Annotated in this window: 41 protein-coding genes, 1 tRNA gene and 1 pseudogene; 26 read left to right on the top strand and 17 right to left on the bottom strand. The window is 60.7% G+C overall.

The window, feature by feature from the left end:
• Positions 1-376: 376 nt before the first annotated feature.
• The gene (locus N554_RS0125575) at positions 377-1,060 is read right to left on the bottom strand and encodes a hypothetical protein (RefSeq protein WP_051677710.1); all 684 of its coding nucleotides are present in this window, start codon (positions 1,058-1,060) and stop codon (positions 377-379) included.
• Positions 1,061-1,444: 384 nt separating this feature from the next.
• Between N554_RS0125575 and N554_RS0125570 the strand changes: the two genes are divergently transcribed.
• Complete coding sequence (locus tag N554_RS0125570) at positions 1,445-1,663, top strand: hypothetical protein (RefSeq protein WP_029586100.1); 219 nt, start codon at positions 1,445-1,447, stop codon at positions 1,661-1,663.
• A gap of 123 nt (positions 1,664-1,786) precedes the next feature.
• Here N554_RS0125570 and N554_RS0125565 read toward each other — a convergent pair.
• Positions 1,787-1,863, bottom strand: a tRNA-Arg gene (locus N554_RS0125565).
• A gap of 395 nt (positions 1,864-2,258) precedes the next feature.
• Between N554_RS0125565 and N554_RS0125560 the strand changes: the two genes are divergently transcribed.
• A complete protein-coding gene (locus N554_RS0125560) occupies positions 2,259-2,573 on the top strand; it encodes a hypothetical protein (protein ID WP_029586099.1) in 315 nt (104 codons plus the stop codon).
• Positions 2,574-2,673: 100 nt separating this feature from the next.
• Here the strand turns inward: N554_RS0125560 and N554_RS0125555 are convergent, their stop codons facing one another.
• The 3 genes from N554_RS0125555 to N554_RS0125545 all read right to left on the bottom strand — a co-directional run bounded on the left by N554_RS0125555 (position 2,674) and on the right by N554_RS0125545 (position 5,938).
• A complete protein-coding gene (locus tag N554_RS0125555) occupies positions 2,674-3,054 on the bottom strand; it encodes a hypothetical protein (protein WP_156042103.1) in 381 nt (126 codons plus the stop codon).
• A gap of 30 nt (positions 3,055-3,084) precedes the next feature.
• Positions 3,085-4,671 carry a tetratricopeptide repeat protein gene (locus N554_RS0125550; protein ID WP_029586097.1) on the bottom strand — a complete coding sequence of 529 codons (1,587 nt, stop codon included), beginning with the start codon at positions 4,669-4,671 and terminating at the stop codon, positions 3,085-3,087.
• A 106-nt stretch (positions 4,672-4,777) separates the two neighbouring features.
• Entirely contained in the window at positions 4,778-5,938 is a 1,161-nt protein-coding gene (locus N554_RS0125545) for a YncE family protein (protein WP_029586096.1), read from the bottom strand.
• 166 nt (positions 5,939-6,104) lie between these two features.
• Here N554_RS0125545 and N554_RS0125540 point away from each other — a divergent pair, with 166 nt between their 5' ends.
• The 3 genes from N554_RS0125540 to N554_RS0125530 all read left to right on the top strand — a co-directional run bounded on the left by N554_RS0125540 (position 6,105) and on the right by N554_RS0125530 (position 8,727).
• Positions 6,105-6,794 carry an alpha/beta hydrolase family protein gene (locus N554_RS0125540; protein ID WP_029586095.1) on the top strand — a complete coding sequence of 230 codons (690 nt, stop codon included), beginning with the start codon at positions 6,105-6,107 and terminating at the stop codon, positions 6,792-6,794.
• Positions 6,795-6,875: 81 nt separating this feature from the next.
• Positions 6,876-7,616, top strand: a complete 741-nt coding sequence (locus N554_RS0125535) for an aspartate/glutamate racemase family protein (protein ID WP_029586094.1) — start codon at positions 6,876-6,878, stop codon at positions 7,614-7,616.
• A gap of 52 nt (positions 7,617-7,668) precedes the next feature.
• Positions 7,669-8,727, top strand: a complete 1,059-nt coding sequence (locus tag N554_RS0125530) for an SDR family oxidoreductase (protein ID WP_029586093.1) — start codon at positions 7,669-7,671, stop codon at positions 8,725-8,727.
• A gap of 83 nt (positions 8,728-8,810) precedes the next feature.
• On the opposite strand, the gene gtdA is transcribed toward N554_RS0125530, so the two are convergent.
• Positions 8,811-9,851: a gentisate 1,2-dioxygenase gene (gene gtdA / locus N554_RS0125525; protein WP_029586092.1), complete on the bottom strand. Its 1,041-nt coding sequence runs from the start codon at positions 9,849-9,851 to the stop codon at positions 8,811-8,813.
• A 107-nt stretch (positions 9,852-9,958) separates the two neighbouring features.
• Here gtdA and maiA point away from each other — a divergent pair, with 107 nt between their 5' ends.
• From maiA to N554_RS0125510, 3 genes are read left to right on the top strand one after another with little or no spacing between them, the layout of a single operon-like run.
• Positions 9,959-10,591, top strand: coding sequence for a maleylacetoacetate isomerase (gene maiA, locus N554_RS0125520; protein ID WP_029586091.1), 633 nt, complete (start codon positions 9,959-9,961; stop codon positions 10,589-10,591).
• Positions 10,581-11,090 carry a MarR family winged helix-turn-helix transcriptional regulator gene (locus N554_RS0125515; protein ID WP_029586090.1) on the top strand — a complete coding sequence of 170 codons (510 nt, stop codon included), beginning with the start codon at positions 10,581-10,583 and terminating at the stop codon, positions 11,088-11,090. Before maiA ends, N554_RS0125515 begins: the two co-directional genes overlap by 11 nt.
• A complete protein-coding gene (locus tag N554_RS0125510) occupies positions 11,090-12,283 on the top strand; it encodes a 3-hydroxybenzoate 6-monooxygenase (protein ID WP_029586089.1) in 1,194 nt (397 codons plus the stop codon). Before N554_RS0125515 ends, N554_RS0125510 begins: the two co-directional genes overlap by 1 nt.
• Before the next feature lie 41 nt (positions 12,284-12,324).
• On the opposite strand, the gene N554_RS0125505 is transcribed toward N554_RS0125510, so the two are convergent.
• Both N554_RS0125505 and N554_RS0125500 read right to left on the bottom strand, forming a co-directional pair.
• Complete coding sequence (locus tag N554_RS0125505; RefSeq protein ID WP_029586088.1) at positions 12,325-13,956, bottom strand: benzoate-CoA ligase family protein; 1,632 nt, start codon at positions 13,954-13,956, stop codon at positions 12,325-12,327.
• Positions 13,953-15,104, bottom strand: a complete 1,152-nt coding sequence (locus tag N554_RS0125500; protein ID WP_029586087.1) for an FAD-dependent monooxygenase — start codon at positions 15,102-15,104, stop codon at positions 13,953-13,955. The genes N554_RS0125505 and N554_RS0125500 overlap by 4 nt, the downstream gene beginning before the upstream one ends.
• Positions 15,105-15,420: 316 nt before the next feature.
• Here N554_RS0125500 and N554_RS0125495 point away from each other — a divergent pair, with 316 nt between their 5' ends.
• Positions 15,421-15,777 carry a hypothetical protein gene (locus tag N554_RS0125495; RefSeq protein WP_029586086.1) on the top strand — a complete coding sequence of 119 codons (357 nt, stop codon included), beginning with the start codon at positions 15,421-15,423 and terminating at the stop codon, positions 15,775-15,777.
• 49 nt (positions 15,778-15,826) lie between these two features.
• Here the strand turns inward: N554_RS0125495 and N554_RS0125490 are convergent, their stop codons facing one another.
• Positions 15,827-16,651, bottom strand: coding sequence for a cysteine rich repeat-containing protein (locus N554_RS0125490; protein ID WP_029586085.1), 825 nt, complete (start codon positions 16,649-16,651; stop codon positions 15,827-15,829).
• A gap of 309 nt (positions 16,652-16,960) precedes the next feature.
• On the opposite strand from N554_RS0125490, the pseudogene N554_RS38805 reads away from it, so the two are divergent.
• The 5 genes and pseudogenes from N554_RS38805 to N554_RS0125465 all read left to right on the top strand — a co-directional run.
• A pseudogene (locus tag N554_RS38805) lies at positions 16,961-17,314 on the top strand (efflux RND transporter permease subunit); the annotation flags it as partial.
• Positions 17,315-17,400: 86 nt separating this feature from the next.
• Entirely contained in the window at positions 17,401-18,633 is a 1,233-nt protein-coding gene (locus tag N554_RS43150; RefSeq protein ID WP_029586083.1) for a LuxR C-terminal-related transcriptional regulator, read from the top strand.
• 297 nt (positions 18,634-18,930) lie between these two features.
• Positions 18,931-19,320, top strand: coding sequence for a PRC-barrel domain-containing protein (locus N554_RS0125475; RefSeq protein WP_029586082.1), 390 nt, complete (start codon positions 18,931-18,933; stop codon positions 19,318-19,320).
• A gap of 154 nt (positions 19,321-19,474) precedes the next feature.
• Positions 19,475-20,071 carry an HdeD family acid-resistance protein gene (locus N554_RS0125470; protein ID WP_029586081.1) on the top strand — a complete coding sequence of 199 codons (597 nt, stop codon included), beginning with the start codon at positions 19,475-19,477 and terminating at the stop codon, positions 20,069-20,071.
• Between the two features lie 64 nt (positions 20,072-20,135).
• Complete coding sequence (locus N554_RS0125465) at positions 20,136-20,567, top strand: hypothetical protein (RefSeq protein WP_029586080.1); 432 nt, start codon at positions 20,136-20,138, stop codon at positions 20,565-20,567.
• Between the two features lie 47 nt (positions 20,568-20,614).
• On the opposite strand, the gene N554_RS0125460 is transcribed toward N554_RS0125465, so the two are convergent.
• The 3 genes from N554_RS0125460 to N554_RS0125450 all read right to left on the bottom strand — a co-directional run bounded on the left by N554_RS0125460 (position 20,615) and on the right by N554_RS0125450 (position 24,123).
• A complete protein-coding gene (locus N554_RS0125460; RefSeq protein WP_029586079.1) occupies positions 20,615-21,616 on the bottom strand; it encodes an NADP-dependent oxidoreductase in 1,002 nt (333 codons plus the stop codon).
• 190 nt (positions 21,617-21,806) lie between these two features.
• On the bottom strand, positions 21,807-23,123 hold the full coding sequence (locus N554_RS0125455) for a bifunctional folylpolyglutamate synthase/dihydrofolate synthase (protein ID WP_029586078.1): 1,317 nt from the start codon (positions 23,121-23,123) through the stop codon (positions 21,807-21,809).
• On the bottom strand, positions 23,116-24,123 hold the full coding sequence (locus N554_RS0125450) for an ATP-grasp domain-containing protein (RefSeq protein ID WP_029586077.1): 1,008 nt from the start codon (positions 24,121-24,123) through the stop codon (positions 23,116-23,118). The genes N554_RS0125455 and N554_RS0125450 overlap by 8 nt, the downstream gene beginning before the upstream one ends.
• Positions 24,124-24,441: 318 nt before the next feature.
• Here N554_RS0125450 and N554_RS0125445 point away from each other — a divergent pair, with 318 nt between their 5' ends.
• Entirely contained in the window at positions 24,442-25,215 is a 774-nt protein-coding gene (locus N554_RS0125445) for a ferredoxin--NADP reductase (protein WP_029586076.1), read from the top strand.
• An 890-nt stretch (positions 25,216-26,105) separates the two neighbouring features.
• Entirely contained in the window at positions 26,106-27,737 is a 1,632-nt protein-coding gene (locus tag N554_RS0125440) for an FMN-binding glutamate synthase family protein (protein ID WP_029586075.1), read from the top strand.
• Between the two features lie 84 nt (positions 27,738-27,821).
• Here the strand turns inward: N554_RS0125440 and N554_RS0125435 are convergent, their stop codons facing one another.
• From N554_RS0125435 to N554_RS0125415, 5 genes are all read right to left on the bottom strand, one after another.
• On the bottom strand, positions 27,822-29,132 hold the full coding sequence (locus tag N554_RS0125435; RefSeq protein WP_029586074.1) for an ABC transporter ATP-binding protein: 1,311 nt from the start codon (positions 29,130-29,132) through the stop codon (positions 27,822-27,824).
• Between the two features lie 13 nt (positions 29,133-29,145).
• Entirely contained in the window at positions 29,146-30,879 is a 1,734-nt protein-coding gene (locus N554_RS0125430; RefSeq protein ID WP_029586073.1) for an ABC transporter permease, read from the bottom strand.
• A 14-nt stretch (positions 30,880-30,893) separates the two neighbouring features.
• Positions 30,894-32,897, bottom strand: coding sequence for a carbohydrate porin (locus N554_RS0125425; RefSeq protein ID WP_029586072.1), 2,004 nt, complete (start codon positions 32,895-32,897; stop codon positions 30,894-30,896).
• 455 nt (positions 32,898-33,352) lie between these two features.
• Positions 33,353-33,616 (bottom strand): hypothetical protein, encoded by a 264-nt coding sequence (locus N554_RS0125420; RefSeq protein ID WP_029586071.1) that lies wholly within the window; start codon positions 33,614-33,616, stop codon positions 33,353-33,355.
• Between the two features lie 146 nt (positions 33,617-33,762).
• Positions 33,763-34,578, bottom strand: a complete 816-nt coding sequence (locus tag N554_RS0125415) for a creatininase family protein (RefSeq protein WP_029586070.1) — start codon at positions 34,576-34,578, stop codon at positions 33,763-33,765.
• Positions 34,579-34,688: 110 nt separating this feature from the next.
• Here N554_RS0125415 and N554_RS0125410 point away from each other — a divergent pair, with 110 nt between their 5' ends.
• The 10 genes from N554_RS0125410 to N554_RS0125365 form a co-directional block, all read left to right on the top strand.
• Positions 34,689-35,711, top strand: a complete 1,023-nt coding sequence (locus tag N554_RS0125410) for an ABC transporter substrate-binding protein (RefSeq protein WP_029586069.1) — start codon at positions 34,689-34,691, stop codon at positions 35,709-35,711.
• Between the two features lie 9 nt (positions 35,712-35,720).
• A complete protein-coding gene (locus N554_RS0125405) occupies positions 35,721-36,530 on the top strand; it encodes an ABC transporter ATP-binding protein (protein ID WP_029586068.1) in 810 nt (269 codons plus the stop codon).
• Positions 36,527-37,363: an ABC transporter permease gene (locus tag N554_RS0125400; RefSeq protein WP_051677708.1), complete on the top strand. Its 837-nt coding sequence runs from the start codon at positions 36,527-36,529 to the stop codon at positions 37,361-37,363. Before N554_RS0125405 ends, N554_RS0125400 begins: the two co-directional genes overlap by 4 nt.
• On the top strand, positions 37,363-38,352 hold the full coding sequence (locus N554_RS0125395) for a 2-hydroxyacid dehydrogenase (protein ID WP_029586066.1): 990 nt from the start codon (positions 37,363-37,365) through the stop codon (positions 38,350-38,352). The genes N554_RS0125400 and N554_RS0125395 overlap by 1 nt, the downstream gene beginning before the upstream one ends.
• Positions 38,352-39,047 carry an AprI/Inh family metalloprotease inhibitor gene (locus tag N554_RS0125390; RefSeq protein WP_029586065.1) on the top strand — a complete coding sequence of 232 codons (696 nt, stop codon included), beginning with the start codon at positions 38,352-38,354 and terminating at the stop codon, positions 39,045-39,047. Before N554_RS0125395 ends, N554_RS0125390 begins: the two co-directional genes overlap by 1 nt.
• Before the next feature lie 256 nt (positions 39,048-39,303).
• Positions 39,304-41,148 (top strand): ATP-dependent zinc metalloprotease FtsH, encoded by a 1,845-nt coding sequence (gene ftsH / locus N554_RS0125385; protein WP_029586064.1) that lies wholly within the window; start codon positions 39,304-39,306, stop codon positions 41,146-41,148.
• Between the two features lie 488 nt (positions 41,149-41,636).
• Positions 41,637-41,885: a DUF2171 domain-containing protein gene (locus N554_RS0125380; RefSeq protein ID WP_029586063.1), complete on the top strand. Its 249-nt coding sequence runs from the start codon at positions 41,637-41,639 to the stop codon at positions 41,883-41,885.
• A gap of 183 nt (positions 41,886-42,068) precedes the next feature.
• The gene (locus tag N554_RS0125375; protein WP_029586062.1) at positions 42,069-42,461 is read left to right on the top strand and encodes a YciI family protein; all 393 of its coding nucleotides are present in this window, start codon (positions 42,069-42,071) and stop codon (positions 42,459-42,461) included.
• Between the two features lie 31 nt (positions 42,462-42,492).
• Positions 42,493-43,770, top strand: a complete 1,278-nt coding sequence (locus tag N554_RS0125370; RefSeq protein WP_029586061.1) for an RNA polymerase sigma factor — start codon at positions 42,493-42,495, stop codon at positions 43,768-43,770.
• Between the two features lie 327 nt (positions 43,771-44,097).
• Positions 44,098-45,081, top strand: a 984-nt coding sequence (locus N554_RS0125365) for a YihY/virulence factor BrkB family protein (protein ID WP_081851412.1), incomplete at its 3' end; no start/stop codon positions are given.

The following is a 45,081-nucleotide window of genomic DNA, read 5'->3' as shown; positions in this document are numbered from 1 at the left end:
CGCTTGAGAGATCGGCCGGTCGGCGTTCGCCACACCGGTTGAGCCGGAGCTGCAAGAGGGGAGCAGATGGTAGGATCGATCGATCCGAGGTGCGAGACAGTCCGTGGGACCCATTGGCCGAAGAAAGGTCGTGAGGCTGTTTGGAGCTCGCGTCGCGGAAACCATCTTGGCCAGCGGTCTAAAACACACCGCATCAACAGGCCGGACATATGGATGCAAGCGATCCGATCAGACCCTGAAGAACTCTTGTGGCACGGGGGCCGTCCACATATGGGTCCCGGCGTTCGCCGGGACGACGAAAATGCTGGATTGCCCGCCTGCGCGGGGAACGACGACGATGGGTTGGCGCCACGACGATGGGTCGGCGCCACATAGCTCAACTCCGCTTCGCCTTGCTCGGTGGCGCGCCAAACAGCGTCTTCTTCAGATCCTTGATACTTGCCGAAAGCCGCGGCCACTCGCAGGAGAAAGAATCTTTTGCGCATTCCGCAGGCTTCGCGCGCGGCCTCGGATCGGTGGCCGCGGCCGGTGGCTTGAGGTCTTTCGCTGCGGCCGGTGGCTTGGTCGGCGCCGGCCGTGGCGGGGCGGCCTTTTCAGTGTCGCTTCTGAAGGAGGCTTGCTGCAGCTGAAGTCGCTGCTGCTGCTGTTGTTGCTGCTGTTGTTGCAACTGCTGTTGTTGTTGCTGTTGTAACTGCTGTTGCTGTTGCAACTGTTGTTGCTGTTTTGCCGTGAACGCCGCGGCGATGGTGCTGCGCCGCTGACGATCGAGATAGGCGGTGTATTGTTCGTCGATGTGCTTCTGCTCTTGCCGCGTCGGGTTTGGACCCGCGATATCAAAACTGCGGTTCTGCATGAAATCGAAATAGCTGTAGCCGCCGCCGGGCTTGCGCCGCCCGGCAAATTTGGCGTTGCATTCCGAAAGCCCCGAGGTTCTCGCTTCCTTGGTCGCCGCCTTCTCCGCAGCGTCGGCGCATTCCTCGAAATCGGCCGGTGCGCGCGACCACCACTGCGCGTGCCCGCGCGAAGGCTGCAGCACGGCGCAGCCGATGATCGCGGCCATCAGCAGGACGGATTTGCGCAATCCGATCACAGGCGATTTCTCCAGAGTTCCACGCGACACATTTCCTGCGGATTGTCGCCATTTTATCGGCCGGCTTGTCACCCGTAAACCCCGGCTTTCCCGCGGGAGCTGCGAACTTCTTGCTGGCCCTGTGATCGACGGGACACACCCGGCCGGTGAGAAACCGCCGAAATGCTCACAGACTTTGCTTTGACAATTGGCCGCGGCGGATACCTAATCGCGACGCTAGGGGGCATTGGCCCGGTTTCGCGAAGGAAGCCGCGAGGGCCCGATCCCGCCAATGCCCATCCTCGGGCTACGGGAGTCGCGGGCCTCCTCGTTGCAATAATGCAAACGGCATCGCGACAAATGGCATATTGAGATATGGCAGATGGTCAGGTCGTACTGGTGACAACCGAACCGTTGGAGGGCGGTTCGTCCGTCCGCTCGGTCTACTTCGTCGCCGAACAGGATCCGGAGACCGCCAAGGCCATTATCGTTGCAATGATGGCTCCGAATGAGAAGGTCGAAGCGTGGGGCCGGCTTCCGGAGGCGGCGGTCAAAGCGCTCGGATTGAAACGTGGCGACTTCATGCACGGCTGATGGCATCTGGGATCCCGTAGCTCAGCTGGATAGAGCGACGGTTTTCTAGATCGCGCGCCGTCAAACGCAATGCGCTGATTTGTTTCACAATTTATTTTGCTGCGTACTTTCGGAGCATGTCGTTGGCGATCCCGGCATGACTCGAACATGCGACCCTTGGTTTAGGAAACCAATGCTCTATCCAGCTGAGCTACGGGACCTGACGCGACAGCGACGTTTTTACTTCACTCGAACGCTCGGCGCAAATGCCTCGACCTTGCTATTCTTTCGGAAATCACGTCCGCGAACATATCGGCGATGGAAGTCTTCGGTTTACCGCACATCGAGCACCCGAAGCTCGCCATCTGCCGACCGGGAGCCATAGCTTCGGTGCGGTCATAAGCCGCGCCGCATTGGCAAACTCCGATGATGCTCGGTCATGCAGCATCTATACGCCTATTTCCCCTCCCGGCTACGCTATCCGACCAGGCAAATGCAGCATGCGTTAATCAATATGAACGGTTATTCAAACAGCTATCGGTGATTTAATGTCGCAGTTCGGAACGTAGAACGTCGGTGACGATTAACACTCCACCAGGTCAATTGGAGTGTTCCTATGAAAAAGCTAGCTATCGTATTTGCCGTCGGTGCAGCCGCGCTGCTCGGAGGCTCCGCTGCAAACGCGACGGACAGCACGGTGAAAGCAAAGACATCAGCCGATGCAACGCAATCCACCGACATCAGCTCTCGTAATCGATACTCGCGTCGCTACTACGGCTATCGTCACTACCGCCCGCATTACAGAAGCTACGGCTACGCCCCGCGGTACTATGGCGGCGGTTACGGTAGGCCGTACTATGGCGGCGGCTATGGTTATGGCGGTCCGAGCGTAACCTTCGGGTTCGGCGGAGGCGGATTCCGCGGCTGGTAATACAAAAAAGCCCGCAGCAATGCGGGCTTTTTCCTTATGGCATGGCGAGGGTGCGATGGAAGACCTTCCTTCGTAACCATGCTGCTTTCGTAACGATGCACTATCTCACCCATAACTTGAGGGGAACGGCCTCTCGATCGGGGCAAGCCATCGTGCCTGTATAAGAGTCTGACAACCGTCCGCTGTAGGTGCATTCAACGCCAGCAACCGAAAATGTCGCATTCAACTGGGAGGATGAGGCCGAGATCTGAAACCGCATTTCACCCGCCTTCTCCTCGGGGCCATCCTTAGTGCAGACGCCAACGTGTCTCATGGTCACCGGCCCGGCGTATTCCTTGGTCCGGCTGGAAACCTGCTCCGTGACGGTGGCAGTCAACTCCCACTCGCCGAGATGACCCGAGTATCCAATGACCTGAAGTGACTGAGCGCTGGCCGGGGTCGCAAGAATGCCCAGCACGATCGGCACAAAGAATGCTTTCACGGCGTGCTCCTGTGCCTTCGCCTCGCCGTCTCAGGGCTTCTGCAGGAACGCGTGCGCGTGTGCAATCTCGGCCCTGGTCTTATCCGCGGCGTTAGCGATCTCGACGGCTTTCTTGTAGTGTTGCCGAGCTTTGGCGTTGTCACCGGACTTTTCGGCGGCCATCGCCGCTCCTACATGGGCCCCAAGCCGGTTCGGCTCTTTCTTCAGCGTCGCTTCAAAGGCGGTGACCGCTTCCTTGGGGTTGCCACTCTCAAGCAGCATGACGCCATAAAATTCCCGCGCCGGCTTAGGCACGCCTGGCGTCACCGGATGCTTCTCGGTCTTATCCTCGGCATCGGCGGCTGCGCTCATCGCATTTAGCGCCTCATCGCGCTTGCCTTCGGCATAGAGCATCCAGGCGGTCGCGACTTGCCGCTGAATATCTACTTGCTCCGACCAATAGGCGTCCTTGGCATCACGCAGCTTGTCACGCAACTCGGCGAGCTTGGCGATGTCAGTTTTGGCGGCATCAGGATTGCCGGAGCGGGCGGCGCCGAGAGCTCGAGCAAAATGAGTTATCGCCTGGACTTGGGCTAGCGGACTAGGGCGTACCTGAAGCTCCGCCGCAGCCTTCCAGTCGCCGCGTTCCACGGCGTAGCGCGCCGGCGAGATAGCCAGTGCATACGGCCCGGGCAAAAACGCCTCTGTGAAGCCGGTGACCATCATCATCTCGTCGATGATGGTCTTGGCTTTGTCGTCTTGTCCGAGTTGCAGATTTGCATAGACGACGTAGTCCATCGCATGCAGCTGGTCGTGGAAATCCTTAGACTCCTTTGCGACACGGGCCGATTCGGCGTTCGATGCGATCGATTCAGTCCAATAGCCGACGCGCGTGAAAATATGTGACGGCATGTGCTGGGCATGCGCCGCTCCGGGAGCGATCTTGGCATAGCGCCGCGCAGCGTCGAGCCCTTTCTCGGCAATCGGCGGATAGTCGTAGAGGTGGATCAGGTAGTGTGACACGCCGGGATGCTGCGGTTGGCGTATAGCGATCGGCTCCAGGATCGCGGCGCCCTTGAGCTGGCTGGCGTATGTCTTGTCGGCCGGCGATGCCGATGTATTCAACGCAAGGGCATAGTGGATCTGCGCCTCGTCGTCGTTTGGATAGCGCTGCGCCAGTTGTTCCATGGCCTTTGCATAGGCCTGAATGCGGGTGCGGTGGTCGACTTTCTCGTGGTCGGCGTACATGACCGCAATCGCGTCCAGGTAGTCGCGCTCGCGTTGCGACTTGGCACCCACGCTCTTTCCCTTTGCGATCGCTGCAGCACCCTCGACGAGATTCTTTGCGGGCGGCGCGACATGCGGATTCCACAGCAGGCTCAGCGCGATACCCCAATACGCTATCCCGCACTCGGGATCGGCCTGTAGCACATCTTCGAACACTCGTTGCGACGCCCGGTACCAGAATGAGTGCTGGTACAACATCCCGCTGTCAAAAAGCTTCTGCGCGTCCGGCTTGCACGATGTCTCGAAATGCACAGTGCCGAGCTTATGGCCGTCCGATTGTGCTGACGCGGGTTGCGTGCACGAAAGTCCCACCGCGGCCGCAGCAGCAATTGCAATGGATGTTTTGATCATGACCTAGCTCCAAATCTTCGAAATGCTCGACCGAGGGTTGTGTCGGTAGCCTTAGACTGATTCCTGGATGCCGACCATGCATTTCTGTGTGCCTGCCCGCGATGCGCTACGGCTCGGAGGTGCGGATGCCCGCCGGACCGGCCTTCATCGCGATCGGCGTCGTTTTAATCAGGGTTTTGCCGTCGAACGTGAAGGTTGCGATCTCGTTCTCCACCATGCACTGGGCCAGCACGGTTTTGGAGTCCTTCGACCATGCGACGCCCTGGCACCAGTGGCCGACCTTGGCTTCCGTCACCGGAACGAGGTCGGTGCCGGCGACCCGGTAGATCTTCAGCAATCCATAGTCGTTGAAGAATGGCGAGCTCTTGGGCTTGTTCGAGCCGTTGACCACATTGACCGCCACATAGGCGCCATCCGGCGATATCTTCAGCCCTTCCGGCGTCTGACCGACCGAGATTGTGGTCGCGACCCGGATCGGCTTGGCGCGCATGTCGATCAGGCTGATGGTATCGGCGTCGCCGCCGCTCATGCCGATATTGGCGAACACAGCTACGTCGCCGTTGGCGGTAGTATCGATCTGGTACGGGCGCAGCCCGGAAAACAGGTCGCGTTTGGTGTATTCGACCTTGCTGCCGTCGACCGAGAGAACGGAGATGCGATTGTCGCCATCCCGCGAGACCAGCGCCGTTGTGCCGTCGCGGGAAAACATCGGGTGGCTCGGACCGGACTTGGCGTCGCCGAGCGCGACCTTGCCGGCCGGCGTCAGCGCATTGCCGCTGATCGTGAACACCGAGACGGTGCCCTCGCTGCGATTGGCCACCAGCGCCAGCGTCGCTGTGCGATTGATCGAAACGCCGGCAGCGCCCGCGCCGGCTTGCAGTGTCGCCAGGATTTTCGGAGGCGAGGATTTCAAGTCAATGACGGTCAGCTTGTCATCGGGGATCGCCTTGGTTGGGTCGGCGGGATCGATTTTCATCGCCCCAGTGACCAGTGCGAAACTTTCGTCCGGCGCGATGGCGACGCTCGACGGCGGGCCGACCACGCTGGCGGGCGCTGGCAATTCCGCAATGATGCGCGGCGAGGGGCCCGAAAGTTCGATGACCGAAACGCTGTCCGGCACCGGCTCCTTGCGGACCGTCGCCACCCCGTTTTCGAGGACCATCTTGCCGTCATTGGCCGAAACCGCGATTTCGGCGTTTGAAGTGGAGCCTGCCAGTGCGATGAAGGATGTCGTGATCAGTGCCAACGCAGCCTTGCTGGGACGCATGATGTCTTCTCCCGAATGAATGGGACCTCTTGCGGGTCCATGCCGGGCAGTATTCAACGTCAGCGAGCGGTTGTCCATTCGGGAAAGCATCGGCTCGAAAGGCCTTCCGGGCGGCCGGTCGCCGGGCGTACAGTGTCCCGACCACAGCGAATGGCAGTCACGCAAGATGAAAACCGTCAGCGCGCAACAGCTTAAGATCGAGGTCGAGAACGCGAGCTCGATCTCCGCGCTGCTGATCCGCCCCACGCAAGCGCGTGCGTGTTTTGTGTTTGCCCATGGCGCCGGCGCCGGGATGGGCCATCCATTCATGGAGACGGTGGCGACCGGCCTTGGCGAACGCGGCGTGGCGACGTTGCGCTATCAGTTTCCGTATATGGAAAACGGCTCGAGGCGGCCCGACCGCCCGGCGGTCGCGCAAGCCGCGGTGCGCGCCGCTGTGGCGGAAGCCGGCCGGCGCTGCCCGGAATTGCCGCTGATCGCGGGCGGCAAATCGTTCGGCGGACGCATGACGTCGCAGGCACAGGCCATTGCGCCGTTGGCCGGCGTCGGTGGACTGGCGTTCCTGGGCTTTCCGCTGCATCCCGCGGGCAAGCCGTCCAGTGATCGGGCGAAGCACCTTGCCGATGTTCATGTGCCGATGCTGTTTCTTCAGGGCACCCGCGACAGCCTCGCGGAATTGAGCTTGCTCGAGCCTGTCGTCCAGCGCCTCGGGCGATCGGCATCGCTGCATCGTGTCGAGGGCGCCGATCATTCCTTCCATGTGCTGGCGCGTTCGGGACGGAACGACCGCGAGGTCATGAGCGAAATCCTGGATGCGTTCGCGGCTTGGGCCGAGGCGGAGGCGGTAGCTTGCTGAATTCGCGGTAAAATCGCTAGCGTCGCAAGCCTCGCCGAAGTTTTGATGGCGGCCTGTATCACCGAATGCTAATCAACGCCGATGCCCGCAACAAAAATCCTGATCGTCAATCCGAACACCACCGCGTCGATGACGGATACGATTTGCGCCGCGGCGCGCGCCGTTGCCGCGCCAGGCACCGAAATCGTCGCCGTGACATCGTCAATGGGTCCGGCCTCGATCGAAGGGTTTTATGACGAGGCTTTCGCCGTTCCAGGATTGATTCAGGCGTTTTTGATCGCACCCGACGCCGCCGCCGGCATTGTCGCATGCTTCGACGATACCGGGCTCGATGCGGCGCGATCCGTCGCGCGCTTCCCGGTGGTTGGAATCTGCGAAGCCGCGCTGGTGACCGCGGGACAGCTGGCCAAGCGTATCGCGATCATCACGACGCTGCCGCGCTCGATCGTGCCGCTTGAAGACCTCGTGCGCCGCTACGGTTTCGCCGACAGGGCGTCGGTCACCGCGTGCAATGTTGCGGTTCTCGACCTCGAAAGGCTTGGCTCCGGCGCGGAGCAGAAACTCGAAGCGGAGATTGCCCATGCGCTGGACAAGGGCGCAGAAGCTATCGTTCTCGGTTGCGCGGGGATGGCCGATCTCGCGCGCACGCTTTCGCAAAAATTCGGCGTGCCGATCATCGATGGCGTCGCGGCTGCGGTGAAACAGGCCGAAGCTCTGGTCGGTCTGAAACTCACGACATCCCGGCGCGGTTCATATGCTTTCCCTGCCGCGAAAAGCTACGCGGGGACGCTAGAGCCATTTGCGCCACGGACATCAGCCTGAGCGCGCAACGGGCTCCGCCACTGGGATTGGATGCCATGCCTAATTGGATGCAATGCCTAAGCAAGTCGCGCTAGTCATCGGGCCGACCGGTGCGACCGGTGGACCCATCGCCAAAGCACTCGGCCGTCGCGGCGATTGGCTTGTTTACGGCATGTCGCGCACGGCTCCAGCCGGCAAGGTACCTTTCACCCATCTCGCTGCCGATTTGACCGATCCCGCGTCTTGCGCGCGTGCATTGGCAGCCATCGAGCCGGTGACGCATGCGTTCTTCGCTGCCCGCGCGCCATTCCAGGAAGGTGGTGTCGAGAATGTTGAAGGCAATGTCGCCATGCTGGCCGCAACGCTGGATGCGCTGGAAGCGCGCTCCGGCGGGCTCGAGCACGTTCATCTGCTGGAGGGCACTAAGTGGTACGGAATGCACCTCGGCCCCTATCCGACGCCTTCGCGCGAAGGCGATCCCCGGCATCCGCCGCCAAACTTCTATTACGATCAACAGGACCTTTTGAGCCAAAGAGCGGCGCATGCTCGCTGGAGCTGGTCTGCATCCCGACCGTCCTATATCTGCGACTTCGCGCCGGACCGCGCCAGAAACCTCATCACGATTCTCGGCACCTATGCGGCTCTCTGCCGTGAACTCGGAGTGCCCCTGGATTTCCCTGGAACTGCCGCCGCTTACTCCGTGCTTTGCGAATTATCCGACGCGACCTGTCTCGCTGAGGCCATCATTTTCATGTCGACGCATGACGCCGGGAGGAACACGGCGTTCAATGTCACGAACGGCGATAGTTTTCGCTGGTGTCAGGTCTGGCCATTGCTGGCGCAATGGTACGGTATTCCCTGTGGCGTGCCGCGCCATATCAAGCTTGCGACGTGGATGGCCGACAAGGGCCCGGTCTGGGACAAGATCGTTGCGCGCCGTGGACTACAGCGACGCTCTCTTGAAAGCCTGGCGTCATGGGACTTTGCCGACTTCGTCTTCGAAAAGGAATGGGACTTGTTGACCGATAACGGTCTGCTGAGACGCGCGGGGTTCAATCTATGCGTCGATACAATTGCCATGATCCGCGACCAGCTGAATCAGTACTGTGAAGCGAAGTTGTTGCCTCGCTGAGCATCGCCTCCAATTTGCTTGATCGCATCGATTGTCTCGGCGGGCGGAATGCGCCGTAAACCGTTTTGCCCGCGACGCTTCGGTCAGGCGTTGCCGCGATCTTCGCGGAACAAGTCCAGCTTCTGCTGCACCGGACGATCGGAGAAACTGAACAGCACCGAATCTTCGTCGGCTTCGTGGGTCACCCATTGCCAGCTCGGCACCACGAACAGGTCGCGCGGACCCCACTCAAATGTCTGATCGCCGATCCGCGAACGGCCCTTGCCTTCGATCGCGGCGAATACCGTGGCGTCGGTCGAACGATAGCGCGCGGTCTTGAAACCCTTCGGCAGCAACTGGATGAAGGTGCCGATGGTCGGCATCGCGTAATCGCCGGTTTCGGGATTGGAAAACTTCAGCTTCAATCCGTGGCAGGCGTCCCACTGGTCACGCGTTTTCGCCTGCTCCAGCGCCTCGCGCGTATAGTGATAGGGATAGTTGAAGATCGGCGAAGTCTTCGAGGCGCGCTTCTGATCGACCGGCAAAAGGTTGTGGCCATAGCGCGCGAAACTGTCGCCGGCGGGCCGCGTGATCTGTTGCTGGTCTTCGTCAGATCCTTCCGCGAAGGACGCATCGAGGAACTGCACCAGCGGAATATCGAGCCCGTCCAGCCAGAACATCGGCTCGGAAGTCTCATTGCCGTGATCGTGCCACGTCATCGACGGCGTGATCACGAAGTCGCCGGGCTCCATCAGCGTGCGCTCGCCGTCCACCGAGGTATGCGCGCCCCTGCCCTCGAGCACGAAGCGCAATGCCGACTGACTGTGCCGATGGGCCGGTGCGATGTCGCCGGGGATCACCATTTGCACGCCGGCAAACAGCGAGGTCGTGATCTTCGACTGCCCGCGCAGCCCGGGATTTTCCAAGACCAGCACTCGCCGTTCGGCTTCCTTGGCGGTGATCAGCTTGCCGGCTTCCGTCATGAAGCGGCGGATCGCATCGAATTTCCACAGATGAGGCCGGCAGGCGCTCTTCGGCTCCGGCGTGATCAGCTCGCCCATCACGTTCCAAAGGGCTGCGAGATTTTCGCCGTCGATCCTGCGGTAGAACGCCTCGCGTTCCGGCGTCTTCTGTACGGCTTCCATGGCGAGCCTCCCGATGTTCTTGCTGGATTTATTGACAGCATACTTACAATATGAGTAGCGTCAATGCGGCGACCAAAAAGCAACGAGAAAATTCCAGGGAGGTTCCGATGAAGCTGCACGGCTATTTCCGCAGCAGCGCGTCCTATCGGGTTAGAATTGCGCTGAATCTAAAAGGACTAGGCGCGGACCACCTGCCGCACCATCTGCGCAAGGGCGAACAGCGCGACCCCGCCTATCTCGCGCTCAATCCGCAAGGGCTGGTGCCGACGCTGCAGGACGACCAGGGCGCGATCATTACCCAGTCGCTCGCCATCATCGAATGGCTGGAGGAAACCGATCCCGAGCCGCCGCTGCTGCCGAAGGACCCGCTGCGCCGCGCCAAAATTCGCGCCTTCGCGATGGCGCTCGCCTGCGATACTCACCCGTTGCAGAACCTGAAAGTGCTGGGGCGGCTGCGGCAGATCGGCCTGAGCGAAGAGCAGGTGACCGAGTGGGCGGCATGGGCCAACCGCGAAGGGCTCTCGGCCTGCGAAACATTGATCGCCGACGAGCCCGGTCCATTCTGCTTCGGCGCCAAGCCGACGATCGCCGATCTTTGTCTGGTGCCGCAGCTTGCCAACGCGCGGCGCTTTGGCGTCGAGGTCGCGGCGTTCCCGCGCCTGCTGAAAGCCGAAGCGGCGGCGAAAAACCTGAAGGCGTTCGCGGACGCCGCACCGGAGCGGCAGCCCGATGCAGAATAAATCGGCGCCGGTGACGATGGATGCCGTCTATACCAAGCCGGGATATTTGTTTCGGCGGATGCAGCAGATTGCGGTGGCGATTTTCGCGGAGGAGTGCAGGGCTTACGACCTGACGCCGGTGCAATTTGCAGCGCTGGTCGCGATTCACACCCACCCCGGCATCGATGCGACGCGGCTTTCCGCCGTGATTGCCTTCGACCGCTCGACCTTGGGCAACGTGATCGAGCGGCTCGAGGCGAAGGACTATCTCGAGCGAAAGCCGGCGCGCGAGGACAAGCGGGTAAAGCTGCTTTATCTGACCAAGGCCGGCGCGGCGCTGTTGCGCGACATCATGCCATTGGTCGATCGCGCCCAGGCGCGGATGCTGCAGCCCTTGAAGCCGGCCGACCGCAAGACGCTGACGTCGCTCCTGACGCAGCTGGTCGATCTCAACAACGAGGCGTCGCGGGTGCCGCTGCGCGCCGAAGACGCGCTCGAACATTTCAGGAAATCAGGCTGATGGGTTCGGCCGTTAGGGAGCGGCCTGTCCTGATCGCGGGCGGCGGCATCGGCGGCCTCGCGGCCGCGCTTGGACTTGCACAAAAAGGCATCCGTTCAATCCTGCTCGAAAAGGCCTCAGCGCTTGGTGAAATCGGCGCCGGAATCCAGCTCGGGCCCAATGCCTTCCACGCCTTCGACTATCTCGGCGTCGGCGAGGCCGCGCGCGGCATGGCGGTCTATATCGATCAGCTGCGGCTGATGGATGCGCTGACCGCCGAAGAGATCACCCATATCGACCTGCGCGAGGCGTTCCGTGCGCGCTTCGGCAATCCTTATGCGGTCGTGCATCGCGGCGATCTGCACGGCGTGTTCTTAAAGGCTTGCCAAAACCACGAGCTGATCGAATTGCGCGTCAGCTGCGAAGTCATCGGCTATGATCAGGACGGCTCTTCGGTGACGGCGCGGCTTGCCTCCGGCGAGCGCGTGACGGGAGCGCTGCTGATCGGCGCGGACGGCCTGTGGTCGAACGTCCGTAAATCGGTCACGGCCGACGGGCCGCCGCGGGTTTCCGGCCACACCACTTATCGTTCGGTGATTCCGACCGAGGAGATGCCGGAGGATCTGCGCTGGAATGCGGCGACGTTATGGGCGGGGCCGAAATGCCATATCGTGCACTACCCGCTGTCGGGCTGGAAAGTGTTCAATCTCGTCGTGACCTGTCACAACGACGCGCCGGAGCCGGTTGCCGGCAAGCCGGTATCTGACGAAGAGGTGATGCAGGGTTTTGCGCACGTGCATGCACGCGCGAAAGACATCATTCGCCACGGCAAGAACTGGAAGCTCTGGGTATTGTGCGACCGCGATCCCACGGAGCGCTGGGTCGATGGCCGCGTCGCGCTGCTGGGCGATGCCGCGCACCCGATGCTGCAGTATTTCGCGCAAGGCGCCTGCATGGCGCTGGAAGACGCGGTCTGCCTGTCGCACATGCTGGGAACACACGACGATCACACCAGCGCGCTTGAACGCTACCGCGCGCAGCGCTTTCCGCGCACCGCGCGGGTGCAGCTGTTGTCCCGCGCCATCGGCGAGCACATCTATCACCCCGCCGGCGAGCACGCCCGCATCCGCAATGCCATCATGAGCGCGAAAACGTCGGAAGATTATTACCGCGATCTCGCCTGGCTCTATGGCGCGACGGGGCTGACGGGTTAGGCATTCCCGCAAGCGGGAGAGGGAGCGCAGCAGCGCAATCGCTAAATCCTCAGCAGCGCCTGACGGTCGATCTTGCCGGTGCCAGTCTTCGGCAGTTCATCCAAAAACCGCACCTCGCGCGGGTATTTGTAAGGCAACAGCTTTGCCTTGACGTAATCCTGCAGCATTTTGGTCGCCTCGGTTGGGTCGAACGCGCGGCTGTTCATGACCACCACCGCCTTCAAGGTCATACGCCGGTCCGGCAGTTCGGCCGCAAACACCGCGCATTCGCGCACCCTCGGATGTTCGGCAAGGCAAAGCTCGACCTCGAGCGGATAGACCCATTGGCCCGAAATCTTGATCAGGTCGTCGGCACGGCCGCGGAAGAAATGAAAGCCGTCGCCGTCGCGCATAAAACGGTCGCCGGTGTAGATCCATCCCTCCTCGCGGATGGTCTCCGCCGATTTGTCCGGTCGGTTCCAGTAGAGCGGCGTGTTGGAATCGCCGCGCACCCACAGGATGCCTTCTTCGTTGTCGCCGACCTCCCGGCCGTCTTTGTCTTTCAGCGCAATTTCGTATCCGGGTACGCGAAGCCCTGCGGCACCGAGCTTCTTCTTGTCCGGCCGGTTGGACAGATAGATGTGCAGCACCTCCGTGGAGCCCAACCCTTCGATGATTTCAAGGCCGGAAAGTCTTTTCCATCTGTTAAAGACCTCGGCCGAAAGCACCTCGGCCGCGGACAGCGACATTCGCAGCGACGAAAAATCCGTGGCGGCCCCACCATCAGCGTTGGTCAATGAGGTATAGAGCGTCGGCAATCCGAAAAACACGCTTGGGCGGAAGCGCTCGATCGCCTCAAAGATCGCCGCCGGTTTCGGCTGGCCCGGCAACAGCAGCGTCGCCGCGCCGGCGGAGAACGGGAAGGTAATGGAATTGCCGAAGCCGTAGGCGAAGAAGATCTTCGGCACCGAAAAGCAGATGTCGTCCGGCTTGAGCTTCAGCACGTTGCGCGCGAACGCGGCTTCGCTATAGGCCATGTCGTGCTGCAGATGGACGATGCCCTTGGGGCGTCCGGTCGAGCCCGACGAATACATCCAGAACGCCATTTCGTTGCGGTGGGTGTCGGCTTCCGCAAGATCGGCCGCCAAACCCCGCAACCATTTTTCCGCGACGATGGTATTTGGCACGGCGTGATCGCCGGCAGCGCCATTGACCACGATCAACGTGCATAACGACGTATCATTGCAAACCACCGCATTGAAGCGGGCGCAAAACTCGGCGTCGGCAACGGCCACCGTGGCGCCGGAATCCGACAGATAGAATTGCAGGAGATCAGGCGGCGTCAGCGTATTGATCAGAAGCGGCACGAAGCCTGCGCGAACCGCGCCGAAGAAGGCGGCCGGATAGGCCGCCGTATCATCGAGGAACATCAGGATACGGTCGCCGCGGTTTAATCCCAGTGACAGGAAACCGTGTCCCCACCGCGAGGCCTCGGCGCAAAGCTCGGCATAGCTGCGCGTTCCCGACGGGCCGGTCAGCGCAAGCCGGTCGCCCCGGCCTTTACCGAGATTGTCGAACAGAATGCGGCTGGCGTTGTAGCGTTCCGGCAGCGCAAAGCCGATCTCCAGCGCGCCCGGGCCATCGGACGGGACGGCGTCGGCAATCTCGAGGGCTCCATCCGGCTTCGACCTCATCGCTGGCTCCCGCCCTGCTCCAGCGGCCGCCTGGAGGCTTCGTACCGCGCCATGAAGGCCGGCGACATCGCGCGCAGGCGCGCGTCGTCAATGCGGCCCGATCGGGTGATGTAGCTATACGCAAAATCCATCAGGCCAAGTTTCATGTGCTCGGGAAATTTATCGTACCAGTCGGCGCTGGTGCGCGCCGCCGTCACCAGCTTCTTCACGATCGGCTGGCGCTCGCTCTGGTAACGATCGAGGCCTGCGGAAATATCGCGTTCCGCCTCCAGCGCCTTCGCAAGCGCGATCGCATCCTCGATGGCGAGCCGCGTGCCCGAGCCGATCGAAAAATGTGCCGAATGCAGGGAGTCGCCGATCAGCACCATATTCTTGAACGACCAGCGCTCATTCCAGATCCAGGGGAAATTGCGCCACACGGATTTGTTCGATGCCAGCGGGTGACCCTCGAGCGTGGCCGCGAAGACGCCTTCGCAAATGGTTTGCGATTCCTCGATGGTCTTCTCCGCAAAGCCGTAGCGCTGCCACGTCGCCAAATCGCATTCGACCAAAAATGTGCTCATCGACGGCGAGTATCGATAGTGATGGGCGTTGAACGCGCCGAGCTCGGTCTGCACAAAGGTCTGCGACAACGTCTCGAAGCGCTTGGTTGTGCCGTACCAGGCGAATTTGTTGGCGGAATAAGACAATGAGGTGCCGAAATCGTCCTCAAAGCTGCGGCGCACCAGCGAGTTCAGGCCATCCGCCGCGACAATCAGATCGTAACCGGCCAACTGGTCCACCGACTGGATCGGCGTGTCGTATCGCATGATGACGCCGACCGAGGATGCGCGTTGCTGCAGAGTCCTGAGCAGATCAAGCCGGCCGATCGAGGAAAAGCCGATGCCGTCGATCTCGACGCTCTCGCCGCGCAGATTGAGCGTAATGTTCTTCCAGCTCTCCATCCGCGGCGCGATGGCATCGACCGTGTCGGGATCATCGGCGCGCAGGAATTCAAGCGCCTGCTCGGAGAACACCACGCCGAAACCCCAGGTGGCGCCGGCGGCGTTCTGCTCAAACAGATCGATCTGGGCGTCCGGGTGCCGCCTTTTCCAGAGATAAGCAAAATAGAGACCTCCGGGGCCTCCGCCGATCACGGCGATACGCACGAAGTCTTCCTCCCTCGATGGCTTTTCACATGCGGATGAGTCGCAGCTTAAATCAACAAACCTTGGAGCGTGTACTCCTAATTTGGTGAGTACCGCTTGGTTCATGTCCGTTATTTCTTGCGAGGTGGGCTATCCCAGAGCGGATCATGTGTCGCAGGGAATCCTACTCACGTCGGCGCTCTCTGAAAAATCAACAAGCCGGGTTCTTGCTTCTCGGTCGGGGAGCCATTGTACTGAACGTCCGGAAAATCGCTGTTTGAACGGACGCGCTCAAGACTAGCCCATCCGATGCCGTCCGCCATCGCAAGGAGCAACCATGTGGAATATCAGGACCAAGTGGCTTACGTTCTACGCTGAGCATGTCGAGCAAGCCTCCAGGCAAATGTTCGATCACGTCGGAAAGATGATCGTCGGGACATTGATCATCTCGGCGGGGGCGCATGTCTCGAGCAACGAGCCCGCTATCGTTCTATTCGGCTATTTACGTCATAGCCTCATTGGCCGCGGCGTCATGCTGTTCGGCGTCGTGCTTCTTGTCCTGAATTTCCTCGACGGTCTTTACAAGTTGGCGAAGCTGGAGTGGCATGTTGCGTATCAGCTCGCCATGTCGCTCTGCTACGTCGTTTTGTCCGTTCGATTAATTCAATTGATCCTCGCCTTTCGAGCCGAGTAGCCGACGGTTCTCGCGAAGACTCGCGCACTGAACCTTCGGTTGAATCTAGTTATTGCGCAGCGAACTGAGCCAGAACTTCCTTGCACGCGGGTGAGATGGAGGCTGCACGCGTCGCCAGACATTGCACGATGCGGCCGCCGCCGGGCGCAACGCCGCCGCAAAGCGTGCGGACGTCTCCACTACACGCCGACCTCAAGACGAACAGCTCCTCGCGCGGCCGCATCGGCCGCAGCACCAGCGTGGCAGCAGGCGCGGCGGTGGGGGCTGCTCCGGGACTGGCGGCTGCCGCTGCGGCGCCCGCAGCAGGGGTTGTGGCGCCGCCGCTGGCCGCGTTGACGGCCTGCTGGCAGGGCGCCGAGACTTTCGACTTGTTCTGTTCCAAACAGCTCAGCGCCGCAGAGCCGCCGGTCGGCACGCCGGCGCAGACTTTTTGATGGTCGGACCGGCACGCGCTGCGGATCGCCGCAACCTGCGCATCGCTCGGCTTTTTCGCCGATGTGGTGGCTGCCGCCGCTTTCGAGGCCGCCGGTGGAGCCGCGGTTCCCGCCGCGGGCTTAGCCGGCGCGGCGGCCGGCGTGGACTCGGCCGCCGGAGTAGATTCGGCCTTCGGCGCAGCCGGTGCTTCCACCGCACGCACGGCGGTCTGGCAGGACGACGAGAGACTCGACATATTTTTCTGCAGGCATTGCAGCGACGCCGCGCCGCCCGGCGGGATGCTGGCGCAATGTGCCTGATAGTCCGAGCGGCATTCGGATCGGATAGCGTTGCGTTGTGCACCGGTCGGCGCCTGCGAAAATGCCGGCGTCGCCACAGCGAATATCGCGGCCGCCATCGATGTCCCAAGCGCCGCCGCACGTGTAAACGTGGTGATCATTTGCAGAATCCTTTTCGTTGTCGCCGGCGCTTCAACCGAAATGAAATTTTAAAAGCGCTGCTGGAAAAATCTTCGCGGGCGAGATCATTTTCTCTTTCGAGTTCCACTGCAAGCGGATTGTTGCTATTCAAGCATGGCGGAAGGCTTCCTCAGGACAAAAGCGTTCGCGGGCGCAACATGAAGTGGGGCACGAGAATGAAGCCCAGGCATTCGTCAGCACGCTCCAAACTAAACGGCAGCAGCGTGAGGCAGCGAGCCACCGCCATCTCCCGTATTGCCTTCGCCATATCGGCGTTTGTCACTTTAAGTGCCTGCGGCAACCAGATCTACTACGTGTTCGGCCTGGCCCTGCTGCTTGTGTACCTGGTGCTCGCCGGACAATATGAAAGCTGGTACGCGCCGATCGCCGTCATTTTGGCCGTACCGCTTTCGTTGCTCGGCCCGATGGCGGTGCTCTCGGGATTACGGATCGAGAACAATCTCTACACCCAAATTGGATTGATCCTGCTGATCGCGCTGTCGGCGAAGAACGCCATTCTCATCGTCGAAGTCCCCCTCGAACTCCACGTCCGCGACCGCAAGCCGCTGCTCGAATCGGCGGTCGAGGCGGCGCGGGCGCGGTTCCGGCCGATCCTGATGACGTCGTTTGCCTTCATCCTCGGCAACGGAAAGGCCGCGGTAGCGTCACACACAGCGTCTGGCGTCGTGCTATAGTCACTTGCGAGACGCTTTGACGGAGCATCTTTGAGATGCTGCACAAATCGCTGCAATCGGAGATTTATTCTTTTCACCTGTTGGCCGACAGAGCCAAAATGATGATTTGGACCTCTGGACCTGACAAGTCGTGTGATTGGTTCAATCGTGCCTGGCTCGAGTTCACCGGTCGCAGGATGGAACAGGAGCTTGGAAATGGATGGGCCGAAGGCGTCCATCCAGACGATTTCTCAAGTTGCCTATCGGTCTACACCACCGCCTTCGACAGCCGCCAAGAATTCAGTATGGAATACCGGCTGCGCCGGCATGACGGCGCTTATCGTTTGGTTCTCGACATCGGCAGCCCCTACTTTTCAGCTGACGAGGAGTTTCTGGGCTATTTCGGCTCATGCATTGATGTGACCACCGGCACGCGGGACGGATCTCAGCCACCACAACCTGAACTCCCGCGCCTCCTACGGCAGACGGGGGTGGGCGAGAGAGCTTTCGCCTCCGTTGCGGAAAACGAAGGTCGCGACGAGGATCCATCCGGAACGGAAGTCCGCGCCGCGCTCGAGCGGATGGTGGCTAGCGAGAGCTTCCGAACTTGTCCGCGACTGGCGGCTTTCCTTCGATTTGTCATCGAGGCGACGTTGCGTGGTGAAAGCGCTCACCTCAAGGGCTACACGATTGCCGTCGAGGCCCTCGGACGGAGTGGAGACTTCGATCCCCAGCAGGACCCCATCGTTCGAGTCGAAGCAGGGCGATTGCGACGGGTGATCCAGCATTATTACGCCGGCCCAGGCGCAAAGGATTTACTCTTCATCGACGTTCCGCGCGGCCGTTACATTCCGACGTTTCGATATCGTCGCGCCGAGCAAGCCTTGGCGATACCGTCCGTCCTCAGGAGCGCCACCGGCACCATGCGCGCTATCCCGGCGACGGTTGAGGCGATCAAGATCGGCGCTGACAATTTCATTGAGACGCCGCTCGATGCGGAGACGGCGGTCACGCGCGTGGACGAGGTGAAGGCAGCCTGTGCCCGCCGTCGCGACGGCGACACTGGTTTAAGCGTTACGTCGACGCACTTTCCAGGGTACGATTTCTTGACGCCCCGGGAACGCGAGGTGCTCACCCAGATCGCGGCAGGCGCCTCGAGCAAGGAAGCTGGCCGTCAGCTCGGCATCAGCTTCCGGACCATCGAAATCCACCGTGCACGGATCATGGAAAAGCTTGGCGCCAAAAATGCCGCTGACCTTGTCCGCATTGTGTCGACGAGAGCCGGTTGAAAGCTGGTCGAGCGCCGGGGGGCCGTCCCGTCCTCTCCGATCGCACCAGCCGAACGGCCAAGTAAGGAAGCGCGGATAATACGAGAATCCGTACGCAGAAATACCTATACCCTGGTTACTGTAAGCTCATTCATTCCTGCCCGGGCTTTAGTAAATTTTGACTACGGGGCGCCCCCCGACGGCCCGAAGGGGTCGGGGGAAGAGCTCAATGTATAGGCATCACCTACGGCGGGTTCAGATTCCGATTGCGGACGATCTTCCGCCGAGCGGCGGTCGCCGCTGCAATGGAGAGTCGCCATGAAATCGATCCACATTTTGATGTTTGCGAGCATTGCGCTAACCGCGCCGACCATCTCGCACGCGCAGGTGGCTGGTTCTACCCTGGTCGGCGTCAGCGTCACAGAGATGCGCGACGTCTCCAAGGGTTGGAGCGCCAAACGCCAAATCATGGGGCAGCCTGTATATAACGACAAGGATGACCGCGTCAGATCAATCGACGATATCATCATCGCGCCCGACAAAGCCGTTTCCTACGCCATCATCAACGCCGGCGGCTTCCTCGGATTGGCGAAGCACGATGTCGCCGTTTCGGTATCCCAATTCAAATTGGTCGACAACAAGCTGGTTCTGGCGGGCGCCACAAAGGAAGCCTTGAGGGCTAGTCCCCCGTTTGAGTACGCCAAATAGGGAGAGGACGGCTAGCGGGCGACGTGCCACGCCACAAGATAATGCGGCTTCAGGCCGACATGTTTTCGCAATGAACTATGGCACCCGGGGATGCTGAATTCAGCACCCCGGGAATGCTGAATTCAGGAGGAACTCAAATTCGGGAGCAAATCAAATGTCCAGCACACAAGCTCAACCCAGCCCACCGTCGCCATTCCTCGGGCTCGCGCTGCGCGAACTGGCAGAAAATTGGTGGCTGCTGCTGCTGCGCGGCATAGTCGCGATCGCCTTCGGCGTCCTGGCCTTCATCTGGCCAGGCCTCACTCTGCTGACCCTGACGTTGATATGGGGCTTCTACGCGATCGCCGACGGCATCTTGGCGCTGTGGGCGGCGATTGCGGGAAGACGTAGCGAGATAGCGCCGCGATGGTGGCTCGCCGTCGTCGGCATCGCTGGTATTCTTGCGGGCCTGCTGACTTTCGTTTGGCCGGGCATGACCGCGCTAATATTGCTGATGTTCATCGCCGTTTGGGCAATTGTCATCGGTGTGCTGCAGATCTGGGGCGCGATCCGGCTGCGCAAGGAAATCGAAGGTGAATGGCTGCTCGGTCTGAGCGGCCTGCTGTCGGTTGCCTTTGGCGCTATATTGATCGCCCAACCCGGCGCGGGCGCGTTGGCAGTTGTCTGGTTGATCGGCTGGTTCGCGATCCTCGCGGGCTGCGTTTACATCGCGCTAGCGTTCCAGTTGAAAAAGCACAAGCGTTCGGCCTGAGCCGGGGCGTTGGCGAATAAGAATCTGTGAAGGATGGAAGTCAGCGAACTATGGAGGAATGACCATGGCCAAGCGTCTCTCCGAACAACTCGCCGAATTGTCGGTTCGCGCCAAAAACGCCGAGGATGCAGCCACTGCGGCGGAGAAGGAAGCGCATGAAAAAATCGCGGCGCGCATAGAGCAGGCACACGCTGCTGCGACGGCGGCAACCGAAAAGATCAATCAGGATGTCAAATCCGTCAAGGACACTGCCACCAGAGACTGGAATGCACTACAGGCGAAAATTGTTGCCGACATCGAGACTTTGAAGACCGGAATTGCCCAGCGAAAGCGGGAGCGAGAGGTCGGGCGCGCCGAAAACAACGCCGAGCGACTGGAGTGGGAGGCAGGTTTCGCGATCGATTATGCCGTCGCGTCGATTGAGCAGGCAAAGCTGGCCGTCCTCGATGCTGTCGCCGGCCGCATTGAGGCCGAGAAGGCCAGGAAAGCCGTGTAGCCGGCGCTTGGCCCAAACGCAGCACTGACCACCTCGGCCTCCGAGCCTTACACCTTGATCATCCGCTTGCCGCGGTTTTCGCCGGCGAGCAGTCCGATCAGCGCCTTCGGCGTTTTCTCAAGGCCATTGATAATGTCCTCCTGAACTTTCAATTTGCCGGCGGCGACCCAGGATTGCAGATCACTCAGCGCCTCGTCGCGCCGATCCATGAAGTCCATCACGATAAAACCCTGCATGGTAAGACGCTTCACCACGATCAAGCCGGGTACGCCGCGCGGTCCATGTGCCGACGGAACGCCGTCATATTGCGAGATCGCGCCGCAGCAAGCGATGCGGCCGCGATTGTTCATTTGCGCCAGGCAAGCCTCGAGAATATCGCCGCCGACATTGTCGAAATAGACGTCGATGCCCTTCGGCGCCGCCGCCTTCAAGGCCTTGAATACCGCGCCGTCCTTGTAGTCGACCGCGGCATCGAAGCCGAGTTCTGACGTCAGCCAGTTGCACTTGTCGTTGCCGCCGGCGATGCCGATGACGCGACACCCCTTGATCTTGGCGATCTGACCGACAATCGATCCGACCGAGCCGGCAGCGGCGGAGACCACCACCGTCTCGCCGGCCTTCGGCTTGCCGACTTCGAGCAGCCCGAAATAGGCGGTGAGTCCGGCGATGCCGTACACGCTGAGCAGGTGGGTCATCGGCTCGATCTTGGGCATCTTGGTCAGATGTTTTACGGGCACTGCCGCGTAATCCTGCCAGCCGGTATCGCCGAACACGATGTCGCCCGGCGCAAGTCCCGGCGCTTTCGATGACACGACTTCGGCGATGCCGCCGCCGGCCATGACCGTGTTGGCCTCGATCGCCGCGCGATAGGTCGCGCCGTGCATCCAAGCCCGGTTGGCGGCGTCGAGCGAGATATAGCGCACCCGCAGCAGCGCCTCGCCATCCCGAGGCTCCGGCACGGCGGACTTGACGATTTTGAAATGCTCCGGCCCAAGCTTGCCGGTCGGCTTCTCTACCAGCAAGACCTGGCGATTGACGCTGTCGTTCATCGCGTCCCTCCTCAAATGTTGTTCTCGGTGCAATCGAGCGCGCAGGAAATGCTCAACCGCACACACTATGCGCTATGCATGACGCTAGTCGGCGGGCGTGCATTCCACAACGGAAACATTGTGGCAAACGTGGCCCGATGGCCTAGGACGTGGATGGCCGGGACGAGCCCGGCCATGATGAATCCTCTACTCAGAAAAAATCCAAATCCTGCGCGCGGCCGCCCCTGGCGACCACCGCATATTCGATCGCCAGGAACAATCCGCCGGCTACATATATTTTTCGGTTTGCCGTCGCGGCGAGCGCACTGCTGAGCGCAACGGCGTCCTCGATGGTCGCGGCGATATGAATTGTCGCTTGCGGATTGGCCCTGCGCACTGCTGCAGCGATATTCTCTGCCCCCGCGCCCTTGTGGTGCGCCGCCGTGCAAATGATCGTGTCGAAGGACGGCGCCAATGCGCCCACGATCTCGTCGGCCTTCTTGTCGAAGGAAACGCCTAGCACAAGAATCCATCGCTCCGGGCCATAAATCGCCTTCAGGCTGGCGAGCGACTGCCGGATGCCGTCAGGGGTATGGCCGACATCGATCACCGTGAGCGGGTCGTGTCGGATAAGCTCGAGGCGGCCGGGCCAGCGCACCTTGCGCAAGCCCAATCTCACGGCGGCCTCGATTTTGGCGGGAGCCTCTCCGGGTTGCACGCGTCCGAGCCAGAGCAGGAACAGCGTGACGGCGATCGCGGCATTGTTGAATTGAAATGCGCCGCGCAGGCTCGTTGCGAGCGCCTTAAAATTGAAATGCCCGAACCGGAAATCAAAATCCTGCCCCGTCGGCGAGACGGATTCGCCGGCAATTTCGACGCCGTCGCGGACAAACAGCGACGTGACCTCGCGATAGCGATTATATTCGAGAAGATGCGGCCGTAGCTTGCGGCAATTCTCGCCGTAGACAATGCTGCCGCCGGCTGCACAGGCGTCGCTCTTGTCGGAAGCAATCAATTCCAGCGAATTGCCGAGCAGTTCGAGATGCTCGTAATCGACCGAGGTCACGCAGGTCACGCGCGCGCCGACCAGACGCACCGGATCGTAGCGCCCGCCGATGCCGGCCTCGAACACGGCTAACTCACATTTTCTTTCCTGGAAATACAGGCAGGCCAGCGCAAACAGAGCTTCGAAACTTCCGAATTTTTCGCCGCTGCGCTGCGAGATTTCGGCGATAGCGGCTTCGATCCGTATCTTTAGCCGCGCCAGATCGTCATCGCCGACAGGCGCGCCATCGACCTGAAACCGCTCGTTGAAGCGGTACAGATGCGGCGAAGTGAACAATCCGGTCCGCAAGCCATAGGCGTGGGCGATACTGGCGCAAAACGCCGCGGTGCTGCCTTTGCCGTTCGACCCGGTCACGACCACCGAAATGCGCGCGAGCCTTGCCCGGTCCACCTCAATGGCATCGAGCAGCTCTGCCAGCCGCGCCAGGCAAACGCCGTCGCCGTATTTCGGAAGATTAAACACCCATTAGTCCCGTCGCAGAAAATGTGTGGCGCCAGATTTTCAGAATCAGGTCGCCCCGATCGGATTTCTCCAGCAGGCGGATTGCGGGATTGGAGTTCACCTCGATCACGCGTATCGCTTCAGCATCCCCTTCGATATCGGTGAACATGTCCACGGCCGCGACGCGGAGCCCCAGCGCTCGTGCGGTCTTCCTCGCCAGGGTGAGCGGGGCATCGGAGCGAGGGGCCTCCAGAACCATCGTTCCACCCACGCTCAAATTCATCCGCCCGGGAATCTCCCAGCGCTCGCCTCTGGGCAATACGATGTCGAGTGAAGCGTCACGGTCCGCAGCCGGAGCAGCCGGCGAAAGACCGCAGGATCGCAGAGCATCGTTGTGCGCGGCCAGCAGCTCGCGGATGGAGCATGCACCGTCGCCCCACACCGACGGCGGATATTTCCGTGCGGTATAGACGACCTCGTCATCCAGCAAAAAAACCCTGTATTCGTCTCCTGAGACAACCGGCTGGATCAATACCGAGTCGTAGTACTTTGACACCTCGTCGAGGTATCGGACAAGCGAAGCTTCGTCGTGAACGGCTTGAGCGAAATCGCCGCGCGATCCCAGCAAAGGTTTCACGAATGCTGCTCCGCCCAGCTTTCTCAGATACCGGAGCGCATCTTCGCGCTCGTGACCGGCGCCGCGGTGGGCCTGGTGCCGGTCATGCAGGAAGAAATACTCGCCACCCAGGGTCGGAATGCCGGCGCGTTCAAGAATGCGATTGGTGAAATATTTGTCGGATGCCAACGAAGACGCAGTCGCGTTATTTTGCGGATACCACGAGCATCGGCCGGCGCCGAAATGAATGGTTTTGCTCTTTGAAGTGACGCTGAAGAGAAGCCCTGATCCGCCGTCGATATCCCCGAACACGAGGCCAAATTCAGCGCAGGCATATTCCGCGTAGACCGATTGATCGGGGTAGGAGCTCGGTTTTCCTGATCGGAAATTTCGAAGGCTTGGCATGCAACATCCGGCGATCTGGCATTCTATTTTGATGCCTTATCTTTAACGAACTTTGTGAGCTGGCGGGGCAATTAACTGCCGCGGCGATGCTGATTTCGGCAACTTAATTGCGTACACCAATAAAGCGGCCGCGAACCATTTTCGGAGATAAGTCGACTACCATTTTGAACCAGCAATTGCGCAGCAAGTGCTATTGACTATCTCTGAAAATGAGGCAGGAAACACGCTACATCGCCAATCGTTGCAGGGGTTTTCGCCATATGGCGAGCCAAACAACTGGATCGTTCTACAGCAAGGCAATTGGAAAAACGAAAACACATGAGCGCATTCCATAGAGAGAAAGTTCTTTCTGTCCGGCACTGGACCGATACGCTTTTCAGCTTCACCGCCACCCGCGATTCCGGCTTTCGATTCCAGAACGGGCAGTTCGCCATGATCGGGCTGGAGGTCGATGGCCGGCCGCTGATGCGCGCCTACAGCATGGCGAGCGCCAATCACGAGGAATCGCTGGAATTCTTCAGCATCAAGGTCGCCGACGGCCCGCTGACCTCAAAGCTGCAAAAGATCAAGGAGGGCGATACCATCCTGGTCGGGCGCAAGGCGACCGGCACCTTGATCGCCGATAATCTGATCCCCGGAAAACGCTTGCTGCTGCTGTCGACCGGCACGGGTCTGGCGCCGTTCGCGAGCCTGATCAAGGATCCGGATGTGTATGACCGCTTTGAAACCATCGTGCTGGTGCACGGCTGCCGGCAGGTCTCCGAACTCGCCTATGGCGAGGATCTGGTCGCGAAGCTGAAAGACGACGAATTTTTCGGTCCGCTCCTGGCCGAGAAGCTGCTGTACTATCCGACCGTCACCCGCGAGCCGTTCCGCAACCGCGGTCGCATCACCGATCTGATTACCTCGCAGCAGCTGTTCGACGACATCGGCCAGTCGCCGCTCGATCTCGCTAACGACCGCATCATGATGTGCGGCAGCCCGGCCATGCTCGAAGAACTGCGCCAGATGTTGGAAGCGCGCGGCTTTCTCGAAGGCAGCCACAGCGAGTCCGGGCATTTCGTCATTGAAAAGGCGTTCGTCGAGCGCTGATCTCCCTTCAGGGCGTCCCGGCCAAGCCAACGGGTCCGGCCTCCGGCCGGCCCGATGCCAGGCTGCGCGCAAGGCAGGACCCAGCCGTGTCATCTCTTTTGGGCACGGTGGCAGGTACCCTCCGCGACACGATCGCAGGTGGTTGCTTGCCGCAAGCCGTGGCCGTCATCCCGCCCGCAACTCGTCCTCCTTGCGACAGCGGGGATCCAGCATTCCAGAGCAGCGGAGGTTGAATCGAGAAGCCGCGGGCGTACTGGACCGTCCGGTCGAGCCGGACGGTGACGGCTGGCTTTGGGGCGGGCGACGACGCCTCAACAGTCGTCTGGGCGAACGGAAGGCGTCGGCCGGAGATGCGCCCGCATAGCCACTGAGCCGTGCCGCGCCCCCTCATCCTGAGAGTCTGACTCAAAAAGCGGCCAGTGGAATAGGCCACTTCTAGTCATTGCGAGGAGCGAAGCGACGAAGCAATCCAGTAACAGCCATATTAAATCCTCTGGATTGCTTCGCTACGCTCGCAATGACGGTCTCAAAACCGTTATTTTGTTGCACGCATTTCCGGTCACACTCTGAGGAGGGGCGGCTTCGCCGCGTCTCGAAGGATGAGAGCGGCCGGTGTCCTCATGGTTCGAGACGGCGCAAGGGCGCCTCGTCACCATGAGGAGTCTAAATCAGATGAGGGTCAAGAGTTACGCTGCATTGCAATGAGCGGCCTGACCGCTATATCGCGGTTGGGCGGCCGACTGATTCTGCGCCGACGGCTCGGTCGCTCGCGGGCTGGCCCTGTCATCTCCATGACCTCTGCGCGGGATATCGTGTACAAGATTGTTCGGATGGTTGGATTGGACTGCAGCTAACAAGAATAATGACGACAGAATTGCCCGAGGGATCCCATGGAAACGTTGATGCTTCCGTTCTCGCCGCGCTTCATCGTTCTTACGATATGCAGCGTCGTCACGGTATTGCTACTCGGTGTCGGGATTTTGGATGCCAATCCCAAAGTGTGGGAATTGATCTGGCTTCCGATCGTTATTTTCGGCGCCCTCACATTACTCGGGGTGCGCGATCTCACCCAAAAGAACCACGCGGTGTTGCGGAACTATCCGATCTCGGCGCATCTGCGCTTCCTGCTGGAAGAGATCAGGCCGGAGATGCGGCAGTACTTCTTCGAGAGCGAGAAGGACGGCATGCCGTTCAGCCGCGACACCCGCGCCGTCATCTATCAACGCGCGAAGATGGCGCTCGACAAACGACCCTTCGGTACCCAGGAGGATGTCTATCGCGATGGCTACGAGTGGATGCACCATTCGGTGGCGCCGAAGCCCAGCGCCGACGAGCAATTTCGCGTCACCATCGGCGGCCCGGATTGCACCAAGCCGTATTCGGCATCGGTTTTCAATATCTCGGCGATGAGCTTCGGCGCGCTCAGCCCCAACGCGGTGCGGGCGCTGAATGCCGGTGCCAAAAAGGGCGGCTTCGCGCATGACACCGGCGAGGGCGGGGTCAGTCCCTATCATCGCGAGAACGGCGGCGATCTGATCTGGGAGATTGGTTCGGGATATTTCGGCTGCCGCAACCGGGACGGCTCGTTCAATCCGGAAGAATTCGCGCGCATCGCCGCCGACGATCAGCTCAAGATGGTCGAACTCAAGGTCAGCCAGGGCGCCAAGCCCGGACATGGCGGGGTGCTGCCGGCGGCCAAGGTCTCCGAAGAAATTTCCAAGATCAGAGGCGTCAGTATGGGCGAGGACTGCATCTCGCCGGCCACTCATCGGGCGTTCTCGACCCCGCTCCAAATGATGGCCTTTATCGGTGAGATGCGGCGGCTGTCAGGCGGCAAGCCCGCGGGATTCAAACTATGCATCGGCCATCCCTGGGAATTTCTGGCGATCTGCAAGGCGATGCTGCAGACCGGGATCTATCCGGATTTCATCGTGGTCGACGGCAACGAGGGCGGCACCGGCGCGGCACCGCTGGAATTCATGGACCATCTCGGCATGCCGATGCGGGAGGGCGTCAGTTTGGTCCACAACGCGTTGATCGGCATCAACGCGCGCGATCGCATCCGCATCGGCGCCGCCGGAAAAATAGCGACCGCGTTCGATATGGCGCGCGCCATGGCGATCGGCGCCGACTGGTGCAATTCGGCGCGCGGCTTCATGTTTTCGCTGGGCTGTATCCAGTCGCTGAGCTGCCATACCGATCGATGCCCGACCGGCGTAACCACGCAGGATCCATCCCGCGCCCGCGCGCTGGTGGTGCCGCACAAGATCGAGCGGGTTTACAATTATCATCGAGCCACCCTGCAGGCGCTGGCGGAGCTTCTCGCCGCCGCCGGGCTCGAACATCCGCAGCAATTGCGGCCGATCCATTTCTCGCAGCGAACCTCGACCACCGAGGTGCAGACGTTCGCGAAGCTCTATCCGTCGCTGCGCCCGGGCGAACTGATCGACGGCACCAGCGACCCGCGCTTTCGCGACGCCTGGGCCATGGCGCGGGCCGAAACGTTTGCGCCGGCAGGGTGAGCTGCGCGCATCATCTTTCGCGTCAAAAAACGCGTCAAATCAAAGATCTGGAGCCCGTTTCGATGCTATCGAAACGGAAGGGCGCTAGTGCGGATTTTCGAGGCTGAACAGCTCCGACTGCTCATCGTATGCGAACAATTCCGCATAACGCCCCCATGACACAATCGTCTTCAGCGTTTCGTCCGCATAGTTTTCCGACATGTAGTCTTCGAGTTCGTTGCGGAAGCGCGCGGCGGGGGCCGTGTGCGATGGCCGCTCGTCGAGTACCCTGTGGATCAGACCCATCACCGGCACATAGTTGATGAGATGTTCGGCGAACAACTTCTTGCGGGCGTCGGTTTCCAGGTGGGCAAAGCGCTTGCCGGCATCCGTCAGCATCAGGTCGCCTTCGCTCAACTGGGCAAACCTCAACACTTGAAGCGCCTCACCGAGGTGAAATATCTCATCGGCTTCGAGTTGCAGGTGGCCGGCGAGAACAGGCAGATCGGCGTGCCCGTTATACGGTGGTCCCGCGAGTGTCTCGATCAGACCGGAAAGGACGTTGGACGAGACATGGTCTAGGACCATTCCAACGCTCGTGCCGGGAATGCCATCGAGCGTCGGCATCTTCGGCTCCGCGCGCTGCGTCATGCGGGCATAGACACTGTCCACAAGTTGCCGGAATGTAGGATCGAGACGATTGCGCGGGTGCGGCAGATCGACCTTGATCTCGGCGGCCACACGACCGGGATTGGATGAAAACACGATAATGCGGTCGCACATCAGCACCGCTTCCTCAATGTTATGCGTCACCATCAGCACGGACTTGATCGGCAGCCGACCTTCAACCCAGAGATCGACCAGGTCGGTACGGAGCGTCTCGGCAGTCAGCACATCAAGTGCTGAAAACGGCTCGTCCATCAACAAGAGGTCCGGATGCACGACCAGTGCCCGCGCAAACCCGACGCGCTGACGCATGCCGCCCGATAGTTCCTTCGGATAGGCTGACTCGAATCCATCGAGACCGATCAGGTCGATCGCGGCGAGCGCTCGCGTGCGGCGCTCGGTGCTGTCGATGCCCAGCGCCTCCAGCCCCAACTCGACGTTTTGAAGAACCGTCAGCCATGGAAACAGCGCGAAGGACTGAAACACCATGGAGACGCCGTTCGGTGGCCCCACGATCGTCTCGCCGCGGCACTTGGCGTTGCCTGAGGACGGCGCGATCAGACCGGCGATGATGCGCAATAGCGTCGACTTGCCCGATCCGGATCGGCCGAGCAGGCCGACAATTTCGCCTGAGTGAATCGTCAGATCGACTTTTTCGAGGACCAGCAGCTCCTCGCCGCTTCCTTTCGGGAACGACCGGCAGACGCCGCGGATATCGAGAAGGCTGGTCTGGGTGGTAAGTTCGAGCATGAGTTTCTCCTGATCAGCCGAGGCGAAGACGACGCTCGCCGAAAGCATAGAGCGGCCTCCAGAGCAGCCGGTTGAAAAGCGTAACCAGAATGCACATCACGGCGATTCCGAGAACAACCCGAGGGAAATCGCCGGCTTCCGTCGCCGTCGCTATATAGGCGCCGAGACCGCTGGCCATCAGATGGGTGTCACCCCAGCTTGCGACCTCCGCGACGATGGAGGCATTCCATGATCCGCCCGAGGCGGTAATTGCGCCGGTGATGTAGTACGGAAAAATCCCGGGCAAAATGACTTTCGTCCACCACCGCCATCCCTTGAGGTGAAGGCTGCCGGCGGCCTCCCGGAGGTCGGTCGGGAATGCGCTTGCACCTGCAATGACATTGAACAGGATGTACCACTGGGTCCCCAGGATCATCAGCGGGCTGAGCCAGAGATTTGGGTTCAGGCCATAACGTACGATGATCACCACGAACACCGGGAATGCGAGGTTCGCGGGAAACGCCGCCAGAAATTGGGCGAGCGGCTGGATTCGCTCGGCGAGTTTTGGCCGAAGTCCGATCCAGACGCCCACCGGCACCCAGATCAGGGTCGCGAGCGCAATCAGCACGATGACGCGCGCCAGGGTGATAAACCCGTATCCCACGGCGCTGAAAACGTCCGATGGGCTCAATGTCGTCGATAGATACGCAAAGACCTTCCAGGCGGCGTAGCCGGTGCCTGTGAAGATGACTGCAAACCAGACAGCATCGACGATGAGCGATGATGGGCCGCTTCTGGCCCGCATCTTCAGGCCGCCGGGAAGCGCGATATGCAAATTCGAGACGGCCTTGTTCAAGGTGGCAAACGGATAGGTCAGTGCCCGCAACGCCCGCGTACGACGAAACAGGTCGAGCATCCAGGATGTCGGTGCGCTCGCCGACGCGGTCTGCTCGAACCGGAATTTGTCGGCCCAGGCGACGACCGGCCGAAACAGCAACTGGTCGTAAGCGAGGATGACCAGAAACATCGTCAGCATGGCGTAACTGATCGCGGGGAGATTTTGCTCCTTGATAGCCATGGCCACGTAGGGGCCGATCCCAGGCAATGTCACCGTGGTATCCCCAACCGTTATCGCCTCCGATGCCACCACGAAGAACCAGCCGCCCGACATCGACATCATCGTATTCCAGATCAGGCCGGGCATGGCGAAAGGCACGTCAAGCCGCCAGAAGCGCTGCCATCCGCTGAGGTGAAAGCTTTGCGACGCCTCCTCGAGATCCTTCGGGACGTTGCGCATCGACTGATACATGCTGAAAGTCATGTTCCAGGCTTGGCTGGTGAAAATCGCGAACACGCAGGCGAGTTCGGCGCCGAGCACGCGGCCGGGAAACAAATTCATAAAGAAGACGACGGTGAAGGTCAGAAAGCCGAGGATCGGCACCGACTGCAGGATGTCGAGCAGCGGGATCAGCACCATCCCGGCGCGGCGGCTCTTGGCGGCAAGCGCGGCATAGATGAAGGTAAAGACGATCGAGCAAACGATGGCCAGCATCATCCGCATTGTCGTTCGCAGCGCATAGAGCGGCAGATTGGCTGGATCGAGCGACACCGGAGCAGCGTCGAGGGTGGACAACGGCACCACGGTCTGCTCGCCGCCATAGACGATAAGCACCAGCGCGCCGATCACGAGAACGAACGCAACGCCGTCCCAGATGTTAGGTCGTAGCGCCTGGCCCAGGGTCGGCGCCCGAATATCTTGAAGGGCCATGACAGCCGCCTTATTCAGAACTCACCGTGCAAACGGCCTGAGAAGATCGAGACAGGCCCCCGATCCGCGTTATAGGCCGGGTTTGTGATGAGTTGATAGTCGGCAGTAAAGGTGAAGTTCTTGTCGATCGCGTAAGCGTAATAGGTCTCAAGGATTCGTTCGGTGCGGTAGTTCAGCTGACCGTCGCCGATCAGCAGACCAAGGCCGCCTGCCGCCAGGAAATCGCGGTGCGCGCCGGAAAGCCCATTGATTGCCCCGCCCAGACCGACTGTGTCGTTCGGGCGTCCCCAATAGCTGCCCTTGATCGACAGGCCTCCCGAGATGCTGCGGTCAATATCGGTAAATGACAGGATTTCGTTGCGGCCGTCATTCCAGCTCGCGCGGGCGAACAGGCCGACATCTTTCATGAGCTGCTGTTCGCCGTTGACATAGAAACCATATTTGAGGTTCTGGCGCCGGATGCTTGTCATGACATCGTTGATATCAAGCGCCGGGTCCGCGGCGCTGATCGCCAGCGCGTTGCGGTAGTTTCCGGTATTGCCGCGATTGACGAAGACGCCAAGCCGGAGCTTGCCGGGCTGATCGAAGATTGTGTGGCGTTCTTCAAATTCGACCACGGCTCCGCCGGTCTTGAAGGTGAGGACATCGCTGCTGGGGGCCGCAGGCACTTGCAACAAGCCCGCGCGCAAGGCCCAGTCTTTGCGATTAAGTTCGACCACCGCGCCCCGGGTGAAGCCCGGCAGGTCGGCCGGGAAATCATAGGCCGCGGAAGCCCAGATCGCCCAGTTCATGAAATCGAGGCGCGGGTCTTTTGCATAGGAATTGCCGTCAAACAGATCGCCAACGGCAAATCGCCCGACCGTCACCGTGATGCGATCGATGTCGCGTTTGCCCGGCAGCTGATTGGCGGCATCGGCGACCTCTTCCTGTTCACCCCCCAGCCCGAATGTCTGGCGGAAGAAATAGCGTTGCGGGCGGAATCTCGGATACTCGGCGCCGCCTTTTTGCGCTTCGCCATTCGAAAAGCCTGCCAGGCCCAAAGTGCCGCCGATTCCGAAGCCCTGCGCCAGCTCCGGACCAAAATAGAACTCCCCACCTTCCCACAACCGCCATCCGAGAAAGGCTCCGACCGTCCAGGTCTCTCTTGCTCGTCCGGCGCCGGGCAGGCTGTTCGTGCCTTGATACGGCGAGCGGAAGCTCGGATAGCCCTGCGGAAGGAGCGTCGTCTGGGCGTGGACGTTCCAGTCCGTGGATGGGGGAAGGGTGGGTGGTCTGATGGCGTAGTCAGTCGATGTCGCTGAAAGCGGCGTGTCCCAGATTTTGTAGTTCAGTCCAAGTTTGACCGCATGGATCTTCGGATCCACCTGGATGTCCGGCAGCGGCACGTCGGCAAGCCGATAGGTTCGGGCGCCTGGATCAATGTAGTCATATTCGAGTTTTGCGCTCCATCTGGCATCGGTGGCATATTCGACGCCAGCGCCTGCGGTCCAGCCGAGATGTGTATGCCCGCGCTCGGACAACACGCTGCCGTCAACACCATTGATGTCAAGGCGGGTCCGGGCCCAGGCAAGGCCGCCAGTCACGTAAGGCAGCAGCGTTCCGAACGCGTAACCGATCCGGCCACGGGCCGTGGCAGAATAGTCCAGCGTCGTGTTGAAGGGTGCCGGCACAAGTCTCGGGCGATCAACTATGCTTTTGAACGAGACATCGAGTTCGGCGCCGAACACCAGATTGTTCGGGAGCTGAAAGTTATAACCGGCCTGATAGCCACCGATCAGGCCCGTGGTGCTGTGGGGGAAGAACACGCCCTGGAGCGGTAGAGGATTGGTACCGGGACCGAAATTGCCGCCGCCATAACCGACATGACCGCCCAGATAAAATCCGGTCCAGTTATGAACAGCGGCAAATACGGGCGCCTTGAACGGCATGTCCGCCGCGACCGTCGGGCCATCGAGCACGAGCAGGCTCACACCCACGCCGGCGAATACGCTTTCCCAGTATCGGCAGCAGCGGTTCATCGTGTGGATGTTTCCAGCGCGTGCATTCCAGCGTCTCTATTCCTCATAACTGCATATTTGCAGGCGCTTCTATCAAATAGGCCCATCAATCCCCCGCCAATGCCTCGGGATTGGCCGACCCCCGGCCAAAATTGGACCAAGGCCGCGGCGGAACCCATTGTCGGAGCTTTATTGCGATTAATTCGCAATAGCAAGAAGGATCAAAGCAGATGCCGTCAAATGGCATCATCGAGTGACGTTCGCGCAACACCGCGGATTACTCCGCCGGCAAAAAAGATGACCCGCCCGGGGGGGGGCGACCGGGCGGGTCGGGTGCGGCACGGGGTGGATGAGGCGCCGGTGCCGGACGCAGATCCACATGAGAGCGTTTTGCGTGAAGAAAACCGCTAAACAGAAAACGGGAGCCTCGCTTCTGATTCAATCAGAACCGTATGGGGCTCTAGCGCAGTCGATCCTCAGTAATTACAGGCACGCACGCGGCCGACGTAGCGGCCAAAGGCGTCGAACTGGCGAACCCAGCGGCAGCGGCTATAGCCGTCATAGGAGTAGCCGTTGTTGCTGGTGGCGATCGCGGTGCCGATGATGGCGGCTCCAACGAGACCAGCTCCGACGCCCCAACCGAGGCCCTTGGCCTCTACCTGGGTGGTCGTGGAAGCCATGCTGCCGGTGACGGCAAGCGCGGCCAGCGCAAGAGCGGCAATTTTGGTTTTGATCGACATGAGAAACTCCATCCGGTTAGGGCGGGGCCATTGTGGCCCGCGTACCCAGTTGGACGGAGCGTCTTCGAATCCGGTTCGAATTGCGCTTCCCGAATTTACTGTCCCGAGTATTTCAATGTAATTACAGATACTTAGCTGGGATGCCGTCAGCGCTTCGGGCGGTCCGAAAGCGTTCCCGGATCAAATTTGTCGACGTCGGACAGCAACTCGCAGAACGCACGCGCACCGTGATCGAGCAAAATTTCGCCTTTCTCCGCGGAGGCTTTCGTCGCATTGCCGGCGGCGCCGCTCGGGTGAAGATCCTGCGCCTGCCATGCGAACGGCGCCGGCCGGTGCGCTGAAAGCCAGCGATAATCCGTTTCCATCGCGATGGAGGCGGGACGAAAATCGGCGATCTCATGGCTGCGCACATGCTGCTTGTATCGCGCCAGCATGATCGATGTCTCGACCGCGCCGCCGTGAATGCCGTGACGCAATTCTTCCGCTGAGAATAATCCCTCGGGCGCACCGAAGCGGGACCATCCCGTGGTGACCGCGAGAAGCCCGCATCTCGCCCGCAGATCCTGCCCGACAAGGCTCATCGCCGCACTGTTGCCGCCGTGGCTGGTGACCATCACCAGCTTTCTGATGCCTGCGCGCGCCACGCTTTCACCGAGCGCCATCCAGGTCTTCAGCGCAACATCCGTCGGCAGCGTTAGCGTGCCCGGATAGTCGATGTGCTCGGTGGAAATCCCGACCGGTTGCAGCGGAAGGAAGGTCGCGGGAATGCTGCCTGAGAGAAGCTCGCGCACCCGCGCAAGATAGGCTTGTGCGATCATGACGTCGGTCCCGACCGGCAAATGCGGACCGTGCTGTTCGGTCGCCGCCAGCGGCAAGACCGCAATCCATCGTGCCGGCTCCGCGCCGGAAAGGTCAGGCCAGTGGATGTCGCTCCAATCGCGCGGAGGCAGTGTCGAAGTCATCAAGCGAAATGTTTCTTTAGGTGGATTTGCGAGGTAGTTTGCGTTCCAAAGGACGCACCCGGCGTCCAGCGCCTCCTATCATGGGCCAGAATGATCGACGGAGTCCAATCATGAACCCGGCTCATTTGCTGCGATCGTTAACGGTTGGCCTGGTAGCCATCCTCACGGCCCTGTCGCCCGTGGCCGCCCAAACCGCGCCGGACAAGGTGTCGTTCGGAACCAACTGGGTTGCCGAGGCCGAGCACGGTGGGTTTTTCCAGGCGCTGGCCGACGGCACCTACAAGAACTATGGGCTCGACGTCACCATCGTGCCGGGCGGCCCAAACGACAACAATCGCATGTTGCTGATTGCCGGCAAACTCGACTTCTTCATGTGCGCGAACACCCTGATGTCGTTCGATGCGGTCGCCAACAACGTGCCATTGGTATCGGTCGCCGCCATCTTCCAGAAGGACCCGCAGGTCTTCCTGACCCATCCGGCATCGAAAGTCTCGAAACTCGAAGACCTCAAGCCGCTGACGCTGTTCGTGTCCAAGGAAGGCATCTCCAGCTATTTTCAATGGCTGAAGTCCGAATATAAATTCAGCGAAGCAAAGATCAGGCCCTACACCTTCAACCCGCAGCCGTTTCTCGCCGACCGGCAAAGCGCAATGCAGGGCTATGTCACCTCGGAGCCTTTCGCGATCGAAAAAGCGGCGAAGTTCAAGCCGGGCATCATCCTGCTGGCAGATTACGGATTCAACAGCTACTCGACATTGATCGAGACCCGCCGCGAGCTGATCGACAACAAGCCGGACCTGGTTCAGCGTTTCGTCGACGCTTCGATCATCGGTTTGTACAACTATCTCTATGGCGACAACGCGCCCGGCAACGCGATGATCAAGAAGCTCAATCCTGAGATGACCGACGAGTTGCTGGCCTACTCGATCAACAAGATGAAGGAATATGGCATTGTCGATTCGGGCGACACCGTGCGCGACGGTATCGGCGCGATGAGCGACGCTCGGGCAGCAAGCTTCTTCGACAAGATGGTGCGGGCCGGCGTGGTTCGTCCCGATATCGACTTCCGCAAGGCGTACACGCTTCGCTTCGTCAACAAGGGCGTCGGGTTGAATCTGCGGCCCAAGAACTAGGACGCGGCGATGGTCAAGCCCGCCACATTGTCCGAAACCGACCCCGGAGCCGGTCTCGCCGTGAGACTGCGCGGTGTCACCAAGGTTTATGACAGCGGCGTGGTGGCGCTGGGACCGCTCGACTTCGACGTCAGAAAAGGCGAGTTCGTTTCCCTGCTCGGACCGTCGGGCTGCGGAAAGTCGACCGCGCTCCGCCTGATCGCAGGCTTGAACGCGCCGACCTCCGGAACCGTCGGCGTCTCGCACGGCGCGGGTGAGGTGCGTTCGGGCCGCTCGATCGGCTTTGTGTTCCAGGAGCCGACGCTGATGCCGTGGAGCAGCGTGCGCGAAAATGTGCGGCTGCCGCTGAAATTGGCGCATGTACCGGCGGCGGAGGCGAACGCGCGCATCGATGGGGCCTTGGCCCAAGTTGGGCTTTCTGAATTTGCCGAAGCTTTTCCGCGCGAATTGTCCGGCGGCATGAAAATGCGGGTCTCGCTGGCGCGCGCGTTGGTCACCGATCCGGATATCCTTCTAATGGATGAACCGTTCGCCGCGCTTGATGAGATCACACGCTTTCGGCTGAACAACGACCTGCTCTCGCTGTGGCAAAACTTGCGTAAAACCGTCATTTTCGTCACGCATTCGGTGTTCGAGTCGGTGTATTTGTCGCAGCGCGTGATCGTCATGACGGCCCGGCCCGGCCGCATGGGCGCTGAGATTCGCATCGTCGCCGAGCCGCGCGGAGAAGATTTTCGAACCTCCGCCGACTACGCCGGCTATTGCCGGAAAGTCTCGCGCGCGCTGGCGCCGTCGCAGCCCGGGCGGCGCGGTTCATGAACTCGTTGCAAGCCCCGCCCTTGTCCGCCGAGCAGGCAACGCCGGACAGCCGCACCGCGCGGCTTATCCGAATCCTGCTTCCCATTGCCGTGCTTGCGGCGGGCGTGGCGATATGGGAACTCGTGGTGCGCATCAACAATATTCCACCCTATGTGCTGCCGGGACCAGGCGCGGTATTCGGGACGCTCGTCGCCGATTGGCCGATACTGTCGCAATCGCTGCTGACCACGCTAATGACCACGCTCGAGGGATTTCTGGCCGCTGCGATCGGTGGCGTCGCATTGGCGCTATTGTTCAATCAATCGAAATGGCTGGAATATTCGCTGTTTCCCTATGCGGTGATCCTTCAGGTCACGCCGGTGATTGCGATCGCGCCGCTGCTCTTGATTTATCTTCCGCAGCAGACCGCGGTCATTGTCTGCGCCTGGATCGTCGGATTCTTCCCGGTGCTGTCCAACACCACGCTTGGACTGAATTCCGTCGATCGCAATCTGGCCGGGCTGTTTCAGCTTTACGGCGCGTCGCGAATGCAGACGCTGCGTTATCTCAAATTGCCGTCGGCGTTGCCATTCATCCTCGGCGGATTGCGGATCGCGGGCGGCCTGTCGTTGATCGGCGCCGTGGTCGCCGAGATCGCGGCGGGCTCCGCCGGCGCAGGTTCAGGACTAGCTTATCGAATCGCCGAATCGGGCTACCGTTTGAATATTCCCCGAATGTTTGCAGCGTTGCTGTTGCTCTCCGCTGCCGGGATTGTCATCTATGGGCTGCTGGCGCTAACCTCGCATCTTGCGTTGCGGCGCTGGCATGAGAGTGCGCTTGGAAAGGAAAACTGATGGCGGGCGGGAATATTTCTTCGGAAAAAGTCGATTTGCTGATCTACGGGCCGAGCAGGCCGATCCTAGAGAACGGTTTTTCCGATCAGTTCGTCCGTCATGCTTTTGAAAGCAAGCACGACCTGGAGCGATTGGCTCCGGCGGTCGCCGAGAAAATCCGCGGTATCGCGGTTACCTACCACAGCGTGCCGGCCGACAAGACAGCGCTGGCGCGTTTTCCGAAGCTTGAGATCGTCGCGAGCTTCGGCGTCGGCTACGATCACGTCGATTCCACCTACGCCCGCGAACACAACATCGTCGTGACCAATACGCCGGACGTACTGACCGAAGAGGTCGCGGATGTCGCGATGGGACTCTTGATTGCGACCCTGCGCGAGTTCATCAAAGCCGACCGTTACTTGCGTTCCGGCCTCTGGTTGACGCAAAATTTTCCCTTGAGTGTCGGTTCGCTCAGGGATCGCAAGGTCGGGATCGTCGGCATGGGGCGGATCGGCCAGGCGATCGGGCGCAGGCTGGATGCCTCGCGCGTTCCCGTCGCCTATCACTCGCGCAATCGGTCACCCAGCGTGTCGTATCAGCATTATCCCGATCTGATCGAGATGGCGAAGGCGGTCGATACGCTGATCGTTATTGTCCCTGGAGGCGCTTCGACCGCGAAAATGATCAATGCCGACGTCTTGAAAGCGCTCGGACCACGCGGCGTGGTCATCAACGTGGCGCGCGGCTCGGTGATCGATGAGCCGGCCCTGATCGCTGCGCTGAAGTCCGGGACCATTCTGGCAGCGGGGCTGGATGTGTTCGCCAACGAACCGACGGTGCCGGATGAATTGCGCACCATGCAGAACGTGGTGCTGCTTCCGCATATCGGCTCCGCTTCGGTGGTGACGCGAAATGCCATGGATCAGCTGGTGGTCGACAATCTGAAAGCCTGGTTCGCGGGAAAGCCGCCGCTGACGCCGGTACCGGAGACGCCTGTGAAGGGACGCTGATGACGGGTCGCTTTGGCATTGCGCTTGCGGCGCTTTTGGCGATGGTCGCCTGCGGATCGCCGGCGCAATCGCAGGATGCCTCGACCTTAAAGAAAGAGATGATCGGCCAGTGGGAGCTCTCGACCACTGAGCGCAGCAAGACCTGCGTCGTCACGTTGAAGGGCGATGCGACGCCGCTCGGTCTGAAGCTTGAACTAGATCCCGGCTGCGCGGCGGCGCTGCCGTTCACCAGGGATATCATTGCCTGGAACGTCAAGGGACTGGATATCGTGCGGCTGCAGGATGCCGCGGGACATCCGGTGATAGACTTTACTGAAGTTGAGAGCGGGATTTTCGAGGGCTTAAGGACCGGCGAGGGTATCTACATTTTACAGAATCTCGCCGCTGCGCGCTCGCTGGCAAAATCGATGGACCAGATGATCGGCGACTGGGCGATGGTTCGCGGCAATGGCCTGTCGATCTGCGGCCTGACCCTGACCAACACGGAGGCCACGCCGGACAATTTCGTTGTTTACCTCAAGCCGCGCTGCGATCCGGGCGTCGTAGCGTTTGCCCCGACGGTATGGCGGCTGGAGCGCGGCGCGTTGTTGCTGATGTCGGCCGGCGGCGAGGTCTGGCGCTTTGAAGCCGACGACAACGCGCAGTGGCGGCGGGTGCCTGACAGCGCCGATCCGCTGATCATGCTGCGGCAATAGTCCGCAAACAACCGGTCCGGCGTCACCTGCCGGTCAATATCGCCCAATTGGCGATCCGAAAGCGATGCGGGTCCCTGAGAGCCGGCTGCAGCTTGCCATGATCTTGCTGGCTGGCCAGGAAACAGAATCAGCCATTCCGGCGTTGATCTCGCGGAAAACAGCGCCGATTCGCAGGCCCGCGGAGGGGCGCCGCAAACTGCCTGAGGACGTTCGTCGCAGGGACCCAACCGGAGGCCTGACAATGACGAAGCAAACCATGACGAAGCAAACCCGCTTCAATATCGGATACGCGATTGGCGCCATCTTTCTGGTACTCATCATTCAATACATCGTCTCGATCGGTAGTCAGATCGCGCCGATTTCCTACAGTGAGTTTCAGCGCCTGTTGCACGAAGGCAAGATAGAAAGCGTCGGTGTCTCCGACCGCTTCCTCCAGGGAACCCTGAAGGAGCCGTTACCCGGCGGCCAAAAGCAGTTCGTCACGACCAGGGTCGATCAGGAATTCGCAGGCGAGCTCGACAAGTATGGGGTCCGCTACACCGGCCAGATTGAGAGCACGTTCTTGCGCGACCTGTTGTCGTGGGTCATGCCCGTTCTCCTATTCGTGGGCTTGTGGTGGTATCTCGGCAAGCGGTTAGCGGGCTCACAAGGTCTCGGCGGCGGGCTGATGTCGATCGGCAAAAGCAAGGCCAAGATCTATGTCGAAGCTGATACCGGTGTCACATTCGACGACGTTGCCGGCGTCGACGAAGCCAAGGATGAACTGCGGGAAGTCGTGGACTTCCTGAAAAATCCGGCAAGCTACGGCCGGCTCGGTGGCCGCATGCCGAAGGGCGTGTTGCTGGTCGGCCCGCCCGGCACCGGCAAGACGCTGTTGGCCAAGACGGTGGCCGGCGAAGCAAAGGTGCCGTTCTTTTCGATCTCGGGTTCGGAATTCGTCGAAATGTTCGTAGGTGTGGGTGCGGCGCGCGTGCGCGACTTGTTCCAGCAGGCGCACCAGCAGGCACCCGCCATCATCTTTATCGACGAACTCGATGCTCTCGGCCGAGCGCGCGGCATCGGTCCCTATGCCGGAGGCCACGACGAAAAGGAGCAAACGCTCAATCAGCTCCTGGTCGAACTCGACGGTTTCGACTCGCGTTCGGGGCTCGTCATTCTGGCGGCCACCAACCGGCCTGAGATTCTCGATCCCGCGCTGCTGCGCGCCGGCCGGTTCGACCGCCAGGTGCTGGTCGACCGGCCCGACAAGAAAGGCCGTGTGCAGATTCTGCAGGTTCACATGAAGAAGGTGAAAGTCGCGCCCGATGTGGACGTCGAGAAGATCGCAGCCCTTACGCCGGGCTTTACCGGCGCCGACCTCGCCAATCTCGTCAACGAAGCAGCACTTCTTGCGACGAGGAGAGGAGCAGATGCCACGTCGTTGGCAGACTTCGGCAACGCTGTCGAACGAATCGTGGCGGGTCTGGAGAAGCGAAACAGGCTGCTCAACCCCAAGGAGCGGGAGATCGTCGCCTATCACGAAATGGGCCATGCTCTCGTGGCGCTTGCATTGCCAGGTGTCGATCCGGTTCACAAGGTGTCGATTATCCCGCGCGGCATCGGCTCGCTTGGTTATACCATCCAGCGTCCGACCGAGGATCGCTTCCTGATGACGCGCGAGGAACTGGAGAACAAGATGGCCGTGTTGCTCGGCGGTCGCGCCGCCGAGCTGATCGTGTTCGATCATCTTTCGACCGGCGCCGCCGATGACCTCCGGCGCGTCACCGACATCGCTCAAAGCATGGTGACCCGCTACGGGATGTCGGAAAAGCTCGGCAATGTGGCCTATGATCGTGATCCGCGCACCTTCTTGACCGGGCCCAATCTTCCATCGCCACCGCACGAACGGGAGTATGCGGAAAAGACAGCGGCGACCGTTGACGAAGAGGTCCGGGCCAATGTCGAAAAAGCGTTCCAGCGCGCGCTCGAGCTGCTCAGGGAACGGCGCGCCGTTCTCGATCGCACGGCCCGCCGTCTGCTGGAGACGGAGACGCTGGAGGAGGCGGAGCTGTTGCGACTGGTCAACGATCCGAAGGCTCAACCGCAAGCCGCTGCCGAATAGGGGCAAAATTTACGAACGCTCACGCAATGGCTGGTGCCGACAGCGCCGATCCGCTGACCAGGCTGCGGCAGTAAGGTCATACCAGCCGCAAGCCTTCACGCCGCCATCGCCATTCTTCCCATTCCGGTGAAGAGGACACGGTGAAGTGCCTTGTTGGCGCCGCGATGTTCCATTTCAATTGACGGGCGACGGATGGGAGGGCGCCAAAGTCAGGGTACTTCGAGACGTAACACACCGTGCGGGGACGCGTGCTGAGGGAGATCATCATGCCTGATAATCCGCTGAGCATCGCGGAGATCGACGACCGCATAGCTATTGTAAGAGAAAATCTCCGCGAATTGGTCGAGCAGGCAGCTGGATATTCCGGCGCGGCGGATGAGGAGATGACATCGCGACGTATTGCCGAACAGCAGGCTCAGCTCGAACTCCTGACCAAGCAGCGCGATGAGATCTCTCAATCAAGTCTTGACGAGAGCGAGGAGAAATCAATGAAAAGCGTCAAAGAGCATATGCAGGTGATCGGAGCAGACGGCGTTCATATCGGAACTGTCGATCGCGTTGAAAACGGCCGGATCAAGCTCACGAAGGCCGACAGCGGCGAGGGACGCCACAAAGGCCATCATCATTTCATAGATTTGGGGCTGGTCGCGGATGTCGAAGGACAGAATGTGCGCCTGTCGGCGAATGCAGCAGTAGCAGTCACACTGGAAGAGGAACAGTCAGGAAAATCCACCTGAACCGTCTCGATTGTCTATGCAATCCCGGCTCCCGCAAAGGCGAAAGCCGGGATTGTTCGTTTCAATAGCAGCGATTTTTTTTCAGCCCGATGTCGATCCGGCGCCGGCAGCTTCGTCTTACTTATTTAGCGAGAGATTTTCGCAGGCTGGGTGCCTGCGGCTCGCCTTCAAAGGAGTTTTCAGATGCGCTTCATGTCTATCATCACCTCCGCCCATTTTGGGCTTCCGACGCCGGAACTGATGGAGGCGATGGGCAAGCTCGCCGACCGGGAGATCAAGGCCGGCCGCATGATCGATAGTGGCGGGTTGATGCCGGTCGCCACCGGCGCACAGGTGCGGATAACGGACGGGAAGCTCAGCGTCGTCGACGGCCCGTTCGTGGAAACCAAGGAGGTGATCGGCGGCTACGCGATCTTCGAGTTCAGAGATAAGGAAGAGGCCGTGGCCGCGGCGGTCGAGTTCATGCAGCTCCACAAGGAGCACATGCCCGGCTGGGAAGGGACGTGCGAGGTTCGTGCGCTTGCCATGCGGGACCATGAAGGAGCGTGTCAGGTAAATGCGGTCGCCCACGCCTGATGCAAGGGTTGAGTAAACCCGGTCGGCCGCCATGACGGCGGCCGATATTCATCGCACGATCCAGGCGGTCTGGCGGATCGAGCAGCCGCGGCTGATCACCAGCCTTTCGCGGATGCTGCGTGACGTGCCGCTCGCCGAGGACCTGACACAGGAAGCCTTGCTGGCGGCGCTCGAGCATTGGCCCGCCACAGGCATTCCCCAAAAACCTGGCGCATGGCTCATGGCGACCGCCAAGCGCCGGGCGCTGGATCATCTGCGTCGCGGCCGAATGCTCGCGCGCAAGCACGAGATGCTGGCGCGGGACATGGACGAGGAGCAGCGGGCGATGCCCGATCTGGACGCCGGGCTGGACGATGATATCGGCGACGAACTGCTTCGGCTGATCTTCACCGCCTGTCATCCGATTTTGTCGCGAGAGGCCCGCGCGGCGCTTGCGCTGCGGATGATCTGCGGCCTGACCACCGAGGAGATCGCGAGAGCCTTCCTGTTGCCGGAGGCGACAATCGCCCAGCGTATCGTGCGGGCGAAGCGGACGCTTTCGGAATCGGGACTGGCTTACGAGACTCCGCGCGGCGAGGAGATATCGAACCGGCTCGCCTCGGTGCTGGAGGTCGTCTACCTCATTTTCAACGAAGGCTACACCGCGGCGCGCGGCGATGATTGGCTGCGGCCGCAGCTCTGCCATGACGCGCTTCGCATGGGCCGCGTGCTCACCTCGATCGCGCCGCATGAGCCTGAAGCCCATGGGTTGCTCGCGTTGATGGAGCTGAACGCCTCGCGCATCGCGGCGCGCACCGATGCAACGGGCGAGCCCATCCTGATGCTGGACCAGAACCGCGCGCTCTGGGACCAGCTCCAGATCCGACGTGGATTGCAGGCGCTGAGCCGGGCGGGAGAGCTCGGCGGAACGGGCGGTTTTTACGCGCTGCAGGCGGCGATCGTCGCCTGCCACGCCCGGGCGATCACGGCGCAAGAGACCGACTGGTCGCGGATATCGGGATTCTATGCGCAACTCGCGGAACTCGTTCATTCGCCGATCATCGAACTCAATCGCGCGGTTGCCATCGGCATGGCTGAAGGCCCCGAAGTAGCGCTGCCGATCGTGGACCGCCTGGTGCGTGAGCCCGCCCTCAAATCGTATCACCTGGTGGAAAGCGTTCGAGGCGACCTGCTCCAAAAACTCGGCCGCCATGAGGAAGCGCGCGCCGCGTTCGAGGTGGCGGCAGGGCTGGCCGGCAACAAGCGTGAACACGATCTGCTGAGGCGGCGCGCTGCCGAGGCGGCCAATGCGGCGATGTCGTCAAGCTAGACGAGGGTCTGGCGGGACTGAAGCGTCAACAAAACTCCGGCATGCCGCGCAACGCAGTCATAGACCCTGAAGACCGGCGCCGTGGGCTAACTAGCCAGCGAGCTAGCGCCGCCGCGCTAGAAAAACAAACAGGCTTACAACCAACCCTGTTCGTTGGGCAGCTCGACGGGGCCGCTTCCCACCTTGTTTTCTGTTCCACCCGATCATCGAACCGAAAATTTTTGGGACAAAGGAACGCAACTTACAAGGAACTGTTTGCTTTTCGAGCAGGCGATCGGGTCCACGCAAGGGAACCAATCGTTCGTCGCAACAGAACGAGGAACTGCGATGGAAGACCAACGCGCCAGTCGAACTGGTCACCGACGGGTGCCGCAGGATGGGTACGATCCCGACCGGGGTCGGCTCGCGGAGAAGCCGTCCGATATTCCGGCCCGGGGATGGAAAGACGTTCTTTGGCGAGTCTATCAAAATATTGGAAGGGATCGCGTCGTTGCGCTGGCCGCCAGCGTGGCATTCTACTCCATTCTCGCGCTGTTTCCCGCTATTGCGGCGCTGGTAGCCTTGTATGGATTGTTCGCAGATCCCAACACCATCGCGGCGCAACTCAATAGCCTTTCCGGGATTCTTCCGGAGGGTGCACTGCACGTCCTGGGCGACCAGATGAAGCGTATCGCCGCCCAAGGAAATAATACGCTGGGGGTGACATTCATTGTCGGTCTGGCGACCGCGCTCTGGAGTGCAAATGCCGGCATCAAATCGCTTTTCGACACATTGAACCTCGTCAACAAAGAGCCCGAGAAGAGAGGCTTCATAGAGCTGAATGCAATCTCCTTGACGTTCACCTTGGCTGCGATTGTCTTCGTGCTTGTGGCTTTGGGCGCGATGGTGGTGCTTCCGATCGCCTTGAATTACCTGGGCATTGCCATTGAAGCCGAGCTGGCGGTGAAAATTCTTCGATGGCCCGCACTGCTCATTGTGGTGATGGTTGGCCTTGGCCTTGTCTATCGTTACGGTCCTAGCCGCGCCAAGCCGAAGTGGCGGTGGATCACATGGGGCAGCGCCTTTGCTGCGATCGGGTGGCTCGCTGTTTCCATTCTGTTTTCCTGGTACACCGCCAACTTCGGCAATTACAATACAACCTACGGTTCACTCGGGGCGGTGATCGGCTTCATGGTCTGGATATGGCTCTCCATCATCGTCGTTCTTCTTGGGGCGGAATTGAACGCAGAGATCGAGCACCAATCCGCGCGGGATACGACGACAGGCACTGCAAAGCCGATGGGTTTTCGCGGCGCCAAAATGGCCGACACA

Origin of the sequence: Bradyrhizobium sp. URHD0069, from assembly GCF_000701345.1 — a bacterium.
GTDB lineage: Bacteria > Pseudomonadota > Alphaproteobacteria > Rhizobiales > Xanthobacteraceae > Bradyrhizobium.
This window is presented reverse-complemented; position numbering and strand designations above follow the sequence as displayed.

Excerpts from the sequence above, each read along its gene's own strand:
- N554_RS0125435 (WP_029586074.1), bottom strand. The coding sequence starts at position 29,132 with ATGCTCGAACTTACCACCCAGACCAGCCTTCTCGATATCCGCGGCGTC.
- N554_RS0125545 (WP_029586096.1), bottom strand. The coding sequence starts at position 5,938 with ATGCGTCCCAGCAAGGCTGCGTTGGCACTGATCACGACATCCTTCATC.
- N554_RS0125415 (WP_029586070.1), bottom strand. The coding sequence starts at position 34,578 with ATGACTTCGACACTGCCTCCGCGCGATTGGAGCGACATCCACTGGCCT.
- N554_RS0125535 (WP_029586094.1), top strand. The coding sequence starts at position 6,876 with ATGCCCGCAACAAAAATCCTGATCGTCAATCCGAACACCACCGCGTCG.
- N554_RS0125470 (WP_029586081.1), top strand. The coding sequence starts at position 19,475 with ATGTCCAGCACACAAGCTCAACCCAGCCCACCGTCGCCATTCCTCGGG.
- N554_RS0125550 (WP_029586097.1), bottom strand. The coding sequence starts at position 4,671 with ATGATCAAAACATCCATTGCAATTGCTGCTGCGGCCGCGGTGGGACTT.
- N554_RS0125510 (WP_029586089.1), top strand. The coding sequence starts at position 11,090 with ATGGGTTCGGCCGTTAGGGAGCGGCCTGTCCTGATCGCGGGCGGCGGC.
- N554_RS0125475 (WP_029586082.1), top strand. The coding sequence starts at position 18,931 with ATGAAATCGATCCACATTTTGATGTTTGCGAGCATTGCGCTAACCGCG.
- N554_RS0125395 (WP_029586066.1), top strand. The coding sequence starts at position 37,363 with ATGGCGGGCGGGAATATTTCTTCGGAAAAAGTCGATTTGCTGATCTAC.
- N554_RS0125370 (WP_029586061.1), top strand. The coding sequence starts at position 42,493 with ATGACGGCGGCCGATATTCATCGCACGATCCAGGCGGTCTGGCGGATC.
- N554_RS0125515 (WP_029586090.1), top strand. The coding sequence starts at position 10,581 with ATGCAGAATAAATCGGCGCCGGTGACGATGGATGCCGTCTATACCAAG.
- N554_RS43150 (WP_029586083.1), top strand. The coding sequence starts at position 17,401 with ATGCTGCACAAATCGCTGCAATCGGAGATTTATTCTTTTCACCTGTTG.
- N554_RS0125390 (WP_029586065.1), top strand. The coding sequence starts at position 38,352 with ATGACGGGTCGCTTTGGCATTGCGCTTGCGGCGCTTTTGGCGATGGTC.
- N554_RS0125380 (WP_029586063.1), top strand. The coding sequence starts at position 41,637 with ATGAAAAGCGTCAAAGAGCATATGCAGGTGATCGGAGCAGACGGCGTT.
- N554_RS0125540 (WP_029586095.1), top strand. The coding sequence starts at position 6,105 with ATGAAAACCGTCAGCGCGCAACAGCTTAAGATCGAGGTCGAGAACGCG.
- N554_RS0125560 (WP_029586099.1), top strand. The coding sequence starts at position 2,259 with ATGAAAAAGCTAGCTATCGTATTTGCCGTCGGTGCAGCCGCGCTGCTC.
- N554_RS0125495 (WP_029586086.1), top strand. The coding sequence starts at position 15,421 with ATGTGGAATATCAGGACCAAGTGGCTTACGTTCTACGCTGAGCATGTC.
- N554_RS0125450 (WP_029586077.1), bottom strand. The coding sequence starts at position 24,123 with ATGCCAAGCCTTCGAAATTTCCGATCAGGAAAACCGAGCTCCTACCCC.
- N554_RS0125375 (WP_029586062.1), top strand. The coding sequence starts at position 42,069 with ATGCGCTTCATGTCTATCATCACCTCCGCCCATTTTGGGCTTCCGACG.
- N554_RS0125440 (WP_029586075.1), top strand. The coding sequence starts at position 26,106 with ATGGAAACGTTGATGCTTCCGTTCTCGCCGCGCTTCATCGTTCTTACG.
- N554_RS0125460 (WP_029586079.1), bottom strand. The coding sequence starts at position 21,616 with ATGAACGACAGCGTCAATCGCCAGGTCTTGCTGGTAGAGAAGCCGACC.
- N554_RS0125410 (WP_029586069.1), top strand. The coding sequence starts at position 34,689 with ATGAACCCGGCTCATTTGCTGCGATCGTTAACGGTTGGCCTGGTAGCC.
- gtdA (WP_029586092.1), bottom strand. The coding sequence starts at position 9,851 with ATGGAAGCCGTACAGAAGACGCCGGAACGCGAGGCGTTCTACCGCAGG.
- N554_RS0125530 (WP_029586093.1), top strand. The coding sequence starts at position 7,669 with ATGCCTAAGCAAGTCGCGCTAGTCATCGGGCCGACCGGTGCGACCGGT.
- N554_RS0125400 (WP_051677708.1), top strand. The coding sequence starts at position 36,527 with ATGAACTCGTTGCAAGCCCCGCCCTTGTCCGCCGAGCAGGCAACGCCG.
- N554_RS0125490 (WP_029586085.1), bottom strand. The coding sequence starts at position 16,651 with ATGATCACCACGTTTACACGTGCGGCGGCGCTTGGGACATCGATGGCG.
- N554_RS0125405 (WP_029586068.1), top strand. The coding sequence starts at position 35,721 with ATGGTCAAGCCCGCCACATTGTCCGAAACCGACCCCGGAGCCGGTCTC.
- N554_RS0125430 (WP_029586073.1), bottom strand. The coding sequence starts at position 30,879 with ATGGCCCTTCAAGATATTCGGGCGCCGACCCTGGGCCAGGCGCTACGA.
- maiA (WP_029586091.1), top strand. The coding sequence starts at position 9,959 with ATGAAGCTGCACGGCTATTTCCGCAGCAGCGCGTCCTATCGGGTTAGA.
- N554_RS0125465 (WP_029586080.1), top strand. The coding sequence starts at position 20,136 with ATGGCCAAGCGTCTCTCCGAACAACTCGCCGAATTGTCGGTTCGCGCC.
- N554_RS0125420 (WP_029586071.1), bottom strand. The coding sequence starts at position 33,616 with ATGTCGATCAAAACCAAAATTGCCGCTCTTGCGCTGGCCGCGCTTGCC.
- N554_RS0125425 (WP_029586072.1), bottom strand. The coding sequence starts at position 32,897 with ATGAACCGCTGCTGCCGATACTGGGAAAGCGTATTCGCCGGCGTGGGT.
- N554_RS0125505 (WP_029586088.1), bottom strand. The coding sequence starts at position 13,956 with ATGAGGTCGAAGCCGGATGGAGCCCTCGAGATTGCCGACGCCGTCCCG.
- N554_RS0125575 (WP_051677710.1), bottom strand. The coding sequence starts at position 1,060 with ATGGCCGCGATCATCGGCTGCGCCGTGCTGCAGCCTTCGCGCGGGCAC.
- ftsH (WP_029586064.1), top strand. The coding sequence starts at position 39,304 with ATGACGAAGCAAACCCGCTTCAATATCGGATACGCGATTGGCGCCATC.
- N554_RS0125445 (WP_029586076.1), top strand. The coding sequence starts at position 24,442 with ATGAGCGCATTCCATAGAGAGAAAGTTCTTTCTGTCCGGCACTGGACC.
- N554_RS0125570 (WP_029586100.1), top strand. The coding sequence starts at position 1,445 with ATGGCAGATGGTCAGGTCGTACTGGTGACAACCGAACCGTTGGAGGGC.